Source organism: Marinobacter sp. (genome assembly GCF_035268745.1).
GTDB lineage: Bacteria > Pseudomonadota > Gammaproteobacteria > Pseudomonadales > Oleiphilaceae > Marinobacter.
In genome coordinates this window covers 1-57,671 of record NZ_DATFKH010000120.1, presented here as the reverse complement: position 1 = coordinate 57,671, position 57,671 = coordinate 1, and the positions used below count along the sequence as shown (strand labels likewise).

Genomic DNA, 57,671 nt, shown 5'->3' with positions numbered 1-57,671 from the left:
ACCTGAGGGAATACCTTCCAACCCGGCGATTGTAAGCAGAGGGAATTTACATGTGGTACAACGGTCTTCTGGACCTTTCGGTGATGCAGCTGATTCTGGTCATGCTGGTGCTGACGCACATTACCATCGTCAGTGTTACGCTCTACCTGCATCGCCATTCTGCTCATAATTCCCTGGATCTGCACCCGGTTCTGGCGCATTTTTTCCGGTTCTGGATCTGGCTGACAACGGCCACCAACACCAAGCAGTGGACGGCAATCCACCGCAAGCATCACGCCAAGTGTGAAACCGAGGAAGACCCTCACAGTCCCGTGGTTCTGGGTATCCGCAAGGTGCTGTTGCAGGGTGCCGAGCTTTATGAACAGGCCGGCACCGAAGAAACCCTGCAGCGTTACGGTCAGCGCACTCCCGAGGACTGGGTCGAGCGCAACGTGTACAGCCGCTACCAGATGCTGGGAATCTGGCTGATGGCGGCAATTGACCTGGTGCTGTTCGGTGTCAATGGTATCTGGATCTGGGCTGTGCAGATGATCTGGATTCCGGTCTGGGCGGCGGGTGTGGTCAATGGTATCGGCCACTTCATGGGCTACCGCAACTTTGAGTGCGCCGACAATGCGCGGAATATCTGGCCACTGGGAATTTTGATTGGTGGTGAAGAGCTGCATAACAACCACCACACCTATCCGAACTCCTCCAAATTGTCCCGCCGCTGGTATGAAGTGGATATCGGCTGGGGTTACATCCGCCTGTTTCAGTTGTTCGGGCTGGCCACCCCCAAGGGCTATCGTCCGATTGCCCACTGTGTGCCGGGCAAAATGGAGGTCGATGTCGAAACCGTTCAGGCCATCGCCAACAACCGTTTCGATATCATGCGTCAGTATCGCAAGCGGGTAATGGAGCCGGTGCTGCGTCAGCAGAAAGCGCTGATGGACGCCGAGATCCTGCCCCGGTACAGCAAGATCAAGCATTTGCTGTCACGAGAAATCACCCTGATCAAGCCCGCTGACAAGGAACATCTCGAGACGGCACTGGAGAGTAACCAGGCCTTACGCAAGATCTATCAGATGAGCACCGAACTGCAGGCGCTTTGGCGCCGCCGGGGCCTGAAACCGCAGGATAAACTCCAGGCATTGATGCAGTGGTGTCGCGACGCCGAAGCCAGCGGTATCCGCTATCTCGAGGATTTTGCCAAGCACCTGCGCGCCTACTCGCTTCGGCCCTCAGCCTGAATTACTGATAACCCTGCTCCGACGGGGTTTTTGTACCTGCCCGGAACAGACAGTACCTGACCTGGCCGGCAGCTTTCTCGCGGTGTAGTTGCCAGCCGGGAGGGGGCGACAGGCTGGCCTTTTCGCTCTCGTATTCGGCGTAGACCCAGCCCCCTGCGGTAACCCAGCCACAGCGCTCCAGCACTGGCAACAGGTGTTCAGGCCAGCCCTGCCGGAAAGGTGGGTCCATGAAAATGATGTCAAAGGGCCGGCTCGGGGAACGGGCCAGAAACTGCTCCACACTCTGGCAGATCACCTGCCCGTCCCGCGATTTCAGCAATGCCAGATTGTGGCCCAGGGCCTCCGCCAACGCCCGGTTTTGCTCCACCAGTGTTACCGACGCCGCCCCCCGGGACAGAGCCTCGAGGCCCAGGGCGCCGGAGCCGCTGAACAGGTCCAGGCAGTGACTGCCCGGGATTGCACCGGCGAGCCAGTTAAAGAGAGTTTCGCGGGTGCGGGCGGGGGTCGGGCGGACGCCGCCGGCATCGGGAAAGCGGAGTTTCCGGCTGCGCCAGTCGCCGCCGATAATGCTCAGCTCGCCGCCCGCGGAGGGTCGGTTTGTGCGTTTTGGTGCCATGCTTGTGTGCGCCTGCGCAAAAGGAATCCGTTGGAAAAGCCGGGTATCGGTGCCACATGTTACGGCGCTTCCGATGACCCGTCACTTCCACCGGACAGTCTGCTAGAATAGCGCCTTTCCGCTACCCCGCGAATTTCAAGATCAATGGTATGACTATGACGGCAGACTGGATTTCCATCGGGCTTTTGGCCCTTCTTGTTCTCGTGTTTGTGCTGGACGTGGTTGGCAACCGGCCGCCGTCCCCGCGCCCGAAAGCCGTGCCCCGGAAAAAGCCGGAACCAAAGCCCGAGGCAACGCCGCAGACCGGGCCTGAACCGGCAGAGCCCGAGGCAGCGGTGCCTGAGCCTGAACCTGAACCAGAAGCGCCGGCGGTCAGTGTATTCGAACGGGTCCGCAGAGGACTGGGCAAAACCCGGGCGAATCTTACGGGTGGCTTTTCCGATCTTTTTTCCCGGGGCAAAAAAATCGACGCCGATCTTCTGGAAGAGATTGAAACCACGCTGTTAATGGCGGACGTGGGCGTAACCGCCACCACTGAAATCATTGAATCCCTTACTGACAAAATGCAGCGCAACCAGCTCAAGGATGGCGATGCCCTGCGCACGGCACTGCGGGATCAGCTGCATCAGCTGCTGGCAGAGGTGAGCCACCCTCTGGATCTCAACATTGGTAAAAAGCCCTACGTGATGCTGATGGTCGGTGTAAACGGTGTCGGCAAAACCACCACTATTGGCAAGCTCACCAAACTGTTCCAGCAGGATGGCAAGTCAGTCATGCTGGCAGCAGGCGACACCTTCCGCGCCGCTGCCGTGGAACAGCTGCAGGTCTGGGGTGAGCGTAACAAGGTGCCGGTTATCGCGCAGCACACCGGGGCCGACAGTGCATCGGTGATCTTTGACGCGGTTCAGTCGGCCCAGTCCCGTGGTGTCGATGTGGTGATTGCTGACACCGCCGGCAGGTTGCAGAACAAGGACAACCTCATGACTGAGCTGGAAAAGGTGGTCCGGGTAATGAAGAAACTCGATGCCACAGCGCCGCACGAAGTCATGCTGGTGCTGGACGCAGGCACAGGCCAGAATGCCCTGAGTCAGGCCCGGGTGTTCCAGCAGGCGGTTGGCGTCACCGGCATCACCCTGACCAAGCTTGATGGCACCGCCAAGGGCGGTATTGTCTTCGCCATCGCCCGGCAGTTGCAGTTGCCCATCCGCTATATCGGTGTCGGTGAGCAGATGGATGACCTTCGCAGTTTTGACGCGCGAACCTTTGTTGACGCGCTGTTTGATGAAACCCCTGAGGCCTGAGCCGCAATGATCGAATTCCGGCAGGTCACCAAGCGCTATGACAGTGACCATACAGCGCTGAGGCAGGTCAATTTCGGCCTGGAACGGGGTGAGCTCGCGTTTCTGACCGGTCACTCCGGTGCCGGCAAGAGCACCCTGCTCAAACTGATCATGGTGATGGAGAGACCCAGCGCGGGCGAGGTGGTCGTTGGCGGCCAGGTCCTTAACCGTCTCCCGCGTCGTCAGGTGCCTTATATCCGGCGCCACATCGGCGTGGTATTCCAGAACCATCAGTTACTGTTCGACCGCAGCGTTTTTGACAACGTCGCCATGCCGCTTGAGGTCATGGGCGTACCTGCCCGGGACATTGGCCGCCGGGTGCGGGCCGCGCTGGACAAGGTGGGATTGCTGAGCAAAGAGAAAATGAACCCGTTGCAGTTATCGGGGGGGGAGCAACAGCGGGTTGGCATCGCCCGTGCCGTCGTGAACAAACCTCCGGTTCTGCTGGCGGATGAGCCCACCGGTAATCTGGACCCCCAGTTGTCTGCCGACATCATGGGCCTGTTTGCCGAATTCAGTCAGGTGGGCGTAACGGTTCTGATTGCCTCCCATGATATCGCCCTGATCAACAATCTTGGCCGCAGAACCCTGATGCTTGATCAGGGCCGGCTGGTATCCAGCGGTGGGGGCGGCCATGACTGAGTCTCCGAATCGCCGGAAAGAGCCGCCGCGGGCCAGAGACGCCAGGAGCAGGGGTGCCAGAACCACCCGATCGGCGCTGAGACAGCAGGCCAGCAGCTATTTCAGTCACCATCGCAAGGTGGCGCGCGACAGTGCCCACCGGCTCTGGCAGGCTCCCTTTGCCACCCTGATGACATGGACAGTGATGGGCGTGGCGCTGGCACTGCCGGTGGCGCTGATGCTGCTGCTGGCCAGTCTTCAGGGGGTCAGTTCCGGCTGGGAAAGTTCGGCACGGATAACCGCTTACCTGGCGGAGGGGGTAACGCTGGAGCAGGCTGAAATCCTCCAGCAGAACCTGGACAGTGATAGCCGGGTGGCCGAGGTTGAGCTGATCGACCGCGATACCGCGCTGGATGAATTCCGCTCCTCTTCGGGTCTGCAGGATGAGCTGGATTATCTCGATGATAATCCACTGCCCCATACCCTGCTGGTAACTCCCGGCCAAAGTTCGCGTACGGCGAACGGTGTCCAGACCCTGGTGGCCCTGATTGAAAGGATGGACGGTGTTGACCAGGTGCAGGTGGATCTGGGCTGGCTGCAGCGACTCAACGCCATGACCCAGCTGCTGAGTCGGGCAGCCTGGGCTCTGGCTATCCTGTTGTCGGCCGCGGTGGTTCTGGTGATCGGTAACACGGTGCGGCTGTCGATCGAGAACCGGCGTGAGGAAATCCTGGTGGCCAAACTGGTGGGTGGCACGGATGCGTTCGTCCGTCGACCTTTTCTCTATACGGGTGCCTGGTTCGGACTCGGCGGTGGCCTGGTGGCCTGGGTGCTGCTGCAAGCATCGCTGTGGTGGCTGAGTGGGCCGGTGGAGCGCCTTGCGGGGCTCTACCGCAGCGATTTTACCCTCAGTGGTCTGTCTCCCGGCGCAACTCTGGCGTTGATCATCGCAGCGATGCTGCTGGGGTGGCTGGGCGCCTGGGTTGCGGTGAAGCGCCACCTTGATGATATCGACCCTGGCGAAATTGCTGGCGGGTGATCCCGGCTTTCGGTAATACCGTATGGTCAGACCTCGGAAGTCAGGCGTAGGTTAAATTGATAGAGCGAGATGATTGAATACCGCAAAGGTCTGAGTTGTAAACGTTTAGCGTGGTTTCAGGGAACTTTACCAGGGTTTGGTGGTCAAAGTTTTAATTGCTATACTGACCGGTCGTTATGCCGGAGGGGAAATATGAGTACGAACTTACAGGTTCTAGACAGATTGGTCCCGGGCGCTAACCTTGAATCCTATATTCAGGCTGCGGCCAGGATTCCGGTCCTGTCTGTCGAGGAAGAGCGCAAACTTTCAGAGCGGTTACATTATGAGGGTGATGTTGACGCGGCACGGGAGCTGATACTGTCTCACCTCCGGTTCGTGATTCACATAGCCCGCAGCTATGCCGGTTACGGTTTGAACCAGGCCGATCTGATCCAGGAAGGCAACGTTGGCCTGATGAAGGCGGTCAAGCGCTTTAACCCGGAATACGGTGTCCGGCTGGTTTCTTTTGCAGTGCACTGGATCAAGGCTGAAATTCATGAATTCATTCTGCGCAACTGGCGCATTGTGAAAGTTGCCACCACCAAATCCCAGCGTAAACTGTTCTTCAATCTGCGCAGCCAGAAAAAGCGGCTGGCCTGGCTCAGTCACGATGAGCTGAACGCTGTGGCGGGTGATCTGGGCGTAGAACCACGGGTCGTACGTGAAATGGAAGGCCGTCTGGCTTCCCACGACACTGCATTTGATGGCCCGCAGGACGATGACGACGATAACGCGTATCAGGCACCGGCCCACTTCCTTGAAGATCATCGCAGTAATCCGGCCACGCAGCTTGAGCAGGCAGACTGGACCAGTGATTCCAATGGTCGTTTGATGGAAGCGCTGGGCCACCTGGACGAGCGGAGTCAGGATATTCTGCGCGAACGCTGGTTGTCCGATAGCAAATCGACGCTTCATGAACTGGCGGACCGATACGGGGTTTCGGCTGAGCGTATTCGCCAGCTTGAGAAGAATGCCATGAAGAAGATTCGGGCCGCGATGATGGTGGAAGGCGAAGCGGCCTGACCCGCCCTGAGTCCTGACACCATCTGGAAACGCCACCACCCGGGTCGGGTCGGTGGCGTTTTTGGTTGTATAATCAGGCCACAAGCAAACGGATCGGTAATCTGGTCTGACGACTGTCAATGTTGTCAACGAAGACAGCCTCTTACAGGATCGTAACTGGCCGCCGTTGCGACATCCTCGTACTCTAGGTTGTTAATGAAATCCGCTATCAGGAGGTCTACTGGTGAAAGCGCTGGTCATTGAAGACGATCAAGATGTCGCAAATTACCTTGTCAAAGGTCTGAAAGAATCCGATTTTGTTGTGGATCACGCGGCGGATGGCAAAGAAGGCATGATTATGGCTGCCAGCGAAGACTACGACATCATGATTGTCGACCGGATGCTTCCGGGAATGGACGGGCTGGCGATTGTCAAAACCGTAAGGGCAACTGGCAACCAGGTGCCAGTGCTGATCCTCAGTGCTCTGGGTGATGTAGACGACCGGGTGGAGGGCCTGCGCGGTGGTGGTGATGATTACCTGACCAAGCCATTCTCGTTTACCGAACTGCTTGCCCGGATCGAGTCGCTGGTGCGTCGCAACCGCCAGTCTTCGGAAACCGAAACGGTTCTGCATGTGGCAGACCTGGAAATGGATCTGCTGGCCCGCACCGTCAGGCGAGCCGGACATAACATCGACGTCCAGCCCCGTGAGTTCCGGCTGCTTGAATATCTGATGCGCAACGCCGGGCAGGTGGTCACCCGCACCATGTTGCTGGAAAAAGTCTGGGACTACCATTTCGATCCCCAGACCAACGTCATTGATGTTCATATCAGCCGGCTGCGGGCAAAGATCGATAAAGAGTTCGAGACACCCCTGCTGCAGACCATTCGCGGCGCCGGGTACATGCTTCGTGAAACTGCTTAGCCAGCTCCGGACCTCATCGTTTCAGCTGGCGCTGCTTTACATGGTGGTGTTCGCCACCTCGGTATTCCTGTTGCTGGCGTTTATATACTGGCGCACGGCGGGGTTCATGACCGCCCAGACTGACGAAACCATTGAGGCTGAAATTGCAGGGCTTGCCGAACAATACCGGGGCAGCGGCATCAACGGGCTGATATCCATTATCCGGGAACGGGTAGCGCGGGATCCCAATGCGAAATCGATATACCTGCTCACCACCGATGATTTCCTCAAACTTGCAGGCAATATCCAGACCTGGCCCGAGGAATCGCGCTCGGAAAGTGGCTGGATCAACTTTACGCTGGATGAATCGGTAGGCTGGACAGGCCCTGAACGGCTGGCCCGGGCACGAATTTTCGAGGTTCAGGGCGGCCTTCGCCTGCTCGTCGGCCGGGATGTGGATGAGCTCACCAATCTCAAACGGCTTATCGAAGGCGCCATTAACTGGGGGATGGGAATTACCCTCGGCCTCGCCCTGCTGGGTGGCTTTCTGATGAGTCGCAGTACCACACGCCGTATCGAGGTGATCAATAATACCTCCCGACGCATTATGAACGGCCACCTGTCCCTGCGGATTCCTACCCGCGGAACCGATGATGATTTTGACCAGCTGGCGGAAAACCTGAACCAGATGCTGGACCGGATTGTGTATCTGATGGAGGGTATCCGGCATGTGTCTGACAGCATTGCTCACGATCTGAGAACGCCTCTCACCCGGCTCCGCAACCAGCTTGAAAATACTCTGATGTCGGTGGATAACGACGAAGCCCGGGAACAGGCCGCCAGGGCCGTATCAGAAGCAGACCAGTTGCTGGCCACCTTCAATGCCCTGTTGCGCATCGCGCGGCTGGAAACCCGCGGAAATACCGCCGACATGAAGCCGGTTTTACTGGGAGAACTGGTAACCGACGCCTGTGAACTCTACGAGGCGGTCGCCGAGGACAAGGATCAGCGGTTTGAGCAGTCTGTGGACAGCACCGTGTCGATTGAGGGCGACCGGGATTTACTGTTCCAGATGGTCAGCAACCTGATTGATAACGCCATTAAATACACACCCGAACATGGGCTGATCACAGTGGAAGTCCGCAAAGAGGGAGATCAGGCCGTTTTTGAGGTGGGTGACAGTGGTATCGGCATTCCCGACAGCGAGAAAGATCAGGTGTTCCAGCGCTTCTACCGGGTGGCCAAGAGCCGTTCGATGCCGGGTAACGGGCTGGGTCTGAGTCTGGTCAGTGCCGTGGCGGAAATACACCAGGGCAGCATCCGGCTGAGTGATCACTTCGAGGGTGCGGAGTCTCCGGGCCTGAAGGTGACTATCAGCATGCCCGCCTACACGGTCAGTCCGAAACGGCTGAAAGATACCCAGACTCTACCTGCGGCAGAGTCTGCAGCGGACGCATCCCATCAGTTACCGGATGCGCCACGCAACTGATTGAATCGGCTGATCAGGGGCTTCACCAGAGGATCAGTCCGGGCCTCAAAGGCGGCCAGCACGCCCTCGACCTGCGAACGACGACGATCGAATCTGACCTGGATACTGTCCCACTCGCCTTCAAGGTGTTTTTGTTCCTGCGCAATAAATGCCGTCAGGTTGTGACGATTGAGCTTGCCGGTGATGCCATACTGGTCAAGCCGGAAGCCGAGCCGGTCAAGCCCTTTGAGGGCTGTATCAAGAAGTTGTTGAGTTATCATGGTTGTCCCCGTCAGAATGCACAAAAGTTCCGGAATCACTTTATTGCCACGGAATCTACGGTAGAACTCTAGAGCGAACAACCTAATACCGACCCTGTCCAAAACGTAACCATAACGCAACTCGCCGGTAAGGTGGGTTGTGCATAATGAAAGGGTAAGATTGAAGAAGTGGTTTTCCCTTGCATCCTCCTCCAGCACAACGCTAGTTTAACCCCGTATTTACGGGGTTTTTTTATGTCCGAATGTTATTGCGGACCTCCAACCTCCGAAGGGTGGGCAGATTATGGCCAGAACACGCTACATCACCGCGGCCGGTGAGCAGGCGCTGCGGGAGGAGCTCCGTTTCCTGTGGAAAGAAAAGCGGCCGGAGGTAACCCAGGCGGTGAGGGAAGCAGCGGCGCAGGGAGATCGATCGGAAAACGCCGAATACATCTATGGCAAGAAGCAACTGCGTGAAATTGACCGGCGGGTACGCTTTCTCAGTAAACGCCTGGAGGAAATCACGGTTGTGGACCGCTTGCCGGAGGACCGCAACCGGGTGTTCTTTGGCGCCTGGGTCACCATTGAGAATGACGATGGCTCGGTTCATACCTATCGCCTGGTAGGCCCGGACGAGTTTGACCTGTCCCGCGGCTACCTGAGCATCGATGCACCAATGGCCCGGGCGCTGCTGGGAAAGCGGGTGGACGACGAAGTCCGTGTCCGTACCCCGGAGGGCTTCAGACAGACTGTTATCACCGGCATTCGTTATGAGCCCGTGCCGCCAGAGAAGTGAGGGACACTCGGCCAGGACCCTTTTGGTGGCTTATTTAAGTTGATTGAGCTTGTCGATGTACAGCTGCATGGCCTCCTCCGATGAGGTACCTTTTAGCTTTTCCCAGGCGTCGTATTTGGCGCGATTGACAAAATCCATCATGCCCGGGCGTTTGCCGGTAACATCGCCCGAGGTTGCCTGTTTGTAAAGGCCGTAGAATTCCAGCTTCATCTCGTTGGACGGCTGGAAGTCGCCCTCGGCGTTCTGGATGTATTTTACGGCCTCGTCGAACCGGGTTTTAAGATCGCTCATGTCAGGTTCCGCTCTGTGATAATGAATCCATGGTACAGCTCTACTGCACGTTTTCCAGTTCGCCGAAACGGTCGGTAAACAGTGCGGACGAAAGGTAGCGCTCGGCGGAATCCGGCAGTACCACGACGATGTTCCTGCCCTTGAACTCCGGTAGCTTGCCGATTCTTACCGCTGCAACAACCGCCGCGCCGCAGGAAATACCACACATAATGCCTTCCTCCTGCATCAGCCGGTGGGCCATGTCCATGGCCGCCTGGTTGCTCACTGTCTCGACCCTGTCTACCAGCTCCATGTCCAGGTTGCCCGGAATAAAGCCGGCGCCGATGCCCTGGATTTTATGGGGAGCGGGCGTCAGTTCCTGACCACCACGAGCCTGGGTAATGATGGGAGAGTCCTCAGGTTCCACGGCGATGGTGGTGATGGCCTTGCCCCGGGTGTTGCGGATGTAGCGGGTGACACCGGTAAGAGTTCCGCCGGTACCCACACCGGAGACAAAGATATCCACAGCGCCGTCGGTATCGTTCCAGATCTCCGGGCCGGTGGTGTCTTCGTGGATACGGGGATTGGCGGGGTTCTCAAACTGCTGCGGCATGAAGTGCCGGTCCGGATCCTGGGCAACAATCTCCTCGGCCCTGGCGATCGCACCCTTCATGCCTTTGGCTGGTTCCGTAAGGACCAGTTCGGCCCCCAGGGCTTTCAGTACCTTGCGCCGCTCCAGACTCATCGAGGAGGGCATGGTCAGCAACAGTCTGTAGCCCCGCGCGGCAGCTACAAAGGCCAGGGCGATGCCGGTGTTGCCGCTGGTGGGCTCAACGATGGTCATATCGGATCTGAGTAGACCGCGTTCCTCCGCATCCCAGATCATGGCTGCACCGATCCGGCATTTCACCGAGTAGGCCGGATTGCGACCTTCAATCTTGGCCCAGATGGTAGCTCCGTCGTTGACCCGATTAAGCTGCACCAGCGGGGTTTTGCCGATCGAGCGGGAGTTGTCCGGGTAAATATTGGCCATGTTAACCTCCTTTTGTACTTGACTTACTGATCCGCTCACTTTGTTTATCCATCAGTATTACCGAAGCATAGCATTACGCGGTCCGGCCGCCAGTTAATTGCTGTTCCTGGTGGTGAGGATTTCGAGGCGATTACGGCCGTTCTGTTTGGCCACATAGAGCGCGTTGTCGGCCAGACGAAGGAATTCGGCCGGAGCGGTATCCTTGTCGGGAGTCCCGATGGCCAGGCCAATACTGATGGTAAACCTGATCTGCTGCCCGTTGTAGCTGATGTTCTGCCGGGCCAGGCCGGCGCGGAAACCCTCGAGTCGCGAAACCAGTTCGCCGCGGTCATCGAAGCTGGTAAAAATGACGAATTCCTCACCGCCGAAGCGGGTAAGGTGGTCGGTGTCCCGGCGGAAATGATCGCGCATGATACCGGCCAGCGCAATCAGGCACTGGTCACCCGCATCGTGGCCGTAGGTGTCGTTGATTATCTTGAAGTGGTCCGCATCTACCATGGCAACCGCAAACCCCGTATGGTTTCGCTGGCACCAGCGAAAGCTTTTGCCGAATTCCTGGTCAAAATAACTGCGGTTTCCGATCTGGGTCAGGTCGTCAGTGACGCTGAGGAAGGCAAGGCGATCATTGGCCGCCGCAAGTTGCCGGTTCAGCCTACCGAGCTTGCGGTTCCAGTAAAACAGCAGGCCGAGGATGACCATGGCCCCGAGCGTCAGCTGGAATGCCAGCCGGTAATCCACCACGGGTTCGGGCTGGATGACGCCGGCCCATTGCTGCTCGATGGTGTTACGTTCTGCTTTGGTCAGGCTGGCGACCAGTTTTTGCATAATGCTGAACAGTTCCGGCTGGTCATTCCGGGTGGCAACTGCCAGGGACCAGTCCGCCGGGATTCTGCCCAGCACTTTCAGGTCTGCCAGTCCCAGCTCCTGCAGGTGATAGCTGGCCGAGGAAAAGGTACTTATAAAGCCTGCCAGTTCCCGTTCCTGAACCATTCGCAGCCCTTCTTTTTCGTTGCCAACCGTTACCAGGTTGAGGCCGGGGTGGGTAGTCCTCAACAGTTCCAGCAAGGCGTACCCCTCGACAATGCCAACCGGCTGACTCCCCATATCGTCGAGCCGCCTGATAAATGGGGTCTCGACCCGGCCTATCAGCACCCCTGGAACCCGGAGGTAAGGCCTGGTGAAACTCATGTATTCAAGTCGTTCCGGTGTTTCCATAGCCATGGAGAACAGGTCGCACCGGCGATTTCTGGCGGCTTCGACCGAGTCGGCCCAGGTTTCCGCGACGAATGGGGGGAAGGCTACGCCGGAACGCTCGGAGAACAGGGCGAAGGTGTCAGCGGCAATCCCGGTGTGTTGGTTGTCTTCATTGAGCGCCTCGAGGGGAAGCCAGTCCGGATCAACACAGAGCTTCAGCTGCTGGTTACGCTCATCCAGCCACGCCTGTTCGGCATCGGTAAAGGTCACTGACCTGACCTCAGGGATCGGGCTGCGAATGGCAGAGGCACCGAGCCACCGGTCTTCTATGGTACGCATTTCTGTCGGGCTGATCGCACCCAGCGCGGCATCCATCAGGGCGGCGAGTGGTTCAAGGGCAGGGCGAACACCAAAACGCAGGTCTTCGCCGGACATGCCGCCGAGATCTGTTTCGCCGGCGATGATAACCCCCGGAATCTGCAATTCCCTGACCCAATAGTTGCCATTGGACAGCGCGGCCAGGGCAACGTCCACGGAACCTTCGGCCAGGGCCTGAAACATGGCGCGCTGGGAGGTGAAAGCAAACACGCTATCGCCCAGTTGGTCGCGAAATGCACTCTCGTAGTAGATGCCCGCGCCGATGGCCACCTTGAGCCCTTTCAGGTCTGCCGGGGAATTGAACTGCAGGTTTTTATCAAGGGTGAAAGCGACGTTGGGAATAATGTGATAGGGCCTGGTAAAACGAGTGTACTCCTGCCGCGCAGCGGTCTGCGACATGTTGGCCATGACATCGATTTTACCCGCCAGAAACATGGGGTGCAGTTCGGACCATTGCCCTGCCACAGGTACAACATGCAGACCGGTGAGATCGGATATCCGGTCCATCACATCAACGGCCAGACCCTGAATCGCTCCTGCATCCTGGAAACTGAAGGGGGCGTAGTCCGTCATAAAGCCGACCCTGACCGGGCCAATTTCGCTGATGTAACGCTGGTGGACAGCACTGAGACTGAATCCACGGGATTCGGCCATGCTGGCGCCGCCGTATTCGCGCCAACGCTCGAACAGTTCAGTAATGCGGGCGTCGGGAACGGCTTGCAGCCCCTCACTTATCTTTTCAAACAACGCATCGTTGCCTTTCAGCACACCCAGGCGAAAGTCTTCCCGGGCCAGCGCCCCCAGGGGTGCGGGGCCGACAATGTCCAGAAACCGGAAGCCGGCCTGGTGGGCGTAGTATTCAAGGGTCAGTTCCGGCCCGAAGATAGCATCCACCCAGCCGAAGGCGAGGGCCCGCACCAGACTGGGTATCGAGTCATAGCTGTTGAGCTCAACGTCAGCGTCGGCGAGAGCGCGCGCGTAGTAGACATCCCCGACCACCCCGATGCTGGCATTGGCGAGCGCCTCCAGGGAGCCAACGTCGGTTATCGGGTTTGCCGGATCATGCATCACATAGGTCTGGCGGATGTGATAGGGCTCGGTGAACCGAATGGTCCGGGCCCGCTCGTCGCTATAGGAGATGCCTTCGATGACATCGATGTCACCGCGCTGGAACGCCGCAAAGATCTCCGGCCAGGTACCGGCACGAACGTCCAGGTCCAGAGCGGCGTGGCTGGCCACTTCCCGGAGAACGTCGATCGAGAACCCCGACGGGGTGCGACCTTCGATATTGGAGTAGGGCGTGTTATCGGCAACGACGCCCACGGATACGGTCTGATGGTCCGCCGGCCAGGCGGGCAACGACAGCAACAGAAGGGCCAGAGTGGCGCTGAGGGCGTGGAAAATTGTGTTCAGAGAAATTCCCTTCCAGGCAATTTCAGCGCTGCCGCGAAAGCAGCGCTGCCACAGGCATTATTCAGATCAGAAGTACAGATTGAACATGACGTTGGCTGTGCCCAGGGAAATAGCGGTGCTGCTATTCGCGCGGCCACTGTCCGCAATCTCGGCGCCAATCTGGCCGCTCACCGAAAACGACTCGGTGATCATGGCTTCAGCGCCAAAAAATGCGCCAACGCCAAAACCGGTATCTTCCCTATCGACAATACCAATTGCGGCTCCGGCGAAGGGCCGGATATTCTGGGAAACATTGTCCAGATAGTACCTGGCGCCGCCGCCCAGGGAGAAAATGGTATCTGCTCCCTGGACCCCGGTGTCAACAATCGACAGGAAAGCGTAAGGCATCAGTTGATCGCTTGTCCGCATGCCGACCATATAGGATGGCGCAGAGACGCTGCTAGACGCGCCACTATTCGATACAGCGTTACCAACATTGTCCAAGATTCCCTGGAAAGGGTTAAAACCCATCATGATCCGGTTTTCCGCGGCGGCTGATCCCGCCGCCAGAACTGATGCTGCAGCCGTTGCCGCGATAAGGGTGTTCTTGATAATGGTCATGGGTGACGTCCCGTCTTCTTTATCGGTTTTCGAGGTGTCCGGAAATCCTGTTTCATGGGGGGCATGGAATGGCTGACTTCCGGAATAAGCGCCACCGTCGCGTGGTGACCGAAGAAGTTTCCGGATTTTTTTCGTTGGCTTCAAGTTAAAGGAGGTTTTGTTCTGTTATCGGGCATCAGGCTGCTAGAATCCGCCCACGGAAATTCGGAGAAATCCCATGGGTCTGATGTTCGAGGAAATAGACAGCCAGCCTTCGGCGCTGGGTGAGATCACCCTCCGGCGCCGCCGTATTCCGGCGTTGGGTGAGCGGGATATTTTTGAGGTGAAGCTGGGTGATGAGTTTCTGATGTCCAGCATGTTCGTGGATGCCGAAATAGCGCTGGCGGATCTCGCTATTGAGCGGGCGGAGGGCGAGTCGCTGGATGTGGTGGTGGGCGGCCTTGGCCTCGGCTATACCGCCGAAGCGGCGCTGGGTCACGACCGGGTAAATGAGCTTCTGGTCGTGGATGCTCTGGATACGGTGATTCACTGGCACCAGCAGGAGAAGGTGCCCCTGGGAAAGGTGTTGAATGAAGATTCGCGCTGCCGCTATGTGCTGGGCAGTTTTTTTGATTTTGCGATTTCAGATGGCGGGTTTGATCCGGAGTTGCCAGGGCGTCTGTTCAATGCGATTTTGCTGGATATCGATCACTCACCCCGGGCACTGCTGAACCAGTCCAACGCCAGTTTCTACACCACTGAAAGCCTTGGCAGGATGGCGCGCTTTCTTGAACCTGGCGGGGTATTCGCCATGTGGTCCAACGATCCGCCGGACGAACCTTTTATAAAGACGCTTAGAGGGCTGTTTGTGGGTGTGGAGGCCCGCGTGGTGTCTTTCTACAATCCTTTCCAGAATCGGGAGTCCACCAACACCGTGTATCTGGCAACAAAGAGCGGGAGCTGAAGCCATGGGCGAACCTGGAACTATCGACTGGGAATCGACCCACGCCGCAGTCTGGCGCCGACACCGTGGTGTTCTGCGGGGCATTCGCCGGCTCGATCCGGTGCAGTGGGAGAGTCTGAAGGGTATTGATCGCCAGCGGCAGGCGCTGGGCCGCAACACCGAGCGGTTTCTTGCCGGTGAGCCCTCCAACAATGCCCTGCTCTGGGGCTCCCGGGGCACCGGCAAGTCCTCGCTGATCAAGGCGCTGCTGAATCGCTACAGGGATCAGGGACTGCGCATGATCGAGGTGGACAAGGATGACCTGGTCAACCTGCCGGAAATTGTCGATGATCTGTGCGATCTGCGATTCCGGTTTGTGATTTTCTGCGACGACCTTTCCTTTGATGCCGGCGAGTCCGGTTATAAGGCCCTGAAGAGTGTACTGGAAGGTTCACTGGAACTGCCGCCGGAAAACGTCCGGGTCTATGCCACATCCAACCGCCGCCACCTGATGCCGGAGTTCATGGCGGACAACCTGCAGAGCCAGGTCCGTGATGGCGAACTTCATCCGGCTGAGGCCATTGAGGAGCAGGTATCACTGGCGGACCGGTTTGGTCTCCAGCTGTCGTTCTATCCGTTTCCCCAGGACATCTATCTGCAGGCGGTGGATGCACTGTTTCCGGAGATCCGGAACCGTGCTGCCCTGCATCAGGAGGCGATCCGGTTTGCCACTGCCAAGGGTGTTCGCAATGGCCGGACCGCCCAACAGTTCTACCGTCAGTTTGCGGGCACGTTCAGTTAGCCTGGTCTGACGCCCGGCCGATACACCGGGACAGATCATCCAGGGGGTTGTTGACGGATTCGCAGGTTTCCACCGCCGGGGTCAGGCGACGGTTCAGGAGTTGGTCAGAGGTTCCTTGGGCAGCGCGACGGTGAACCGGACACCTCCGTTTTCATTGCCGGCCTGGATTCGCCCGCGATGGTGTTCGGCGATCAGCCGGGCGATCAGCAGTCCCTGGCCAAGATGTCCTTCCTGGCCCGGGGAGCGGACCGATACAAAGGGGCTGAAAATGTCCTGGGCCAGTTCTTCGGGCAGCGCGGAGCCCTGGTTGAACACACTCAGCAGCAGATATTGCGACTCCCGGCGCAGGCTGATCTCGATCAGGCCGCCTTGCGGTGTGAAATCCCGGGCGTTGTCCACCAGTTTGTCCAGCAACTGCACCAGCAGCTCCGGCGAGCCGTGGTATCGAACCCCTTGCTGCGGACCCTGATAGCGAACCCGGAAATCCGGTGCCAGTGACTGATAAGCCGCGGTGGTCTGGACGCAGACATCGGCCAGATCAAAGCTTTCCTTTTCGGCATGGTCCAGGCTCTGTTCCAGCCGTGCCGCCTCGCTCATGCCATGAAGAATCTGGCTCAGGCGGTCGGTCGCGGTCCTGGCCCGGGCCAGATAGTTTGCCCGGTCTTCGTCGCTGGCGCTCTGACTGAGGTTCTCCAGGGACGAGCGCACGACGGCGATGGGGGTTTTCAGTTCGTGGGACAGTCGGCGGGAGAAGCTTTCGAGATAGTGGGTGTAGCCGTGCAGCCGCTCGGTAAGATGACTGAACTGGCGGGACAGGTCGCCAAGTTCGTCCTTCGCTGTCACCGGTGGCAGGGTTCGCAGCAGGCGGCCGTCGTCATCAATGCTGGCGCTGACCGCTCGCTGCAGCCGGGTGATACGCCAGGACAACCAGCTGGCATAGCCCAGCAGTGCCAGCGTCAGCACGATCAGAAGCAGGGCGCTGCGGGCAATCACCGAACCCAGGGTGCTGCCGGACAGGGTCAGCATCTGATCCAGGGATTCCTCCAGCACCAGCGTGTGGCCGCTGGCCAGGGTTTCGGTGGTCAGCAGATAGAGATCGCCGTTGCCGTGGCGCACCAGGCCGCGGTCGGGCAGTTCACTACCGCTGAACTGGTGGGCGTCGCTATCGACCAGGATCGGTTCGGGCTGATAGGCCCGCACCAGTGCCCGCAGGGCGTTGAGACTGATGCGCTCGAGAATCTGGGCGGGCGTCAGGCTGTCGAAAGCCGGTCTCCGGAGGTTCGAGGGTTGGGTCTGCCGGGCGATCACCCAGCCTTCCGGTTGCAGAACCCAGGCGCTCTGCCCGGGTGCAATCAGCTGTTCCAACCGCTGTTCCAGTGGGGCCTGACGGCTGATCAGCCGGCTATCAGGGTATTCGAACAGCGGCTGTTGCCGGCTGGTTCTGCTTTCGCTTTCCTCAACCGGGCCCATCAATTGAAAGCCGAATCCAGCGCCTTGTTCCGGCCGTGGCAGTCGCAGTTCAAGCTGGTGGCCGTTATTGTCGGGTAATTGCCACGCTCCGCGAAATCTGTAGTCCAGCGCATTACTCCTCCCTGGTACAAGCCCATTGATCCTGCCGTGGCTTAGGCGCGGCACAAGCCGTTCGATGACATCCTGTGGTTGCTCAATAGAGATTAGCAGTTGATCAAACGGCTGCTCCGGCCGGGACGGTTGGTAAAAACCCTGCATGCGATTATTGATCCGGACCAGCAGATAAAGATTGTTTTCCTGCACGGCCACCCTCCATTTCAGAGTGGCATTATCGGGCAATGTGCCAGTGCCCTGCCAGGGCTGGCTGCTGTGCTCTTCGTCATACTCGGGCCAGTCGGAGCCGTAGCCATCGGGTTCCAGCGAGCGGTCAAGGGTGGGGGCGTAGGTTACCGGTTTACCACCTGGTCGTGATTCATCAATTGCCGGAACGTCGATCAGGCTGGCCACTCTGCCGGCCTGTTGCTCCAGTTGCGTAGCCGCCTGCTGCCGCAGGGCAGTGTCCAGCTCCAGAACGAACTGCAGGCCGGCCCAGGGAATGACCAGCATCAGCACGCTGGCAATGACCAACTGGCGTTTCAGGGTCACGAATCAGGCCTCATGGGCGTTCCAGCGGTAACCCATGCCATAGGCTGTGTGAATGCCGTCAAAGGCACTGTCCACGTCCTGAAACTTTCTGCGGATGCGTTTGATGTGGGAGGTGACGGTATTATTGTCCAGCACTGTGCTGGCGGCGTCCATCAGCTGGTCGCGGCTGCGCACATGGCCCGGGTGCTGAACCAGTGAGTGCAGCATCCAGAATTCGGTGACGGTCAGTTCGATGGCGTGGCTGTCCCACTGGGCCGTCATACGGTCCACGTTCAGCGTCAGGCGGCCGCGGTTCAGTACTTCGTCCGGCTGTCTGAGTGCTTCCGACCAGGCGTCGGCCCGGCGGAGCAGGGCGGTTACCCGCGCCAGCAGGTGATCCATGCTCATGTCTTTGGTGACATAATCGTCCGCGCCCAGTCTCAGCCCGTGGACTGAATCGATATCGCTGTCCCGGGCGGTCAGGAAGATGATTGGCAGGGTTGGCGACAGTACGCGCAGGTCCTGGCACAGGGTAAATCCGCCCTCAGGCTCGTCGCCCAGGCCAACATCAATGATTGCCAGATCCGGCAGGCCTGCCCGCAGTGCCTGAAACGCGCTGTTGCGGTTGCTGTAGGCCGACACCCGATAACCACGGCGTTCAAACGCATCGCGGTAGTTCTCGCGAATGGCAGGTTCATCTTCAATGAGCACGAGGTGACGTTTCATAACCTTGAGCCAGTCTGTTGGACTCTTGCCCCTGAGCGGGGATGGAAGCCTCCATTTAACCACGGTACTGCTGCAGAACAAGGGTGCGGCACCCCCTCGCCACAATTCATCATTTTTCATCGGCTAATCCGCCGCTTTCCGGCACCGGATGGTCCTTTCCGGAGGTTTCAATAGTGACCAGCCGCTCTTGCACCCGGGCGCTGGTTTTCACGCTGGAAAGGAAATGGAATCATGCTGCCAACCTGTTCGCTGTCCCGACCTGTATCACCCATCCCGGCCAGGCGTGTCCGCCGGATAATGGAGGACATCTCGCTGTGGCTGGCGGTGTTGCTGTTTCTGTTTGTCCAGCCCATGTATGCCGAAGCCTCTGCAGGCGCCGGTGAGCTGAGGTTTCTGGACTCACCGGGTCCCGGGCTGGAATCGGCAACGCTGGTAAGCACCGACTATCAGGTCGAGGTGACCGGGCTGGTGGCGGATGTGCGCCTGAGCCAGACTTTCCGCAATCCGGGCCGGCAATGGCGGGAAGCCGTCTATGTTTTTCCTCTGCCGGCAAAAGCCAGTGTCTACGGCCTGACCATGATGGCGGGCGAGCGCCTTATCCGGGGAGAAATCCGGGAAAAGGAGGTGGCCAGACAGCAATACGCCAAAGCCAGAAGCGAAGGCCGGAAGGTGGCGAGAGTCGATCAGCAGCGGCCCAACCTGTTCACCACGCATCTGGCGAACATTCCACCGGGAGAGTCGATTGCCATTGATCTCAGCTATCAGCAGCCTGTGCGTTATCAGTCCGGGGAATTCGAGCTACGCCTGCCAACGACCCTGACGCCCCGCTATATGCCGGGCAAGGTTGTTCGCGATGGCGCGACGGCCTGGCAGGGTGGCTGGGCAAGCCCGACCACCGCAGTGCCGGACGCCGACCGCATCAGCCCCCATACGGTCTTGCCCGAGGATGTGGCCGCTGGCAGCCATCAGGCGACCATCACCATGAGCATCAGGGCCGGCCTGCCGGTCAGCCGGGTCAGCAGCCCCGGCCATCAGCTGGCCAGTAACTGGAATGGTAATTCGGTGGCGGTAACCACCAGCGCAGGAAGCTTCGCCATGGATCGGGATCTGGTGGTTCGCTGGGCGCCAGCACGGGGAATGACGCCTTCCGCCGCGGTTTTCCAGCAGCAGTGGCAGGGCGAGAGCTACCTGTTGGCGATGATGATCCCGGGACTGGAATCCGATCAGCAGATGGCCCGGGAACTGGTGTTTGTGATCGATACCTCTGGCTCCATGGCGGGGGAATCCATAGCTCAGGCAAAACAGTCGCTGCTGCGGGGGCTGGACACGCTGGGGCCGGACGATCTGTTCAACGTTATCCAGTTCAACAGCCAGACCGCCTCACTGTTTATCGATCCGGTGCCTGCCAGTGGTAATAATCTGGCCCGGGCCCGTCGCTATGTCCGCAGTCTGGAGGCAGAGGGCGGCACGGAAATGGCTTCGGCGCTGGATGCTGCCCTGAATCAGCGGAAGTCCGGGGCCGTATCGCAAACGCCGGACGGTGTTCAGCGCTTGCGTCAGGTGGTGTTTATCACCGACGGTTCGGTGGGTAACGAATCGGCGCTGTTCCAGCGTATCGAGCAGCAATTGGGGGACACCCGCCTGTTTACCGTGGGCATCGGTTCGGCGCCCAACATGCACTTCATGCGCGAGGCGGCGCGTTTTGGCCGTGGCACCCACACCGCCATCAACAGCAGGTCGGATCTGGAGCGCCGTCTTGCTGAGCTGTTCGGCAAGATGCAGTCGGCGGTGTTAACCAATATCCGCATGGAGTGGCCGGATGCGTCAGCGCAACAGAGTGCCCGGCCGCACCGGATCGGGGATCTGTTCCGCGGCGAGCCACTGAGTCAGGTGGTTCGTGGTCAGGCCCCGCAGGGGGATCTGCAGGTGTCAGGAATACTGCCTGACGGCAGTACCTGGCAACAATCGCTCAGTCTGGAACAGGCCGCCAGCGGCAAAGGGCTGCACCGGGTATGGGCGCGACAGCAGATTGATGCCCTGCTGGATGCCCACACGCTTGGCAAAGATCCGCAAGCGCCGGCCCGGGGCGATATCGCCACAAGGGTCACGGCCCTGGGCCTGGAGCATGACCTGATCACGCCCTACACCAGTTTTCTGGCCGTGGACCGAACGCCGTCCCGACCGGAATCGGCAGCTATGGCTGCTGACAGCGTCCCGACATTGCTGCCTGCCGGGCTGGCCTCAGGAATGCTGCGTTATCCGCAGACCGCCACCCTGGCGCCATTGTTCCAGGCGCTGGGTCTGCTGGGGCTGATGTTCAGTGCAGCGATTGGCCTGCTGAAATGGCGGGCGCTGTGATGAAATACCTGTGCATGCTCACTACCGTCTTGTCCTTTGCAATACTGGCGTTTGGCCTCTGGATTCCGTTCAAGGCACTGGTCGCCCAGGAATTGCTCGAGCTGGCCTGGGCGGAGAGCCAGGCCCGCCAGATGCAGGTTCGCCCCTGGCCCTGGGCGGACACCTGGCCGGTGGCCCGCCTCGTCCTGCAACCCGACGAGGACGGGGACGGAAGCCGGCAGTCGTTGATCGTGCTGGATGGAGCCCATGGTGAAAGTCTGGCCTTTGGCCCTGGCCAGGTTGTTGGCGGCGACCAGAACGCCGGGCCAACAGTGATTGCCGGTCATCGGGATACCCATTTCCGAAGCCTGGAGCATCTTGAAACCGGCGCTACGCTGAAGCTCCAGAGCCGTGGCGGTCAGTGGCGGAGCTTCCGGATCAGCAGTACCCGGGTGGTGGACAGCCGTTACCACCGGATCAACGAGTCCATGCTGCCCCGCGATTCATTGCTGCTGGTAACCTGCTATCCCTTCAATAGCATTGAGGCCAACGGACCGCTACGCTACGTAGTATACGCAGAGGCCATTGGCAGCGAGCTGGCGGCAGTTGTCGAAAGCTGAACCTGTGCGCCATTACTAATGAGTAGGAAAGTAGGCGGACACGTCCATTCAGGACACGCCGTGAATACATCCATGTAGGCTCGGATGCAGCATCCCTGCTGCATACGGTCCTGAATGGACGTGTCCGCCTACTTTCTTTCAGCTTGGTAACTAGATCAGGGTTATCTGGATGGGATTGCTGAGAAAATTTCTGGCCTGGATGAGTGTCCTCATTATTTGTCTTTTCGCCCTGCTTTTCTATCTGGCGCGGCCTTTTAACCCTGATAATAACCGTTATCTGGCCTGGGCAATCGCCAAAGTCGGTTGTGCCCTGCTGGGGATGAAATGCACGGTCAGCGGCCGGGAAAATATTCCGGTCGACCGCCCGACCGTGGTTATCGCCAATCACCAGCACAACGATGACCTGTTCATGCTGGGCGGGCTGCTGCCGCCGCGAACCGTAACGGTGGGTAAAAAGGCTCTGGTGTGGGTGCCTTTTTTCGGCCAGGTTTTCTGGCTTGGCGGCAATGTGATGCTGGATCGCAGCCGCTCCGACCGGGCCGTTGTGGCCATGCGAGCCGCGGCCCATGCCATCAGCCGGGAGCGCAAAAGCCTGTGGGTGTTCCCGGAAGGCACCCGCAGCCGGGGGCGGGGCCTGCAGAGTTTCAAGAAAGGTGCTTTTTACACCGCGGTGGAGGCCGGGGCACCCATCACCATGGTGTGCGTCAGCCAGTATCAGGATAAGGTGATCGGCTGGTCCGGCCGGCGGGAACCGGTTGCCATCAGGGTGTTGCCCCCGGTGGAAACCGCCGGCCTTACCCGGGATGATATTCCCGGGCTGATCAGGGAGTGCCACGACACCATGGCGGCGACGATTGCCACCCTGGCCCCGATTCGTGACTGACCGCCAACCGGGCGGGAAATGCTTGAAGCGGGTCATGAAAACGGGCAGTCTTGCCGCATAACTCAAAGGGGTAGGTTATGAATCTGATTCTGTTTCTGATTATTGGTGGTATTGCCGGCTGGCTGGCGGGACTGATCATGAAAGGTCGCGGTTTTGGCGTCATGGCCAATATCGGTATCGGTATTGTGGGTTCAATCCTGGGAGGGTTTGTGTTCCGTCTGCTCGGGCTTGCGGCCCAGGGCGCGGTGGGGGAACTGGTCACCGCGACGGTGGGTGCAGTGCTGTTACTTGCCGTGGTTAGCGCAATCAAGAAGGCCTGATGATGATCGTACCTGTTTCTGCAGTTTTCGCCGCCGTTCTGGGGCTGTTACTACTTGTTCTTTCTTTTCTTGTTTCCCGCTATCGCCTGAAGTTCAGGCAGGGGCTGGGAGTAAGCGATGATATCGATTTTCAGGCCGCGGTGCGGGCTCACGCCAACCTGGTCGAATATGCACCAGTCGGCCTGATCATGCTGGCCATCGCCGAGCTCAATGGCGTGCCGGGCACGCTGGTCTACTGGACCGGGATGGCATTTGTGGCGGGGCGCCTGCTCCACGCGTTTGGCATGATCAATGGCCGTGGTGGCCCACACATGGCACGCATGGTGGGCATCCTGCTGACCTGGCTGGCCATTCTGGTATTGTCGTTGCTGCTGTTCTGGAACGTGTTCCAGGTTTACGGCTAGTCCCCGCCCAGGGGCGGATTACAGGGCCTGTGCCATATCCATGGTGATATACTCCAGCTCCAGGCGCCGGTTGGCGGCGTGATCCTCCAGCCTGGCAAGGGGCCGGTCGCTGCCCCATCCACTGATGACAATCTGGGTTTCCCGTGCGCCTTCACTGAGCATAAGCCTGGCAGCGCTACTGGCTCTGAGCCGCGACAGAAACTGGTTGTATTCGCTTACACCGAAGCCATCGGAATGGCCGTGAATGTGCAGGCAGGCGCCGGGGTTGTGCTTCAGCCAGACCGCGTGCTGGCGCAGCAGTGCCTGATCGTCCGGGTTCAGCCGGTGCTGATTGAAGCCGAAGTGGAAGCGCTTGCGGTGCGGTCGCCCGGGGCAATCATCCGGGCCTCCGCCCGCGGCGGCAAAAGTGTTCTGGGCCATCAGCCTGGTGTGGTCGAGTACAAGTACAGTCATGGTTGATTCCTCTGATTTTCAGGCCTTTGTTGCTTTTGCCCCCGGTATTATTGATGCCGGTGGGGGCAATTACCATAAGCGACAGGTCGAATGGCGTCGGTGCGGCTGCGTTCACAGTATCAGCGCCCTGATCGTCCTACGATTTCGCTGCAGATTTATTACACCGCGAAAAACAGGCCATGCTGTGGTAAAAAGCAGGTCTGGCGAGGCGAATAATGATGAATTGTGACAATCCATGCTGATTATCCCTGCGGAAACTCCTGTCAACTGGAAACGCCCGCCCTGGATGACACTGAGCCTGGTCATGGCCTGTTTTCTGGTCTTTGTGTTTTACCAGGGCGACGATGACCGGCTCGCCAACAAGGCGCTGGAAGCCTATCTGAATGCGGACCTGCAGGTACTGGAGGCACCGGCCTACGAGGATTATCTGCAACGCCAGATTCGGCTGGAAGGCAGGGAAGAACTGGTTTCCCGGTTGGAGGGCTTCAATACCCTGCAGGAACAGGGCGAACAGGTCTGGATTGCGGCCACCCTTCTGTTCGATAACGAATTCTATCAGTACCTGCTGGAAAACCGGGGCCTGATCTGGGCTTCAGACCAACGCCGGGCATGGTTGGCCCAGCGCAGCGAGATCCAGCAGCGATATGTCAACCGCCTGAGCGCCAACCAGTTGGGACTGGTGCCTGCCGAACTGTCAGTTTACACCCTGGTGACCTATCAGTTTCTTCACGGTGGCTGGGGCCACATTATCGGCAACCTGGTGTTTCTGTTTCTGCTCGGTTTCACCGTAGAGAAAGCGCTGGGTGCTGCCCGCTTTCTGCTGGCGTACCTGGCGTGTGGCGCCATCTCCGGCCTGGTATTCGCGGCGTTTTCTGCTGGCAGCACCGTGCCGCTGGTGGGCGCGTCCGGTTCCATCTCCGGTCTGATGGGCATGTACGTGGCCATCTACGGTTTGCAGAAAATCCGCTTTTTCTATTTTGTCGGGGTCTATTTCAACTACTTCCGCGCGCCGGCACTGGCGATGCTGCCGGTATGGCTGGGTAAGGAGGTTTATGACTACTGGTTCGCCGGGGCCACCGGCATCGCCTACATGGCCCATGCGGGCGGACTGGTGGCCGGGGCTGGGCTGGTCTGGCTGTTGGGCAAAAGCTGGCTCCAGGTCAAGGAGGAATTTTACCAACCGGAAGAAGACGAGCAGGACGAGCGCTTCACCGCCGGTTATGCCCGGGCCATGGCGAGCCTCGGCAGTATGGAGTTCGATCTTGCCGAGCGGCAGTTTGCAGCATTGCGGGAGCACTATCCCGACCGGATCGTTGTGCTCGAGCACCTCTACCAGCTGGCCAAGCTCCGGCCGGACCGGGCTGCCTATCGCGAATACGCCCGCAAGCTGATGAATGAAAAGCTGAACGCACGCCAGCCAGAGCGCACGATTGAAGTCTGGGCCGAATACATGAAGCTGGGAGAAAGCCACTTTCCACTGGCGGCGGAGGATCACAACCGGGTGCTGTTCACCTGCCTGCGTAACGACGATCTGAAATCCGCCGAGCGAGCTTTCGAACGCCTTCGCAGTGCCGGCGACAAGAGCCTGGCGGACGAAGCCTGCCGGCTGCTGGCGCAAGAATTCGATAAGCGCCAGGTAACCCCGAAGGCCCGACACTATCGCCAGTTACTGGCAAACGGGGCTTGAAAGTGGCCAGTGTCCCGACCGACAGGCCCCTCGGATGCCCGGTAGCTCAGCAAACTGACCAGACGGGACGCCGGGCTACTCGACGTTGAACGATGCCCGGGGTCCTTTCAGAGGCTCCCGGTTCCGCGCCTGCTGCAGATACACATCAATCTGTTCATGCAGCGGGTGGTTGGCGCAGCGCTTTTTGACAAAACTGAGAAACGCCGTGGCTTTTTCCCATTGGCCAAGCCCGTTAGCCAGCGCCTGGGCCATTGTCAGGTAGGCATGGGGCAGGCATTCGCTGCCGGGAAAGCGCTTGTGAAAGTCCTGTAGCAGTTTCAGGGCAGGTTTGAACTGGCCGCGGTTATAGAGGACTTTTGCGCAGCGCAGCGTCAATTCCGGGTCATCCGGTTTAAAGCCGGGCTGGATGCTCTCGATGGTTGCCAGCAGACCGGCCATGGTGTCGCCGTCATTGCTGTCCGCCAGCATGGCGAGCAGGCGCGGGTGGTAGCGGTACAGCTCCTGGCGGTCATCACGGGCTGTAAGCAGGGAGTGCAGCTGCTGCAGCCGGCAGGCGTTGGCCGGCTCCCGCTTCAGACTCTCCTTCAGCATGGACTCGACCCGGTCGTAGTTGCCATCCTTCAGGTTCATGTCGATGTCGGCGTCAAAGCGGCGGGTGCGGTCCCGGCCCTGGCTTTCCCCCGGCTTTTCCTGGTCCTGATGATCGCTGGCGAAGCCCAGCTCTTCCTGGTACTGGAACAGCAGATAGCCCAACATGTGAAACAGCATCAGGGTAAAGGTGCTGTTCAGGAAGCCGGCAAGAATATTGGCCAGGTGAGGGGCAAAATGGTTGAAGGCGAATTCCTGGGCAGCGCCGGAGGCCACGGATAACAGTATCAGGTAGCCATAAAGCAGAAAATAGCGGCTGCCGATGCGGGAAATCAGCACCGCCAGGTTCAGCGGGTTTACCGCGGCGGCAACGGAGTGTTCCATGGCCAGCACCATCACGCTGGCCGGTAATGCCAGGACAACCAGAGCCAGCATTACCAGCATCAGCACTGGTCCGCCCAGCATCCCGGCGGCGCCGACCAGAGCCCCCATCAGGATGAATACCAGCAGCTGCAGGATCACGATATCGAACCCGCTGCCGGTGAAGGCTACCGCCAGGGGCGGGGGCTTCATATGGCCTTCGGCGGTATGGCGGATTACCGCATAGGTATATTTCAGTAACGCCAGCACCAGTACCAGCGAGACAATAAGCCCGACAATGTTGCCGGTGATCAGCAGCGGAACCAGGGTGCAGATGGCGATGACCAGCATCGGATCGGTATGGAAGGGATAGCGGAAAAATGCGCCAATCCGGTTCCAGAAAGGCACGGCTTCCGTGGCTGCACCCAGGTAACGCATGACCCGGTTACACTGTGGGCACAGCGCATGCTGTCTGCGGTGGTTCGCATCGGGCATGCAGCGGGAACAGTAGTGCATCTGGCATTCGCCACAATGCCATTTTGCGGGTTCGCCCGGGTGATAATGGCAGTCGTGTCTCACAATAGGTCCGGTTCCGAGGGGTCACAGGATGACAGGCTGTAATGATGGCAGATGGCGGACCCGGCCACCAGCGCTCTGGCGGCAGGGAAAAGTGAGCCGATAATGTTGGGCTGCCAGCGGCAGAGTATCGTATGTCCCGGAGATTCGGGTTTTGAGGGGGCGATTTGCAACAGGTAAAAGAGCAAGGCGAGTTTTCGGCCACAGAAGACCGTTCCGGGGAAGTTGCCAGTGCACCAGACCGTCCCTACGCCTGGAAGGACATTCTGTCGCTGGCGCTGAAGCACAGGCCGCGTCTGGTCAGGGCCAACCTGCTGGCGATCATGGCCACAGTCGTCAGTGTGCCGATTCCGTTGTTGCTGCCGGTGCTGGTGGATGAGGTCCTGCTGGATGAGCCGGGGCCGGTACTGCCGGTCATGCAGTCGCTGTTGCCGGAATCGTGGCATCTGCCCCTGGTCTATATCGGTGCCATGGTGCTGGCCGCCTTTCTGCTGCGGTTGCTGGCACTCGGGTTCAACGTGGCTCAATCCCGCGAGTTCTCGAAAATCTCCAAGGATGTTGTCTTCCGTATCCGCTCGAAGCTTCTGGGTCGCCTGCGGCGGGTGGCCATGTCGGAATATGAAACCCGCGGCTCTGGTGGTATTACCAGCCATTTCATTACCGACCTGGACACCATCGACCAGTTTCTCGGTACCACCATCAGCCGTTTCGTCGTGGCCAGTCTGACCGTGGCCGGTACCGCCTGTGTGCTGTTGTGGGTGCACTGGCAGCTGGGCCTGCTGATTCTCCTGTTCAATCCTCTGGTGATCTTCGCTACCATGCTGATCAGCAAGCGGGTGAAGGATCTCAAACGCCAGGAAAACAGCGCCTACGAGGATTTCCAGGGGGATCTGACGGAAACCCTGGACGCTATTCACCAGCTTCGCGCTGCCAACCGGGAAGGCCATTATCTGCAACATCTGGTATCCCGCGCCAGAGTCGTGCGGGATCATGCCATTCAGTTCGAGTGGCGCAGCGACGCAGCCAGCCGCGCCAGTTTTGCCCTGTTCCAGTTCGGTGTCGATACCTTTCGGGCGGCGGCCATGGTCACGGTGCTGCTCAGTGACCTGAGCATCGGCATGATGTTCGCTATCTTCGGTTATCTCTGGTTCATGCTGACGCCGGTGCAGGAGATGCTCACCATGCAGTATGCCTGGTTTGCCGCCAACGCCGCGCTGGCCCGGATTAACCGCCTGCTGGCACTGAAAGAGGAACCGCGTTATCCCGCTCTGGAAGATCCATTCCGTGATCGGCACACGGTGGATCTGGAACTCAGGAATATTCATTTCAGCTACGGCGACGAACCGATTCTCCGGGGCATTGATCTGCACGTGATGGCCGGAGAGAAAGTGGCTGTGGTAGGTGCCAGCGGAGGCGGCAAGTCGACGCTGGTTCAGGTGATACTGGGGCTGTATACGCCGCAGCAGGGCGAAATTCTGCTTGGCGGCGTGCCGGTGCAGCGGATTGGTCTGCCGCGTCTGCGGGAAAATGTTGCTACGGTGTTGCAGCACCCCGCCCTTTTCAATGATACCGTGCGCCAGAACCTGACGCTTGGGCGCAAGCGTGACGATGACGCCCTGTGGCAGGCTCTGAGCATTGCCCAGCTGGACCGGACTGTGGCGGAAATGCCGGACGGTCTGGACACCATGATCGGTCGCCAGGGCGTCCGGCTTTCCGGCGGCCAGCGCCAGCGCCTGGCAATCGCACGAATGGTGCTGTCTGACCCGTCAGTGGTCATTCTGGACGAAGCCACGTCGGCGCTTGATGCGGAAACCGAGTATCAGCTTCACGAGGACCTGGAGGCATTCCTGCGCCAGCGCACCACCCTGATCATCGCCCACCGCCTGAGCGCGGTGAAACAGGCCGATCGGGTCTATGTGTTTGAAGACGGCTATATCAGTGAAGAAGGCCACCATGACGAGCTGATTGCCAAGCAGGGGCTTTACGCCCAGCTATACGGTGACCGGCAGGCCTGATGAGAATTAATACCGGTTCCGGTTAATGAATTCCGCAACTGGCCGACAAGCAATCAGTAACCATGAACGTTAAGGACAGATATGGCCGCCACCGAAAGTTTTCGCAGCGATGAGCTTACCCGCCAGCAGGTACTGGCGGTCGACCGCCAGATGCTTGTTATCCTGCTGGTTCATATTCCCGTTGTCGGATTACTGGTGCCCCTGGGGTTTGATACCTTCCTGTTTTCGATCCTGGCCTCGGTGGTTGTCGGTGCCATGGCGCTGGCCGGTTATTTTTTCCTTCGTGGCACGCGCGCCTGCTCGATCGTCTTTGCGACTTGCCTGATGCTGTTCTCTGCGGTCATGATCCAGGCCCAGATGGGCCGGATTGAAATGCATTTTCACATCTTTGCGGTGCTGGCGCTGGTGATTATCTACCGGGACTGGCTGCCGGTTCTGGTGGCCGCTGCCACGATCGCGGTTCACCATTTTCTGTTCACCGGTCTGCAGATGATGGAGACCCAGATTGGCGAGATGCCAGTGATCATCTTCAATCATGGCGCCAGCTGGGGGATTGCATTTCTGCATGCTGCCTTCGTGGTGTTTGAAGCCGGTATTCTGGTGTTTTTCGCCGTCCAGATGAGCGCAGAGCGGAATCAGTCGCTGAAAATGATTACCATTGTGCACGCCTTTGACCACGACAAGGACCTGCGAGGGCGTCTGCCGGAGACTGATCAGAGCACAAGTGCGCGCTCCTTTAACCAGATGATGGAGCAGTCCGGTGCGCTGATCAGGGAGCTTCGCCATTTCTCCGGCATCCTCAGCGAAAATGCCGGTCGCCTTGCGGTAGCAAGCACAAACACCCGGGAATATGTGGAACAGCAGCAACAGCAGGCTGATCAGGTAGCAACGGCTTCCAACCAGATGTCAGCCAGTGTTCAGGAGGTGGCGCAGAACGCCCAGGTGGCGTCTGAATCTTCTGCAGATGCCTCCACGGCTTCTGCTGCTGGCAGCAAGGCCATGGCCAGTGCCCGCACCATGACCGAGGCGACCAATCAGGCACTGGTCGACAGTGGCCGGATGGTCAGCCAGCTCGCTGAAAAAGTGGAATCCATTTCCCGGGTAACCGGGTCCATCAATGACATTTCAGACCAGACCAATCTGCTGGCGCTTAACGCTGCGATTGAGGCTGCGCGCGCCGGGGAGCACGGCAGAGGATTTGCTGTTGTGGCGGACGAAGTGCGGTCGCTGTCACGGCGGACCCAGGAATTGACGGATGAAATCCGCACCACCGTGGGCGAACTGAAAGAGCTTTCAGAGGCTACCCGCGCGGCCATGGAAATGGGGCAGAGCCGCTCGGCCGAATCAAACCGCGCGATCAGCGATGCCGCCGAGGCAATCAGCCGGATCGAAGAGGCGATCGGTGCTGTCAGTAACATGAATCAGCAGATTGCCTCGGCCTGTGAACAGCAGTCGGCAACGTCGGTCCAGATCAACGAGAGCATCCATTCTGTGGCGACCCGCAATGTCCGGGTAGCTGAGGAGGCCAGTGGCGTACAGGACATGTCGGTTGAAATCGAACGTGTGGTTGGCGACGTCGACAGACTGGTAAACCAGTACCGGATTGATTGACCCTTCACCAGAGGTTGATTAAAAATTGACTGGGTCAGGGCCAGCGCTTGAACTCTGCGCAATCAGTGCAATAGTTAACTCTGACTTCAAATTCTGGTTTCAAACCGTCATCCTTGGGGACTTTACGGAACGCTTGTCGATTCGGGCGCACGAAGTTTTCGCCTGCCGGCATTCCGTAGCGCGCGGATAAAGACGAAAAGGAGGCAATACAATGTCCGGTAGCAATCTCAGCAAAGACAGCCTGAATACCCTTTCCAGCCTGGATGCGGGGGGCAAGACCTTTCACTACTACAGCTTGCCAAAAGCCGCCAAAACTCTGGGTGACCTGGACCGGCTTCCGTTCTCGCTCAAGGTCCTGATGGAAAATCTTTTGCGCAACGAAGACGACACCACCGTCGAGCGCAAGCACATTGATGCCATGGTGCAGTGGCTGAAAGACCGGCACTCCGAGACTGAAATCCAGTTTCGTCCGGCCCGGGTGCTGATGCAGGATTTTACCGGTGTACCCGGTGTGGTTGATCTTGCCGCGATGCGTGCGGCCGTCAGGGAAGCCGGTAAAGACCCCGCCATGATCAACCCGCTGTCGCCGGTGGACCTGGTCATTGATCACTCGGTCATGGTGGATAAATTCGGCGATCCCAGTTCATTTCGCGACAACGTCGACATCGAGATGGATCGCAACGAAGAGCGCTACGAGTTCCTGCGCTGGGGCCAGCAGGCTTTCGATAACTTCCGGGTGGTGCCGCCGGGCACCGGTATCTGCCACCAGGTTAACCTGGAATATCTGGGCAAGACCGTGTGGCAGAAAGAAATCGACGGCAAGCACATCGCCTACCCGGACACGCTGGTGGGCACCGATTCCCACACCACCATGATCAACGGCCTGGGAATTCTGGGCTGGGGCGTTGGTGGCATCGAGGCCGAAGCCGCCATGCTGGGGCAGCCGGTGTCGATGCTGATTCCGGAAGTCGTGGGTTTCAAGATGACCGGCAAACTGCGGGAAGGAATTACCGCGACTGATCTGGTGCTCACGGTCACTGAAATGCTGCGCAAGAAAGGCGTGGTGGGCAAATTTGTTGAATTCTATGGCGACGGCCTGAAAGAAATGCCGGTGGCCGACCGGGCAACCCTCGCCAATATGGCGCCGGAGTACGGGGCCACCTGCGGCTTCTTCCCGGTGGACGACCAGACCATCGATTATATGCGCCTGACCGGGCGTGAAGAAGAACAGCTTGAGCTGGTCGAAGCCTACGCCAGGGCCCAGGGCCTTTGGCGCGAGCCGGGTCATGAACCACTGTATACCGATTCCCTGGAACTCGACATGGGGCAAGTGGAGGCCAGTCTTGCCGGGCCCAAGCGTCCGCAGGACCGGGTTGCCCTGAAAGACATGAAATCTTCTTTCGAGTTGCTGATGGAAACCGCAGAGGGTCCGGCCACCGCGGGAGAGGGCGAGTTATCATCCGAGGGCGGTCAGACGGCAGTCGGCATCGAGAAAAGCTACGAGCATGCGTCCAGTCAGCCGCTGGAAATGAAAGGCCATAAAACCCGGCTGGACCCGGGTGCTGTGGTGATCGCCGCAATCACATCCTGTACCAATACCTCAAACCCCAGCGTGATGATGGCGGCAGGCCTTATCGCCCAGAAAGCCGTTGACAAGGGTCTGGATGCCAAGCCATGGGTAAAGACATCGCTTGCGCCAGGGTCGAAGGTAGTGACGGATTACCTGCGGGTCGGTGGCTTCCAGGATGCCCTGGACAAGCTCGGCTTCAATCTGGTCGGTTATGGCTGCACCACCTGTATCGGTAACTCCGGCCCGCTGCCGGATGAAGTTGAAAAGGCGATTGACGACGGCAACCTGACGGTTGCCTCGGTGCTGTCCGGCAACCGTAACTTCGAGGGCCGGGTACACCCCAGCGTGAAAACCAACTGGCTGGCGTCACCGCCCCTGGTGGTGGCGTTCGCGCTGGCGGGCAATGTTCGTCTGGATCTGTCGAAAGACCCGCTGGGAACCGATAAGGAAGGCAACCCGGTCTACCTGAAAGACCTCTGGCCGAGCCAGCAGGAAATTGCGGCAGCGGTCGAAAAGGTCAAAACCGACATGTTCCACAAGGAATATGCCGAGGTATTCGATGGCGATGAAACCTGGCAGGCCATCAAGGTGCCGGAAAGCAAGGTCTACGAATGGTCCGACAAGTCCACCTACATCCAGCATCCGCCCTTCTTCAAGGGCCTGAAGGAAGAGCCGGATCCGATCGAAGACGTCAAGGATGCCCATATTCTGGCGATACTCGGGGATTCGGTCACTACCGACCACATCTCTCCGGCCGGTTCTTTCAAAGCCGATTCACCGGCGGGCAAGTACCTGCAGGAAAACGGCGTCGAGCCCAAGGATTTCAACTCCTACGGTTCACGCCGGGGCAACCATGAAGTGATGATGCGCGGCACCTTTGCCAACGTGCGCATCAAGAACGAAATGCTGGACGGCGTCGAGGGTGGTTTCACCCGGTTTGTGCCTACCGGTGAACAGATGCCCATTTACGATGCGGCCATGAAGTACCAGGAAAAAAACACGCCGCTGGTGGTGGTTGCCGGCAAGGAATACGGTACCGGTTCCAGTCGTGACTGGGCGGCCAAGGGGACCCGGCTGCTGGGTGTGAGAGCGGTGGTGGCCGAGTCCTACGAGCGCATCCATCGCTCCAACCTGATCGGCATGGGCGTGATGCCGCTGCAGTTCCCGGAAGGCACCGACCGCAAGAGTCTGAAGCTGACCGGGGAGGAAACCATCAGCATCGAAGGGCTGTCCGGTGAGATCAGGCCGGGCCAGACTGTCAGGATGACGGTGACCTATCCGGACGGCGGGACCGAAACCTGTGAGCTGAAATCACGGATCGATACCGCCAACGAGGCGGTCTACTTCAGGCATGGCGGCATCCTGCACTATGTGGTGCGGGAAATGCTCAAGTCTGCGTGAAAGGCTGCACGAAGGCCTGCCCGGGACGGTTCCCGGCTGGCGCCTGAACCGGGGCCCGGCGAAGGGATCGCCGGGCCTGGTACCTCACCCGCCCTCAGGCCTGGTCCAGATCAAGCCAGAAGGTTGCGCCCTCACCCTCGACCGATTCGAAGCTTACCTGGCCACCCATCTGGGACATGATTTCCCGGGTGATGGCGAGGCCCAGGCCGGTTCCCCGTTTTCCCCGGGTGTCCGAGCTGTCGGCCTGGGCGAATTTCTGGAAGATGCGAGCCCGGAAATTCTCGGGGATGCCCGTGCCATGATCGGTAACAAGAATTCGAATGCAGTTCCTAACTTTCTCCATTCTGACCTCAACCTCACCCTTGTCCGGCGAAAACTTGATGGCATTGGAGAGCAGGTTATTCAAGGCCTGCTTCAGGCGCGCGCGGTCGATGCTGGCAAGGAAGTCCTCCGCTGGATGTTCAAAGTTGACGGTAATTTCCTGCTCCAGAGCATAGGATTCAAGCTGTTCAATGGAATCCTGAATAATCGGAACCAGGGATTCCCGCATCAGGTTCATTGTCATTTTTCCGGAAATCAGTTTTTCCATATCCAGCAGCTCGTCAACCAGTTGATTCAGTTGCTTGCTGTTCCGGTAGGCAATCGAGACTAACTGGTCAACCTGCCTCGGAAGTTGCCCCAGAGATCCTCCGGCAAGAAGGCCGAGGGATCCGGCGATGGAGGTGAGTGGGGTGCGAAGTTCGTGGCTCACGGTGGCGATGAATTCATTTTTCATCCGGTCCACTTTCTTGCGTTCTGAAATGTCCTCGATCAGCGTCCAGACCAGGGACCTTCCGGAGGCATCATAGATTTTTACCCCCTGCATGACGGCCGGGTAATTGCAGCCGTCAGCTCTTCTGATCGCCATTTCATAGGGGCCAAAACGCTTTTCCGATTTCAGGCTCCGGATGATTTCCTGCTGCCGGCTTTCGGTGTCGCCCGGCAGAAGCTGCCAGAAGTCCATCGCCATCAGATCGTCCCGATGGTATCCCGTGGGCTTCAGCAATGCCTCGTTCACATCAAGAAAGTTTCCGGTGCGGAATTCGGTCAGAGCGATACCGATGGGTGAAAGCTCATAAAGCCTTCTTAGCTGGGCTTCACTTTGCTGCAGGGCGATTTCCGTTCGTTTGCTGTCGTCTATGTCGGCAATATAGCCATGCCAGATAACGCTGTCATCCGGCATGGCTTCGGGGGTGGCTCTGCCTTCGACCCAGCGCCAGCGGGAATTCCCGCGATTGACGCGATACTGACAACTCCACACCGACAGTGTTTGCGCTGACCGCTCAATGCTCCCGGCGACATTCGGGAGGTCATCCGGATAAATTTTCCGGAACGCCTCGGACGCGTCTTCCCTTACCGTGTCGCTGTCAACACCGTAAATGTCCCGGATGTGCGGGCTTGAGTAGGGAAAGGCCGAACGGCCGTCGGGCCATTGCCGGAACTGATAGAGCATGCCCGGTGTCTGTTCCACCAGTTTGGTCAGCATCTGAACCCCATGCCGGCGTTCGAGAATACCGCCAATCCAGCGGGCGAGCAGGGTGACAAATGTAATTTCGGTGTCGGAAAAGCTTTTTGTGCGGGGTTGGGCCGAGGAAAAATTCAGGGTACCGAAGAGCCCGCCACGAACCACAATCGGGGCAGCCAGATAGCTTTCCAGCTGAAAGGTCTGGTAGCACTTGCGATAGCGGAAATGGGAACTGGCCATTTCTGTGATCGCAAGGCAGTCACCTTTTTCCAGCAACAGCGAGCAGTATGTCTCTGCAAGACGGAAACTGAGACCTCTGGCGATTCCGGAACTCTCGGGTGCGACAAACCAGCGCACTGAATACACGCTGCCGGTAATTTCGCTGACGATGCCAGTGGGCAGTTCAAGATACCGGGACGCGAGGCTGAGGGCATTTTCAATGCGGGCATCGTCGTCGGTTTCCGGGTCAAGAGCCACTTGGTTGAGGATTCCGAGCACGTTGTTCTGCTCCTGAATCCGGTTCAGGTTGTTCATTTCTTTCGAGATATCAGCGTGGGTGCCAAACATCATCAGTGGCTCGCCGGTTTCGGTCCATTCGAATACCTGGCCACGGTCGTGCACCCATACCCAGTGACCGTCCTTGTGCTGCATCCGGCAGCGGAAATCATACTGCGGCAGCTCACCTCTGAAATGAGCCTGCAGTAACCGTCCGGATTCGGCCAGATCGTCCGGATGGGCAAGGTCGAGCCAGGTCTGGATATTGACCGGCTCCAGCTCGGCAAGCCGGTAACCGCAGATTTCAGCCCAGCGCTGGTTGAAAACGGTTTCGCCGGTCTGGACATTCCATTCCCAGGTGCCGACCCTTGTGCCCGCAATGACTGCCCTGGACCGATGCTCGCTTTTCAGAAGTTCCTGGTAAAAACCGGAAGCTGCCTGAAGGTTGATCTCGCGTTCGACGCAGTCCGCGGTTTCCCGCAGTAGCTGTTTTTCTTCGTCGTCTAGCGTTCGTGGCTCGCGGTCGATGATACAGAGCGTGCCCAGCCTGAATCCCTCTGAAGTGTGCAGCGGGGCCCCGGCATAAAAGCGGATCCGGGGCTCTTCTTGAACCAGCGGGTTGTCTCTGAAGCGCTCATCTTCCAGTGCGTTTTCAATGATGAACAGGTCTGGCTGGTGAATGGCATGGCCGCAGAAAGACAGGTCGCGCGGCGTTTCCTCGGCTCCCAGTCCCTGCCTGGATTTGAACCACTGTCGCTCCCGGTCAATGAGGCTGACAAGGGCAATGGGCACCCGAAAGGCGATTCTGGCCATTCGGGTCAGACGATCAAACCGCTCCTCAGCCCCGGTAACAAGCAATCCGGTCTGGTCGAGCGCGGCCTGTCGTTCAGCTTCGTTGTCTGGAAATTCAGGTGCTTTCATTGTTTTCGTAATCCCTGGTCCCGGCTAGCGGCAACTCCACCCAGAAGTGGGCGCCATCGTCATTGTAGGCCCCGATTTTACCCCCGAGCAGCAATGTCAGTTCGCGGCAGATGGCCAGACCAAGGCCGGTGCCTTTCGATGCGCGGCTTGTGCCAACCTCGGCCTGGGCAAAGCGTTCAAAAAGGCGCGGGATAAAGTGTTCCGGGAGCCCGTTACCCTGATCACTGACCGTTATCCGGACCTTGTCTGTTGCTGTGGACTCCGCCGCTATTACCACCACTCCCTGTTGCGGCGAGAATTTGATGGCGTTACTGATCAGGTTATCCAGAATCTGCCGCAGGCGGTGGCTGTCCGTGGTCAGCAGGATGCCCGGCTCACAGTGTTCGGTGAAACCGATACCGCGTTCGCGGGCGATGGTCTCGTTGCCGGCAATGGCCTGGGTAATAAGCGGCGCCAGCGGCTGGGTTTCGAGGTTGAGCTCCAGTTCGCCGGCCTTCAGTTTGTTGAAATCCAGCAGATCTGCAATCAGCAATTGCAGGCGCTGCCCGTTCCGCAGCGCCAGTTGGCTCATTTCGGCCGCTTTCTGTGGCAACCGGCCCGTGGTTCCGGAGGTCATCAGCCTGAGCGCACCATTCAGGGAGGTCAGCGGTGTGCGTAGTTCGTGGCTGACGTTGGAAATAAAATCATCCTGCATTTTGGCGATGTCGTCGCGCTCGTCCAGTAATTTGTTGAAGGCCGTCGCCAGGTTCCGGACTTCCGGCGGGCCTTTTGCCTCAAGACGGTCGGAGCCGGGATCCGCCGCAGACATGTCCCGGATACGACGAGTCATCCGCTGGAGGGGCGCCATGGCGGAGCGCGTGACCAGGTAGCTCAGGGGGATGGTGAAAAGCATCAGACCGAGACTGATCAGCAGGAACTGGCGGAAAGACTCGGTTGCCGGGGCCTTCGCAAGCGCTTTCGGAACGGCGCGGATAAAAAGCCAGCCCAGGCGTTCCAGGTGACTGGTGGCGTAGATCAGTTCCGCTCCGTTTTTCAGGGTAATTTCACCCAGGCTCATGCCCGACATGGCCGTATCAATAAGGGGGCTTGCGCCCGGATCGGGAAGCGGGCGGATGCCGTCATCTTCTTCACCCGAATCGACGTACAGCAAGTTGCTGGTATCGATAACCAGAAATTGCGCCTTATGGCGCGAGCTGGAAGCCCGTGCTTCCGCTGAGACCAGGCTCGTTCTGGCCAGGTCGATGCTGCCAGTCAGGAAACCCAGCAGGTTGCCTTCGTCGCTCTCGATCGGAACCACAAAGGCCAGCAATGGTAGCCCAGTTGTACGTCCGATAATCGGGCGGCTGATAACCGGTTCGCGGGTTTCCAGGGCCCTGGCAAAATGCGGGCGGTCGGCATAATTGGTACCCACCCGGTCGGGCACAAAAGTGTCTTCGGCTATCGCAGTGGCATCTTCATCAAGCACAAGCAGGCCATTGGAGAAGAGTTCCCGGAGTCCGGACTGGCGGGCCATGAAAGTGTTTATTTCCGGTCTGGATAGCAGCCTGTCGCCGTCGGTCAGGGTGACGCTGAGTGCTTCCAGCAGGGCAAGACGCACCTGAAGGCTGCGGTCGACCTGGTCGGAAATGCGCTCGGTTTCATAGGCCTGCTGCTCGATAAGGGTAGCCTCGAAGTCCCTGCTCAGGGCCCGGTGCGCAGTCAGGGCTACCGCCACAATAGCAGTCAGGCTGAAAAAAACGATGATAATGGCAAGCCGGCTGCCGAGAGAGACCGTAAGCAAATTGGGAGCTTCCTTCTGGCATTTTCGTTAAAAAATTGCTTTGATGGGAGCGTAGCTGAAAGCGAAGCTTATATTTGTAAAATTAGGTACAGAAAATTCAGCATGCCAGACATCAGGCCCGGTAATGTCAATGCGAAACTCGCGGTTTTGCGGCAAAAGTTCTGTGACAAGGTGATCGGCGAATTCGACGCGCTGGATCGGGCCATTGAATCCATTCGTAGCGGCCAGGATGTTCAGCAGCAAATGGCCCTTGCCTACCGGATTCTTCACAGACTGGCAGGATCGGCGGGGACCTTTGGTCTTGCCCGGCTTGGCGACGAGGCCAGAATCCTGGAACTGGGCGTACAGCAGGTGCTGGAGGAGCGTCGCCATGGCACCTCCCCGTCAGCGGTGATTGACGAGAAACTGGGCAACCGGATTGTTGGCCTGCGATCGTTGCTGGAGTCGAGAGACCAGAGACCTGAACCAGAGCAGTTGCCGGAGCAGGGCGACCGCGCGAGTCCCCAGGCGGATCCGACTGAGCCCGCGGTGCTTGTGGTGGAACCGGATGAAGCGCTTGCCCGGCGTGTTATCGACGGGCTGGGGCTGTATGGCTACCAGGCCCGCTGGATGTCTGACGCGACGCAATTAGCCAATGCCGGCGGCCCTCTCCCCTCGGCGCTGATAGTCCGAGACGAGACGTTTCTTGCGACAGGCAATCAGTTACCACGTTCATTTATCGAGCTGCCCATTATCTGCGTCGGTGATCATGACACATTGTCTCAACGCTACGCCCTGGCCAGTGCAGGCGCCGAAGCATTCTTCTGCGAGCCGCTGGACCTGCCTGCGCTTGCCGATCATGTTGACCGCCTGCTCGCCGACCATGCGGATGCGGTAACTGGCAAGGTACTGATTGTTGACGATGATCGTGAGTTGATGGAACACTACCAGCTGGTGTTATCTCACAGTGGAATGGACGTTGAGGTAGTCGCGGGAGACCCTTCTGTGTTGTTGCCCGCGCTGGCAGAGTTTCGTCCGGACATTGTCCTGATGGATGTGCAGATGGGCGATATATCGGGGCCGGCACTGGCGCGGATGCTCCGGTTTGACCCGCAATGGCTCAGTCTGCCAATCATTTATCTTTCCGCAGAACAGAACCGGGAACTACAGCTGGATGCGCTGGCGAACGGCGGCGATGACTTTCTGACCAAACCGGTTTCCGATGCGTTCCTGCTGCGAACGGTGCGCATTCGCTGCTACCGGGCCAGACAGCTGGACAAGCTTGTTTCCAGGGATAGCCTGACCGGGCTGCTGAAACATTCCCTTGCCAACATTGAGGTCGCCAAGGAGCATGCGCGATGTCAGCGAATGCAGCATGTCTCGGTAGTGGCCATGCTGGATCTTGATCATTTTAAAGCTGTTAATGATAGCCACGGCCATCGGGCGGGTGATCTGGTTATCAAGGGCCTGGCCAACCTTCTCAGACACCGTCTGCGGAAGACTGATATTATTGGCCGCTACGGTGGTGAAGAATTTCTTGTCGCACTATCGGACTGTTCTGTCGAAAAGGCAGAAGAACTGCTGGTATCGGTTTGTCAGGATTTCTCTCGGCTGCTGTTCAAGGGCAGCGAAGGCTCATTCTCTGTCACGCTCAGTGTTGGTTTGGCATCGTTGCCGGACTATCGGCACCCGGACGATGCTATTGAGGCTGCAGATCAGGCTCTTTATCGGCGCAAAGAGAATGGCAGAAACGGCGTAACGAAAGCTTCCTTATGAAAGTGCTGATTCTTGAAGACGATATGATGATTGCGGATTTGCTCGAAACCGTGGTTTCAGGGCTTTATCCGGGGCTGGAGGTCCAGATTTTTGATCAGGTCGACAAGGCAACGGCGGCTTGGCTGGCAGGGCCTGCCGACCTCGTTATTACCGACTGGAACCTGCCTGACGGCTCTGGACTCACGCTGGTAAAAGCGGTTCGCGATACCAGCGAAGCGGTACCGGTCGTTGTCGTTACCGCTCGTTCTGATCGAAACTCGATCCTGACTGCCGCCAGTCTGGGGATCAGCAGTTACATTATCAAACCATTCAGTGTCGAACTGCTTCATGAACGTCTGGGGCCACTGATAGCTCCGTTTGCGCAGCAAAGGGAGGGGTTGCCGGATCTGGGTGAGCGCCTGCAGACCGCGGTCGGTTCGTCGAGTCAGTTGCCGGGTTTGAGCGATGCCGGAACCGTCCTGAAACTGCTGGAACGACAGAACGAGCTCGCGCCTGCCGAGCTGGCAGAGCGCTGGAAACGCGAACCGGCAATCGTTGCAAAATTGCTGGGCGTGGCCAACGGGTCATCGCTGAGACGGTCAGGTCAGTCGGTGCTGAGCGTGAAAGACGCGATCACCAAGATAGGTGTGCCGATGGCGTTGAATCAGGCATTGGCGCTATCCCTGGACATTGCCGGCCAGTTGCCGGATCAGAGGTTGAAAGCTCTGGCCCAGGAATATCAGGCGTGGGCGGAAAAAGTGGCACTGGAGGCCCAGCGTCTCGCCATGCTTTCGGGAAGTAGTGGAGAGTTACATTTTACCGCCGGACTTTTAAGTCGGGTGGGTGAACTGGTTGCGCTCAAGGTTATCCAGCAACATGTGGATGCCGGTGCAGATGTCTCTGACGCTGAAATCGACCAGGCCATTGGCGGATGGGCGCAAAAGCTGGGCAACAGCATGAAGATTCAGTGGCGCCTGCCCCTGGAACTCAGGGGACTGGTGGGAGCAATTCACCTCCGGCGCCGGGATTCGGTGACACCGGATCATCTGATCATGGGCGCGGCGGCCATGCTGGTCAATGGTATGGGTGAAGACGAGGAATATCATCGCCTGCTACGTTTGCTCGGAATTGCTGACCAGAATGAGGAGCAGCCGGATGCCGAATGACGAAACCCTGAAGCGGATACTGCTGGTCGAAGATGAAGAAGATATTAGAGCCGTGGCCGAAATTGCGCTGGAGAGTGTTGGCGGGTTTCAGTTGAAAGTCTGCGCCAGTGGACCGGAGGCCCTGGAGTCAATCGCCGGATTTGCGCCGCAACTGATCATCCTCGATGTCATGATGCCCGGCATGGAGGGCCCGGAGACGCTGCGCGAGATCCGCAAATTACCGGAATACGCATTAACGCCAGCGGTGTTCATGACGGCCAAGGTTCAGGCCGACGAAATCCAGAGTTATCTCGCCGGGGGTGCTACAGGTGTCATTCCCAAGCCTTTTGACCCCATGACACTGTCAGACCGGATTCTGGAAATCTGGCAATCCCGCTGACACATCGGTTAAGCTTGCCGTCCTTTTCTATCGTTCGTGTCAAAGGTTCTACGCATGCCTGCCGATGAATCCCTGGAACAGCTTCGCGCCAGACTCAATCTTGAAACATCACAGATCAGCTGGAAAGATCTGCAGACCTACTTCGCCCGGGGCCAGGTAGTGCGGGTCTCTCCTGCACTTGACCTGCTGACGGTGGCGGCCGAGCTGACCGTGGACAACAAGGCCCGGTTCGAACACTGGATGGCCGGCGGGCAGGTAGGCGAGGTCACGCCATCCCAGGCCCGCGACTGGTTCGAAAACGACGCGGAGTTGTGGGCCCTGGTGGTTGCGCCCTGGGTACTGGTCCAGGATCGTAATGATCATATTCTGCATTGATGGCCGGCTGATGTATTCATGCTGACCGGAGCACTGCTGATACTGGCGCCGCTGTTCTTCGGCTTTGCCCTGCGACTGGAAAATCGCCGGATCATGACGGTGATTCATTACCTGGTCGAGGGCCTGGTATATTTTATCCTCGCGCTGCTGGGTCTGGGCCTGGGGCAGATGAGCGGGCTGGCGGACCAGTTGGCCGGTATGGCGGTGCAGGTGGCTCTGCTTGTCGTTGTCCTGTTGATCGCGAATCTGGCGGGGCTCTGGCTGTTGCATCAATTCCAGCCGATGGTACCGGACAAATCCGTTCCGGCTGCGGCATCAGGCTATCGGCGGCTGTTTCTGGCCGGGTTGAAACCACTGCTGGCGGTGTTGGCGGGGGTTGTAGCCGGCTACTGGCTGCTGCCGCCCCTGCCCATGGCCGAGGATCTTGCCACCGCCATGCTGATGCTTCTGCTGTTTCTGATCGGGCTGCAGTTACGCAATGCCGGCTTGTCTTTGCGTCGGCTGCTGCTCAACCGCCATGGCCTGGGTATTTCCCTGGTGCTGGCAGGCAGCTCACTGGTGGCCGGACTCGCCCTGGCACCCATGCTGGACACTGGCTGGTACCAGTCGCTGGCACTGGCTTCCGGATTTGGCTGGTACTCGTTGTCCGGTATCGTTATCGGTGATGCTCTGGGGCCCGCCTGGGGTGGTGTTGCCTTTCTCAACGATGTGATACGGGAAATCATCGCGCTGGCCATTATTCCACTGTTGATCAGTCGCAGGCCAGCAATGGCCATCGGCTATGGTGGCGCCACGGCGATGGATTTTACCCTGCCGATAATCCGCAGCAGCGGTGGCCTGGCCTGTGTGCCGGTAGCGATTGCCTCCGGTTTTATCCTGTCTTTTCTGTCACCGGTATTGATGGCGGTGTTTCTGTCGCTGGCAGCATGATTGCGGAATTTGTGATTTGCGCAATGGCTCAGACTGATCGGATCAGACCAGGAACTTGCGCACATCGATGCTGTAGTCCTCCGGGTTCACCGAGCGAATAATCCGGTCCTGAGTGCCTGGTTTGGCCAGATCCAGGGTGTCGACCATGACCGGCATCCGGAACTTGATGCTGTACATCACCCGGACCACAGGCAGCCGCTGATCTTCGTCATTGGTTTCGATAACGACACCAAGCCGACCGCTTTCAAGCAGCACCAGCGAGCCAATCGGGTAGAGGCCGACACAGCGAATGAACTCCCTGACCAGTTTCGGGTCAAGGTGCCCGTCACTCCATTCCAGCAGTTTCTTGAGCCCCTGGGTAGGTGTCATGCCCTTGTGATAAACCCGGTCAGCCGTGATTGCATCGTATACGTCAGTAATTGCAACCATGCGCCCGTACATGGATATTTCATCACCCTTGAGCCCCTCGGGATAGCCACTGCCATCCATGCGCTCATGGTGCTGTGCTGCGGTTATTATGGTCAGGTCTCCGATACCTTCAGTTGACTGCAGGATGGTTCTTGAGTGCTGGGCGTGGGCTTTCATTACTTCAAATTCTTCCGCTGTCAGCCGGCCCGGCTTGTGAAGAATCTCGTCGGGTATGAGGATTTTACCGATGTCATGAAGAAGGGCACCGACAATGGTCTGGTGAAGTGCATCGGACGAAAGTCTGCGATAGCCGCCGAAAAGTGACATCAGGACGCTGAGGTTGACCGAGTGCTCAAGCAGATAATTGTCTTTTGCGCGGATACGTCCCAGACAGCTGAGTGCATTGGGGTTGCGGAAAACAGAATTCTGAAGTTCGTGAGCCAGCTGGTGAACCGGTGCCATATCAATGGCCCTGCCAATTTTTACATTGTTCATCAGGTCGCCAACCAGGCTCTGGGCCTGGTGATGCACCTTTTGCGCAGCCACCATTTCTTCCTCGGCACTGACGCGCCGGAAGCTACCCGGAGTCAACCCGCCGGCCTGCTCAAGAGCCGCTTCATTTCGTCGATCCACTTCGTGGGCGGGTTCCGAATCCTGGGAATCCAGACCTCTGGACACGTCGATGTATACAAAGTCCACACCGAGCTGGCGGATCTTGTCGATGGTTTCCTCTTTCTTGACCACGCCGCGTTTGCGCTGGGTGTTGTGAGGGATCCAGTCGTTGTTCAGGTCAGTGATGTACATGCCGACCTTCAGTGCCGATACCGGTATGCGCTTGTTCATGGCTGTGGGAAGAAGGTCCTCAGGCTGTTCTGGTAGGTTGTGGCCAGCACCTCCTCAAGCCCAAGATCTTTCACCGCTGCGATTTTTTCAGCGACGAAGGGGATGTAAAAAGGAGCATTTTCCCTGCCGCGATAGGGCGCCGGAGTCAGGAAAGGCGAGTCCGTCTCCAGCAGGATCTGCCCGATGGGCGCCATGCGTACAATATCCCGTACGTTTTCAGCCTTGTTGAAAGTGGTGATGCCATTGAAGCCCAGGCACCAGCCCTGATCCAGTGCGTATTGCGCCAGACCGGGGCCGGACGTGAAGCTGTGAATGACTCCGCGACGTTTGAGCGTGGCTTCATACTCTTGCAGGATCTCAATCGTATCCTCGTCGGCATCGCGACTGTGTATCACCACCGGGCGGTCGGTATCGCAGGCGATCTGAAGCTGGCGGCGGAAAACGTCACGCTGGACATTGCGCTCGGCATTGTCGTAAAAGTAGTCGAGGCCGATTTCGCCGACAGCGACGATTTTGTCGTCTCCGGCATGGGCGCGGATCTCGGCTTCGGCGCTGTCGGAATAGGTCCCGGCGTCGTGCGGGTGGACCCCCTGGGTGCCATAGACCCAGGGGGCGATCTGACTGAGTTCCCGCACCCTGGCCAGGTTTTCCGGCGACACCGCAATGGTAATGACACGCTCGATGTTGACCCGCTGTATCTCCGCCAGGGTTTCTGCAAGTGGCCTTGCCTTCAGGTAATCCAGATGACAGTGGGTTTCGATGATTGGTTGATCGAAAACGGGTATTTCGCGGCGTTTCTTGCTCATTATCGGCCTTTTACTTCCTCGCAGCGGTGGTAATCGCTGCTATTCTGAGACATTCGCCGGCTATGGTATCAGTTTGTTCGATGGCTGACCTGCATGGCTGAAACAGAGGCCCTCGATGAACCTGAAAAACTTTGCTGGCAACGGTGTCAGCTCATCCAGCCCCGAGGGAGGCCATTTATGCACATAGCAGTCGTTGGTGGTGGCGTCGTTGGTATGACCACAGCATACGAGCTTGACCGTCGCGGCCATCAGGTAACGGTTGTTGAGCGGCACGGCGTCGCTGGTAATGAAACCAGCAAGGGCAATGCCGCCCAGCGCTCCTACGGCGTGGTGTATCCCTGGGCGGATCCTGCCATGGTACCGAAAGCCATCCCCTGGCTGTTAAAACAGGACGGCCCGTTGAAAATGGCCATGCCGCCATCGCTGGATACCCTGCGGTTCATGTTCTCAACCCTGCGCTACGCCTGGTCGCCCGGCCTGTTCGGCTTGAACAAGCGCGCGATGCTGCGCCTCGGCATCCACAGCCGCGAGCGCTTTGCGGCACTGGAGCAGGAACTTGACCCGGATTTTGATGGTGACCACCGGGGCCTGCTGCACCTGGCCAGCAGCCCGGAGGCTCTTGCCGGCTATCGCAGGACCCAGGAACTGCTGAACGAGCTTGGTATCAGTTCCCGTCTGCTGACACCAGCGCAGGTGCGTGAGGCTGAACCCGGAATGACCGGTAACGGCCCGCTTCACGGTGCGCTGAGCTACGACACCGACGGCACCGGCGATTGCCACCTGTTTTCCCGGGAGCTGGCCAACGCCTGCGAATCGAAGGGCGTCAGCATCCGCTACAATACCGAGACCACCCATCTTATTGCTGATGATCAACGGATCACCCGGCTGGCTACCCGTACCGACATTGGTACCACGGAGATCCTGGACGTGGACGCCGTGGTCGTCTGCGCCGGCTGCTGGTCAGATCAGCTGACCCGACCCCTGGGCCTGAGGCTGCCCGTTTATCCGGTCAAGGGCTACAGCTTCACTGTGCCGCTGAAAGACACCAGTCGCGCGCCGGTCTCCACGGTCCATGACGACAATTTCAAAGTCGTCTCGACACGACTCGGTAACCGTCTGCGCGCTTCCGGTTTTGTCGAGATGGCCGATTTCAACCGGGATATACCGGAAGCCCGACTGGCCACGATCCGCAAATCGGTGGAATCACGTTTTCCGGGCTGTGCCGATCTGATGGCCGCCGAATCCTGGACCGGTTTCCGCCCCATGACCCCCGACGGCCCGCCGGTCATCGGCCGCGGGCCCCGGGAAAATCTGTATCTCAATACCGGTCACGGCACCTTCGGCTGGACCCTGTCGGCGGGCAGCGCGAACGTGATTGCCCAGCTGATCGACGGCGAGCCCACAGCGGTTTGCCTGGATCCGTTCCGACCGGGCCGGTTCCGCGAATAGTGGCCCTGGCGTTGGCCTCTTTCAGTGCCCGTTGGCAGCACCTGAACGACTGGCTTTCGGCGCACCGCGAACTCTGGCAGCCCGCGCCCTTTACCGGGTCCTCACCGGAATGGACCCGGCGCTGGCCGCAACTGGACCGGCAGGTCGCCGGCCTCAGTGATGAACAGTGCGAGCTGTTTGAAAACGAACCGGTTGCATTGGCGCACCGGCTGATGTCGATGCTGCCTGCGCTTGCGGAACTGCCGGGCATGACGCGGTTGCCAGAGCTTGCGGACGATGCCCTGGCACAGTCATGCACCCTTGCCGAGGTAAGAGCCCGCGATATGCCGGGCCGGAAACGGCGCCAATCCGGCGCTTTCGTGGCTGCGGTCCGGCCCTTTGATGCACCGGTTCTCGACTGGTGCTGCGGCAAGGGCCATCTGGCGCGCACGCTTCTTCCCCTCTCGCAATATCCGGTCAGCGGCTATGACTGGAATCCGGCGCTGGTGGACGACGGCAATCGGTTGGCGCGCCGAGCCGGCGATCCGGTTCATCTGTTCTGCCGGGATGTCATGGCGGATGACCTGAACCTGCCTGCCGACGCCCATGCGGTGGCGCTGCACGCCTGTGGTGATCTGCATCGACGGTTGATCAGCCAGGCTGCGAAGCGCAGGCTGTCGCGGCTGAGCGTGGCGCCCTGTTGTTTCCATCTGTGCTCACAGTCGGATTATCGACCCCTGTCCCGGCAGGCCCGCCAGTGGCCGGGCTGCCTGCCGGTCACCCGGGCTGATCTAAGGCTGGCGGTTGAGGAAACCGTAACCGCGCCCGCCAGAGTCCGGAATCAGGTTCGTCTCTTCAGCCAGTGGCGTCTGGGATTCGACGGTCTGCAGAGGCAATTGCGGCAGCTGGACCAGTACCTGCCGGTGCCGTCCCACCCCGGATGGATGGCAAAAGCCGATTTCCGCCAGTTCTGCCGCTGGGCCGCTGATAAAACCCGGATCACGCTGCCGGAACCGGTTGATTACCGGGCCTGGGAAGCCTATGGCGCTCAGCGGCTGGCACAGGTGCGGCGCCACGAACTGGTCAGGCATCTGTTCCGGCGGCCCCTCGAGCTCTGGCTGGTAATGGATTATGCGGTCTTTCTTGAGGAGCAGGGCTACGAAGTGCGGCTGGGCACCTTCTGCGACCGCAATCTGACCCCCCGCAACCTGCTGATTGACGCAACCCGGAAACACTGAGGCTGGTCAGGGCTTGCGGTAAACCACCTCGTCCACGCAGCCATCCCTGAAATAGACGTAGGTCAGCTCGTAAAGGGCGCCGTAGTATCGGGTCTGGTAGACCCAGGTTTCCCGGGGCGTGGGATAGGTTTCCGGAGGGCGGCCAAAGGCTTCGATCACATGCTCTTTGGTCATGCCTTTCACCACCTGTCCGCGGATGAGGTAACGCCGCAGATCGGTGGAATTGATATAGCGACAGGGATCCGTTGCGGCTTGCTCCTGGTCCTCCTCAGGTTCTGGCGCGGGTTCAGGCTGGCGTGGAGTGGGCAGGTTCTGACCAAAATTACCGCCAATACGATTGTCCGGCACAGTAATTTTTTCGGCCTGATCGCTGCAGGGCTGGTCGGTGTAGCGAACCCCGGTATCAGACTCACAGCGGTAAATGTCTGACCCGGAAACCGACGATCCATACAGCAGCAGGCTGATAAAAACGGCAACATACATCATCTCGCTGACTCCGGATCGGGCGCTAAGCTGCCGGCGCAGCCTGGAAGTACAGATGTGCGCTTTTTTTGCTGAAATTGAGGGTGTCGCCGGATTCAAACCTGACGACAAAGGACTGTTGATCCTCGCTGACCACCGCGCCCGGGCCCAGGACCGCGTGACTCACCCGCGCCAGCGTCCAGATCGGCTGGCTGGCAGCGTCACCGGGCTCATGCCCGCCCTCCAGTATAACCGACTCGTGGGCGGCGTAACGTTTGGCGGTTGCGGTCAATGGCGCCTTGACAGTGAGTCGGGACTGATCCGGCTGGCGCTGTTCGAGCCAGGCCCCCAGTTCGCCCGAAAGCGCAAAGCACAGTTCATGCACAAACCGGCTGGGGCCCAGATCGCCGTCAAGGTGGGGCAGAGCGCCTGCCGGGCGAGTGATCAGGTGCAGATGATGCCGGGTCCGGGTCATGGCAACGTAGAGCAGGCGCCGTTCGCTTTCCAGAAAGGCCTTCACGTCCTCCTGCGACCTCGGGCTGTAGGGCAGGTATTTTTCCTGCAGCCCGGGCACGATCACCGTGGCCCATTCCAGGCCCTTGGTGCGGTGTATGGTCGACAGCAGCACCCCGCCGGACCTGCTTTTTCCCGCCTGCTGCTTGAGCGCCTTGAGATGCTCCAGAGCGCCGGAGGCATCGACTTCCAGAGAGGCCAGATAGGCCCGGAAACCCTGGACCGTCTCGATGCGCTCCTCGGCGGATTCATGGGTCAGCGCCAGGCTGCGAATGCCTTCGTTCAGCTCCGTGGCTTCGGCGTAGTGCCCGATAACCCCGGCCACTGGGCCCCTGTGGTTGTCGAGATCTGCCAGGGTCTCACCCAGTGTCCGCAGCTTGCGCGCGGCCATCGGGGCAAGGGCGTCAAAATCCAGCGCCAGCAGGCGCTCATGCCAGGCCCCGGAAAATCCGGCCAGGAAACGGGCCAGCTGCTCCAGTTCCGGTTCTTTCAGACCGACATGGGGGAAGCGCATCAATTGCCGGGCAACGTCCAGCCGGTCGTCATCAGGCAGATTCTGCAAGCGCCTGGCGACCACCGTCAGCAAAGCGGTGATGGCCTGAACCTCGCGGCTGAACAGAGCGCCCTTGCCGGCATCAATGCGATAGGGAATCTGTCTGGCCAGCAGCTTCAACTCGATAGCGACACTCTGGCTCCACACCCGGAACAGAATGGCGGTGTTGGCGAGGTCTGTTTCGGCCATGGGTCCGAGCAGCTTCAACACGGTATCGCCGTCGTTTTGCTGTTCGTGAAGGGTGATGCCAGTGTCCGGCGTGCCGGGGTGAGAGTGACACTGAACATCTTTGCGACCGGTGTTGTGACCAATCAGGTGATTGGCCAGCAGCGCCACCCGGTGACCGTAGCGGAAGGTGTAACTCAGGGTCTGTTCCAGGGGCCGGTCGAACTCCTCGCTGAAACGGGTAAGAATAAATTCGGGCCTGGCGCCACGAAACTCGTAGATGGTCTGGTCCGGATCACCCACTACCGTTACCCGTGCCCGTTCCCCGGCGACATAGCGCAGCAGCAGATGCTGGATCTCATTGGTGTCCTGATACTCATCCACCAGAATCATGTCCATCTTGTTGCCCACCAGCCGCTGCAGCGGCGGATTCTGGTGAATGGCCATGACCGGTTCATAGAGCATGTCCGCGTAACCGATCCGGCTCTGGCTTTTGCGCCACTGTTCAAAACTGTGAAACAGATCGATCAGGTACCGGTGCTTGTCGGCGTAACCGAGTTCCTCGAACACGATTTCGGCAGGAGACAGGGTGGTTTTCACCCGGTCGATGAAATTCACCGCAGTTTCCACAAAATCCTTCTTGTTGCGCCTGATCTCGTCCGCCAGATCTTCCGGCGCCAGGCGGCGGGTCAGTTGCCAGGCCTGGAAGTTGATTTCCTGGTCGGTAAGAATTTTCTCAGCAAAGCCAGGGAGATAGCCTTCCCGGACAAACCGCTTGTAGAGACGGAAACCCATGGCGTGGTAGGTGCGGATTTCCGGCAGTCCCAGCCCGGTATCACGGGTGACGTCGAGGAGTTTGCGTTCGAAATCCACCCGGGCGCTGCGGTTGAACATCAGCACCAGCAGCCGGTCAGGGTCATGGCCCTGTTGCAACAGGTAACGGATGCGCCAGGCCAGGGTGGAGGTTTTGCCACTACCGGCGACGGCGGTAATCACGGCATGCTCGAATCCGGCAGTAATAATCTCACGTTGCTCGTCGGTGAGAAATTCCGGTAGATCCGGCAGGCTGGATGATTGGGTTTGCGTTGGCATGGCGTTATTGTACGGAGCAATTGGCAGCGCTGATACCAGTCCGACATACTGGCGTATACCCGTTGGCCCGGCGGCGGTCTGGGACAGGGGCTTTCAAAACTGTGCGGAGCCCAAGCGTCACAGGGATGTGCCGTAAGGAGCGTGTTTTGAAAGCCCCTGTCCCAGGCCGCTACCCCCAAAGTTAAAAAACCTGATATTGGAGATTGACGTTATGGCAACGACTGCTGAACCGGTAAATGTTTTAGGTGAGAAGCTTGAACTGTGTGGCACCGATCCGCAGACCGGTTTCTACCGGGATGGCTGCTGTAATACCGGCCCGGAAGACCTGGGTGCCCATGTTGTCTGTGCGGTAGTAACCAGTGAGTTTCTGGAGTATTCGAAAGCCAAAGGCAACGATCTGAGTACGCCCAGGCCGGAATTCGGCTTTGACGGTCTCAAGGATGGTGATTCCTGGTGCCTGTGCGCATCCCGCTGGCAGGAAGCCTTTGAAGCTGGCTGTGCGCCCAGAGTGAAACTGAAAGCCACCCACCGTTCGGCCTTGAAATACTCGACTCTGGATGATCTCAAGCGCCATTCCATGGACCTGAGCTGATCCTGTGACTGCATCCTCCGGTCAGCCGGACATTCTGGCCTGGCAGCGTTTCCAGGCCCGTCTGCGTGATGCCGGCCACCGCCGCCTCGTGCTGCTGGAAGGCGACCGCCAGGCATCCGTTAACTGGTTGCAGACCTTTCTGCCTGAACTGTCGATAGCGCCCGGAGTCTGGGTTGGTTCCGGAGAGGCACCTGGCATTGAAGGCATGGCGACCATACCGGCAAAACAGGCCCGGCGCTGGCTGGGGCAAGACCTGAACTGTGTGGTCTGGGACGGCTGGCAGGGCAATCCTCCGGACGGGCTGGCGGCGCTGGCCGGTACCCTGGCCGCCGGCGGCCTTCTGTTCTGGCTGATGCCGCCGCTGGAGCAATGGTCCCGATTCGAGGATCCGGATTACCGGCGGGTCGGTCTGGATTTCGGCGGTTCCCACGCCTTTCTGGGGCGCCTGGCCCGGGTGATCGGTGAGGATCCGTCGGTTATTCGTCTGCGTTCCGGCAAGCATGGTTCGCCGTCACTGCCTGATCCGGGCCCGGTCGATCAGCCGTTCCGGGTGACGGGGACGCCAGAGCAAACCCGGCTGGTCGACGAAATTGTGAAGGTCGGTCTCGGGCGCCGTCGAAGGCCACTGGTGATTACCGCAGATCGTGGCCGTGGCAAATCAGCGGCACTGGGTATGGCCGCTGCGCGGTTGATTGCAGAAGGTCGGAAGCAGGTAGTGGTGACTGCCAACGAGCCCGGCGCTGTTGATACGTTGCTGCTTCATGCGGGACCGGCTGCCAGCGAAGGCAAAGTCAACTTTTTAGCTGTTGAAGATCTTCTGGAACAGCGTCCGGAGGCAGAGCTGATCATGGTGGATGAAGCGGCATCTGTGCCGCCCTATCGGCTCAAACAGGTTCTGCTGGCTTGGCCAAGAGTGGTTTTTGCAACCACGGTCCATGGCTATGAAGGTGCGGGGCGGGGTTTTGCGGTCCGGTTCCGGGAGGTGCTTGATCGGGAAACTCCCCATTGGCAGCAGGCAAGGTTGCAGTCGCCGATCCGGTGGTCTGAATCCGATCCTCTGGAGCCGCTGATCAGCCGGATGTTCCTGCTCAATGCTGAAGCCCCGCAACTGTCTGCAAAGGAGGCCCTGGCAGAACAAGCGCTCAGGGTAGAACGCTGGCAACCGGCCAGCGCCAGCGATGACGACCTCCAGCAGAGCTTCGGGTTGCTGGTCGATGCCCATTATCGCACCACCCCATCTGACCTCCGCCAGTGGCTGGACGATCCTGCGGCTGTGAGCTGGCGGGCGACACTCAACGGTGTGGTTGTGGGTGTTCTCTGGAGCGCGGTCGAGGGTGGTCTGGATGAAGCCCTGGCAGATCAGGTCATGCTTGGCCAGAGGCGGATTCGCGGCCATCTGTTGCCACAGTCCCTGGCGAGTCACAGTGGCTTTGCGATTGCGGCCCGGCAGCGATTGCTGCGGGTGGTGCGGGTGGCAGTCAATGCCGAAAGCCGGCGGCAGGGCGTGGGTAGTGCGCTGGTCAGTGCAGCATGTGACCATGCCGTGACAGCCGGACTCGATGCCCTGGGTACGAGTTTTGGTGGCAACCCTGAACTGATGAGCTTCTGGCAGGGTAACGGTCTGCTGCCGGTTCGGCTTGGCCTGACCCGCGAAACCAGCAGCGGCGAGCTGCCACTGCAGATGTTGTGCGGCACCTCGGCAGCGGGGCGGTGGTTGACAGATGCTCTGCGCAAGCGGCTGGCGAGACACTGGCTGACCCTTTTGCCTGTTATCTGGTCCGACCTTGATCCCGATCTCCTGTGGCAACTCACGGCCAGTCTGCCCGTGGCAGAGCCCCTTGATGAGGACGACCACAGGGATCTGGACAGCTTTGCCTTCGGGCATCGCGGATTCGATCTGACCTTGCCGGTGCTGCGCAGCCTGTCGCTGCAGGGCGGTGTTGCCCGGTCAGTTCCGGGTGCAGATGATAACCTGTCCCGGCTGTGGGCAAGGTCAGTGCTGCAGGGCTGGGACTGGACGCGATTGCGGCGCAGCGGGTTGTGTCGGGGTCGGGAAGAGGGCGAGGCCCGGCTGCGGCTGGCGGTCCAGCAGATTCTGCAGAACCGCTCCAGGCGGTGATCAGCTCAGGCACATGGCGGTCTGCCACCAATCCGAGGTCTGCTCCGCAGCAACAAGCCGATCGATAATATCCGGCAGCCGCCCCCGGCACTCGGTATTGTGGCTTGAAAGTAATGGCCCCGGGATTGTCTCCAGTCGAGCCGATGTGCTATAAATCCGGTCACGATTGCAGTGTAATTGCCGTGAAACGTAAAAAAAGCGCTTGCACGGTGCCAATATGATGATGAGAGGTTAAAGCCAATGAATTTGAAACACTACACCATTGCAGGTCTGTTCTTGTTGGGTTCTTCTGTTCCGGCAATGTCTGTTGCTGCAGACGTTGAAGCGGGCAAAGCCAAGGCTCAGGTTTGCGCTGCCTGTCATGGCACCAATGGCATTGCCCAGATTCCCGGTTATCCCAATCTTGCCGGTCAGAACGAGCAGTACCTGGTGTCCTCACTGAAAGCATACAAGAACAAGCAGCGCAACGGCGGACAGTCTGCCGTCATGCAGGGCCAGGCTGCCAATCTCAGTGATGAGGATATCGCCAATCTCGCGGCCTATTACGCCAGCCTGCCGGCCGGTGGCTGAACATAATCCGTGTACTGTGCCCGGTCCAGAGCCGGGCACAATCGAATCAGAACGGAGTGTCAGCCTTTATTGCTGATAATCCGGTAGCTGGGTTCGTAAGCGCCGGTGCCGGGCAGCTTCATCCGGTTCTGGACCACGAACTCCCTCAGCATATCTCCAAGTGGTCTCAGTAACGTCGGATCTCCCGCGATTTCGAAGGGGCCGTGCTGCTCTACCTGCTCAATTCCGCTTGCTTTGACATTACCCGCCACAATGCCACTGAATGCCTTTCTCAGATTGGCAGCAACCAGATGGGCCGGCTGGTCGCGATGCAGCGCCAGGTTCCGCATCCGCTCATGGGTGGGTTCGAAGGGCAGTTGGAACACCGGGTCGATTTTCAGCATCCAGTTGAAGTAGTAAGCGTCCTGCATGGCGCGCCGGAAGGTTTCGACTTCGTGCATGCCGTGCTTCATGGTCTGCGCGACGCGGGCCGGGTCGTCGATGATGATCTCGTATTTGCTGGCGGCCTTGTCACCCAGGGCGTTGCGGATGAACTGGTCGATCATTTCAAAATATTCCGCATTTTCCCGCTGACCGGTAAACACCACAGGGAAGGGCAGGTCGGCATTTTCCGGATGTAGCAGAATACCCAGCAGATAAAGAATCTCTTCTGCGGTGCCCACGCCCCCCGGGAAAACGATGACCCCGTGCCCGGCACGCAGGAAAGCTTCCAGGCGTTTTTCAATGTCCGGCAGAATCACCAGTTCGTTGACGATCGGATTGGGCGCCTCGGCACCGATGATGCCCGGCTCGGTCAGGCCAATGTAGCGGCCATCCTTCACCCGTTGTTTGGCATGGCCAATGGTTGCTCCCTTCATCGGTCCTTTCATGGCGCCAGGGCCACAGCCAGTGCAGATATTGAGGCCTCGCAGACCAAGCTGGTGGCCCACGTCCTTGCTGTACTGATACTCCCGTTCGTTGATGGAGTGGCCCCCCCAGCAAACCACCAGGTCAGGTTTCCGGCCGGCCTGGAGAACCCTGGCGTTGCGCAGGATATGGAAAACCAGATTGGTGATGCCTTCGGGCTCGTCCCGCCTGAAGCCAGCCGCAGACTGGGGGATGGTGGAGTAGGAGTAGATAATGTCCCGCAGCACCGAGAACAGATGCTCACGCAGAGCGCGCAGCATCTCGCCGTCCACAAAGGCGTGGGCGGGCGCGTTAATCAGTTCCAGCTTCAGGCCCCGGGGTTGGGGTATCAGGCGCACATCGAAATCAGCATGGGTTTCCATCAACGACTTGCAGTCGTCAGTTTCCACACCGGTGTTAAGCACCGCCAGCGCACACTGTCGGAACAGCTGGTAAAGTCCGCCCTCGCTCTTGTCCTTGAGACGGTTGACTTCAAAAGTGGAAAGGATCTCAAGACTGCCCTCGGGTGAGACGAGGGCATTGATTTTGGTTTCGCTCATGAGCGGAAGAAATTCCTGCAGTAGATAGATTGAACCAAGTGGTTAACGTTCAGCCCTGAAGCCCCTTGAAAAATTCCTGAACATTCCTGCTCAGGGCTTCAAGATCATAACCGCCTTCCTGAACCACCAGCGTGGGCAGTCCGGTGGTCCGGACGTGGGTCCCCAGCCGGGAGAACCCCTCGGAACTGACCGAGACTTTCGCCTGCGGATCGTTGTGGTAGATATCGAAGCCCAGGGCCAGAATCAGCACATCAGGCTTATAGAGGCGAATGGCCGCCAGCGCTTCATCGAGCCTGGCAAAGAAGTCCTCTTCTGACGATCCGTGGGGCATCGGCAGGTTGATGTTGTAACCAAACCCCTCGCCTTCACCACGCTCTTCCTCATACCCTGCCACCACCGGGTAGAAATTGGTGGGATCGCCATGGACGGACACGTACAGGACGTCACTGCGGTCGTAAAAGATTTCCTGGATGCCCTGGCCATGGTGCATATCGGTATCCAGAATCGCCACGCGGTTATAACGGGATTTCAGGTGCTCGGCGGCAATGGCGGCGTTGTTGAGATAGCAGAAACCACCGGCTGCGTCCTTCCGGGCGTGGTGTCCGGGCGGGCGGCATACCGCATAGGAGGCGCGATCACCGGCGATCAGCGCATCGGCGGCGCCGAGCGCGCTCTGGGCTGACCAGTAGGCAGCCTCCCAGGTTTTCTCGCCGATAGGACAGCTGCCATCTGCCTGATAGCGTCCGGCTTCGGCCAGAATACCCTTCATCGCGTTGGGCGAGCGCACAAAGATGTTAGAGATAACTTCATCCCCCCAGTCGCCCATGGCTTTCCAGCGGCGGTGAGCAGATTCCAGAAAACGCAGATAACCCAGGTCATGCACTTTTGAGATAGGTGCCGCGCCCTGATCGGCTGGCTGAAGGACATGTATGCCCATTTCCTTCAGCCCCTCAAGCATCTGCCCGGTACGATCCGGCAATTCCTGGGGTTGGCGCATCTGTCCCCGGGTAAAATAGGTCTTGGGCAGGTGCTGGTCTTGCGAGGGGTGAAAAAATGCCTTCATCTTCAGGCCTCCTGAATGCGTGTGCAAATGATGTATAGAGGTGTATATACGCAGTTAAAAACAGCGCTCGCTGACTTTACACTAGCGGCTTGTGCATCCACTATGAGAGACATCTCACACCGACGCAAACGAGAATTAACACATTCCATAAACATTCTGAAGAGATTGGGAGAAAGCCCGAGATGATAGAGTCACCACTGCTTCCAAAGCTGACTGGTTACATCGGAGGTCGTTGGTCCGATTCACCAGACGGCAACACCTTTGAGGTTTATAACCCCGCCACCGGCGAGGTCGTCGCAAATGTGGCGTCCATGCCCGAAGCTCAGGTCAAGGACGCCATCGAAGCAGGCCGGTCGGCCCTGAAACTGACTCAGCCCTATGCCATCGAAACCCGTCGTAAGTGGCTGGAAGACATCCGTGACGCGTTGACAGCCAACCGGGAAGAGCTGGGCCGTATTCTGTGCATGGAACATGGCAAGCCCCTGAAGGAAGCACAGGGCGAAGTCGATTACGCGGCCGGGTTCTTCGATTACTGCTCGAAGCACATACAGGCGCTGGATGCCCACACGCTTGCCGAGAAGCCCAAAGACTGCAGCTGGACCGTTCATTATCGCCCGATCGGCGTAGTCGGGCTGATCACTCCCTGGAACTTTCCGATTGGCATGATTGCCAAGAAACTGTCGGCGGCGCTTGCCGCTGGTTGCCCGTCAGTGATCAAGCCTGCCAGTGAAACACCGCTGACCATGATCGCCCTGTTCACGCTGATGGACAAGCACGTCGACCTGCCTGATGGCATGGTGAATCTGGTCATGGGTAAGGCCAGCGTGATCGGCAAGGTGCTCTGCGAGAGCCCGCACGTTCCGATGCTGAGCTTCACGGGCTCTACCGAAGTCGGCCGCAAACTGCTCATTGATACCTCCGAGCAGGTGAAAAAGCTGGCGCTTGAGCTGGGTGGTAATGCACCGTTTATCGTGTTCGATGATGCCGACCTGGATGCCGCAGCTGACAACCTGATTGCCAATAAATTCCGCGGTGGCGGTCAGACCTGCGTCTGCGCAAACCGCATTTTTGTACATGAAAAAGTGCTGGACGCATTTGGCCAAAAGCTTGCTGAGCGGGTCAATAAAATGACCGTTGGCAATGGTCTGGCCGAAGATGTGAACCTGGGTCCACTGATCAACAAGGCTGGCTTCGACAAGGTCAAGCGCCATGTTGAGGACGCACTACAGCAAGGCGGTGAGCTGGTTGCCGGTAAAAACCCCGCGGATCTTGGCGAAGGCCACCTGTTCTTCCCGCCCACCGTCATTTCCGGTGTGACCCGGGAAATGGCCTGCTTCCGCGAGGAAACCTTTGGCCCCCTGGTGCCCATGACCAGCTTCCGCGGTGAGGAAGAGGTAATTGAAGCGGGTAACGACACCGAATTCGGTCTGGCGTCCTATTTATTCACTGCTGACGCAGAACGGGCCCAGCGGGTTGCAGCCGGGCTGCGTTTTGGTCACGTTGGCTGGAACACCGGCAC

48 protein-coding genes are annotated in these 57,671 nt (G+C 58.9%); 30 read left to right on the top strand and 18 right to left on the bottom strand.

The features are described 5' to 3' along the window. Positions 1–50 precede the first annotated feature (50 nt). Complete coding sequence (locus VJ956_RS09455; RefSeq protein WP_324084140.1) at positions 51–1,229, top strand: DesA family fatty acid desaturase; 1,179 nt, start codon at positions 51–53, stop codon at positions 1,227–1,229. Between the two features lies 1 nt (position 1,230). Here the strand turns inward: VJ956_RS09455 and rsmD are convergent, their stop codons facing one another. After that, positions 1,231–1,845 (bottom strand): 16S rRNA (guanine(966)-N(2))-methyltransferase RsmD, encoded by a 615-nt coding sequence (rsmD, locus tag VJ956_RS09450; RefSeq protein WP_324084139.1) that lies wholly within the window; start codon positions 1,843–1,845, stop codon positions 1,231–1,233. A gap of 155 nt (positions 1,846–2,000) precedes the next feature. Between rsmD and ftsY the strand changes: the two genes are divergently transcribed. The 6 genes from ftsY to VJ956_RS09420 all read left to right on the top strand — a co-directional run bounded on the left by ftsY (position 2,001) and on the right by VJ956_RS09420 (position 8,279). Then, the gene (gene ftsY / locus VJ956_RS09445; protein ID WP_324084349.1) at positions 2,001–3,146 is read left to right on the top strand and encodes a signal recognition particle-docking protein FtsY; all 1,146 of its coding nucleotides are present in this window, start codon (positions 2,001–2,003) and stop codon (positions 3,144–3,146) included. Positions 3,147–3,152: 6 nt separating this feature from the next. Next, complete coding sequence (gene ftsE / locus VJ956_RS09440) at positions 3,153–3,827, top strand: cell division ATP-binding protein FtsE (RefSeq protein ID WP_324084136.1); 675 nt, start codon at positions 3,153–3,155, stop codon at positions 3,825–3,827. Then, positions 3,820–4,845, top strand: a complete 1,026-nt coding sequence (ftsX, locus tag VJ956_RS09435; protein ID WP_324084134.1) for a permease-like cell division protein FtsX — start codon at positions 3,820–3,822, stop codon at positions 4,843–4,845. Before ftsE ends, ftsX begins: the two co-directional genes overlap by 8 nt. Before the next feature lie 192 nt (positions 4,846–5,037). Beyond that, a complete protein-coding gene (gene rpoH, locus VJ956_RS09430; protein WP_324084132.1) occupies positions 5,038–5,907 on the top strand; it encodes an RNA polymerase sigma factor RpoH in 870 nt (289 codons plus the stop codon). Between the two features lie 223 nt (positions 5,908–6,130). After that, entirely contained in the window at positions 6,131–6,811 is a 681-nt protein-coding gene (locus VJ956_RS09425; protein WP_324084129.1) for a response regulator transcription factor, read from the top strand. Further along, positions 6,798–8,279, top strand: coding sequence for a HAMP domain-containing sensor histidine kinase (locus VJ956_RS09420; RefSeq protein WP_324084128.1), 1,482 nt, complete (start codon positions 6,798–6,800; stop codon positions 8,277–8,279). Before VJ956_RS09425 ends, VJ956_RS09420 begins: the two co-directional genes overlap by 14 nt. On the opposite strand, the gene VJ956_RS09415 is transcribed toward VJ956_RS09420, so the two are convergent. After that, positions 8,252–8,539: a hypothetical protein gene (locus VJ956_RS09415; RefSeq protein WP_324084126.1), complete on the bottom strand. Its 288-nt coding sequence runs from the start codon at positions 8,537–8,539 to the stop codon at positions 8,252–8,254. The genes VJ956_RS09420 and VJ956_RS09415 overlap by 28 nt on opposite strands. Before the next feature lie 283 nt (positions 8,540–8,822). Here VJ956_RS09415 and greB point away from each other — a divergent pair, with 283 nt between their 5' ends. Beyond that, positions 8,823–9,314: a transcription elongation factor GreB gene (gene greB / locus VJ956_RS09410; protein ID WP_324084124.1), complete on the top strand. Its 492-nt coding sequence runs from the start codon at positions 8,823–8,825 to the stop codon at positions 9,312–9,314. Between the two features lie 30 nt (positions 9,315–9,344). Here the strand turns inward: greB and VJ956_RS09405 are convergent, their stop codons facing one another. The 4 genes from VJ956_RS09405 to VJ956_RS09390 all read right to left on the bottom strand — a co-directional run bounded on the left by VJ956_RS09405 (position 9,345) and on the right by VJ956_RS09390 (position 14,202). Next, positions 9,345–9,605, bottom strand: a complete 261-nt coding sequence (locus VJ956_RS09405) for an acyl-CoA-binding protein (protein WP_324084118.1) — start codon at positions 9,603–9,605, stop codon at positions 9,345–9,347. Positions 9,606–9,645: 40 nt separating this feature from the next. Then, on the bottom strand, positions 9,646–10,617 hold the full coding sequence (gene cysK, locus VJ956_RS09400; protein WP_324084117.1) for a cysteine synthase A: 972 nt from the start codon (positions 10,615–10,617) through the stop codon (positions 9,646–9,648). A 93-nt stretch (positions 10,618–10,710) separates the two neighbouring features. Then, a complete protein-coding gene (locus VJ956_RS09395; protein WP_324084115.1) occupies positions 10,711–13,557 on the bottom strand; it encodes a transporter substrate-binding domain-containing protein in 2,847 nt (948 codons plus the stop codon). Positions 13,558–13,668: 111 nt separating this feature from the next. Then, a complete protein-coding gene (locus VJ956_RS09390) occupies positions 13,669–14,202 on the bottom strand; it encodes a hypothetical protein (RefSeq protein WP_324084113.1) in 534 nt (177 codons plus the stop codon). Between the two features lie 217 nt (positions 14,203–14,419). Between VJ956_RS09390 and VJ956_RS09385 the strand changes: the two genes are divergently transcribed. Together VJ956_RS09385 and VJ956_RS09380 are read left to right on the top strand one after the other, a co-directional pair. Next, positions 14,420–15,145, top strand: coding sequence for a spermidine synthase (locus VJ956_RS09385; RefSeq protein WP_324084111.1), 726 nt, complete (start codon positions 14,420–14,422; stop codon positions 15,143–15,145). Positions 15,146–15,149: 4 nt separating this feature from the next. Further along, a complete protein-coding gene (locus VJ956_RS09380) occupies positions 15,150–15,926 on the top strand; it encodes an ATP-binding protein (protein ID WP_324084109.1) in 777 nt (258 codons plus the stop codon). 93 nt (positions 15,927–16,019) lie between these two features. On the opposite strand, the gene VJ956_RS09370 is transcribed toward VJ956_RS09380, so the two are convergent. Both VJ956_RS09370 and pdsR read right to left on the bottom strand, forming a co-directional pair. Beyond that, positions 16,020–18,041 carry an ATP-binding protein gene (locus VJ956_RS09370; RefSeq protein ID WP_324084107.1) on the bottom strand — a complete coding sequence of 674 codons (2,022 nt, stop codon included), beginning with the start codon at positions 18,039–18,041 and terminating at the stop codon, positions 16,020–16,022. A 3-nt stretch (positions 18,042–18,044) separates the two neighbouring features. After that, the gene (gene pdsR / locus VJ956_RS09365; RefSeq protein WP_324084105.1) at positions 18,045–18,746 is read right to left on the bottom strand and encodes a proteobacterial dedicated sortase system response regulator; all 702 of its coding nucleotides are present in this window, start codon (positions 18,744–18,746) and stop codon (positions 18,045–18,047) included. Between the two features lie 231 nt (positions 18,747–18,977). On the opposite strand from pdsR, the gene VJ956_RS09360 reads away from it, so the two are divergent. From VJ956_RS09360 to VJ956_RS09340, 5 genes are all read left to right on the top strand, one after another. Beyond that, entirely contained in the window at positions 18,978–21,104 is a 2,127-nt protein-coding gene (locus VJ956_RS09360) for a marine proteobacterial sortase target protein (protein ID WP_324084104.1), read from the top strand. Further along, positions 21,104–21,703 (top strand): class GN sortase, encoded by a 600-nt coding sequence (locus VJ956_RS09355; protein ID WP_324084345.1) that lies wholly within the window; start codon positions 21,104–21,106, stop codon positions 21,701–21,703. The genes VJ956_RS09360 and VJ956_RS09355 overlap by 1 nt, the downstream gene beginning before the upstream one ends. 169 nt (positions 21,704–21,872) lie before the next feature. Then, positions 21,873–22,586 (top strand): 1-acylglycerol-3-phosphate O-acyltransferase, encoded by a 714-nt coding sequence (locus VJ956_RS09350; protein WP_324084102.1) that lies wholly within the window; start codon positions 21,873–21,875, stop codon positions 22,584–22,586. 77 nt (positions 22,587–22,663) lie between these two features. After that, positions 22,664–22,906 carry a GlsB/YeaQ/YmgE family stress response membrane protein gene (locus VJ956_RS09345; RefSeq protein WP_324084100.1) on the top strand — a complete coding sequence of 81 codons (243 nt, stop codon included), beginning with the start codon at positions 22,664–22,666 and terminating at the stop codon, positions 22,904–22,906. 2 nt (positions 22,907–22,908) lie between these two features. Continuing rightward, complete coding sequence (locus tag VJ956_RS09340) at positions 22,909–23,310, top strand: MAPEG family protein (RefSeq protein WP_324084343.1); 402 nt, start codon at positions 22,909–22,911, stop codon at positions 23,308–23,310. 18 nt (positions 23,311–23,328) lie between these two features. Here the strand turns inward: VJ956_RS09340 and VJ956_RS09335 are convergent, their stop codons facing one another. Then, positions 23,329–23,763: an OmpA family protein gene (locus tag VJ956_RS09335; RefSeq protein ID WP_324084098.1), complete on the bottom strand. Its 435-nt coding sequence runs from the start codon at positions 23,761–23,763 to the stop codon at positions 23,329–23,331. A gap of 235 nt (positions 23,764–23,998) precedes the next feature. Between VJ956_RS09335 and VJ956_RS09330 the strand changes: the two genes are divergently transcribed. Further along, on the top strand, positions 23,999–25,450 hold the full coding sequence (locus tag VJ956_RS09330; RefSeq protein ID WP_324084096.1) for a rhomboid family intramembrane serine protease: 1,452 nt from the start codon (positions 23,999–24,001) through the stop codon (positions 25,448–25,450). A 75-nt stretch (positions 25,451–25,525) separates the two neighbouring features. Here the strand turns inward: VJ956_RS09330 and VJ956_RS09325 are convergent, their stop codons facing one another. Continuing rightward, entirely contained in the window at positions 25,526–26,977 is a 1,452-nt protein-coding gene (locus tag VJ956_RS09325; RefSeq protein ID WP_324084094.1) for a hypothetical protein, read from the bottom strand. A 260-nt stretch (positions 26,978–27,237) separates the two neighbouring features. Between VJ956_RS09325 and VJ956_RS09320 the strand changes: the two genes are divergently transcribed. The 3 genes from VJ956_RS09320 to acnA all read left to right on the top strand — a co-directional run bounded on the left by VJ956_RS09320 (position 27,238) and on the right by acnA (position 33,571). Next, positions 27,238–28,989: an ABC transporter ATP-binding protein gene (locus tag VJ956_RS09320; RefSeq protein WP_324084341.1), complete on the top strand. Its 1,752-nt coding sequence runs from the start codon at positions 27,238–27,240 to the stop codon at positions 28,987–28,989. An 81-nt stretch (positions 28,990–29,070) separates the two neighbouring features. Continuing rightward, the gene (locus VJ956_RS09315) at positions 29,071–30,600 is read left to right on the top strand and encodes a methyl-accepting chemotaxis protein (protein WP_324084092.1); all 1,530 of its coding nucleotides are present in this window, start codon (positions 29,071–29,073) and stop codon (positions 30,598–30,600) included. A gap of 211 nt (positions 30,601–30,811) precedes the next feature. Further along, on the top strand, positions 30,812–33,571 hold the full coding sequence (acnA, locus tag VJ956_RS09310) for an aconitate hydratase AcnA (protein ID WP_324084091.1): 2,760 nt from the start codon (positions 30,812–30,814) through the stop codon (positions 33,569–33,571). 94 nt (positions 33,572–33,665) lie between these two features. On the opposite strand, the gene VJ956_RS09305 is transcribed toward acnA, so the two are convergent. Both VJ956_RS09305 and VJ956_RS09300 read right to left on the bottom strand, forming a co-directional pair. Next, the gene (locus tag VJ956_RS09305; RefSeq protein WP_324084089.1) at positions 33,666–36,491 is read right to left on the bottom strand and encodes a PAS domain-containing protein; all 2,826 of its coding nucleotides are present in this window, start codon (positions 36,489–36,491) and stop codon (positions 33,666–33,668) included. Continuing rightward, positions 36,478–38,271 carry a sensor histidine kinase gene (locus VJ956_RS09300; protein ID WP_324084087.1) on the bottom strand — a complete coding sequence of 598 codons (1,794 nt, stop codon included), beginning with the start codon at positions 38,269–38,271 and terminating at the stop codon, positions 36,478–36,480. Before VJ956_RS09300 ends, VJ956_RS09305 begins: the two co-directional genes overlap by 14 nt. Before the next feature lie 102 nt (positions 38,272–38,373). On the opposite strand from VJ956_RS09300, the gene VJ956_RS09295 reads away from it, so the two are divergent. From VJ956_RS09295 to VJ956_RS09275, 5 genes are read left to right on the top strand one after another with little or no spacing between them, the layout of a single operon-like run. After that, positions 38,374–40,026, top strand: coding sequence for a diguanylate cyclase (locus VJ956_RS09295; RefSeq protein WP_324084086.1), 1,653 nt, complete (start codon positions 38,374–38,376; stop codon positions 40,024–40,026). Then, positions 40,023–41,171 (top strand): response regulator, encoded by a 1,149-nt coding sequence (locus VJ956_RS09290; RefSeq protein ID WP_324084084.1) that lies wholly within the window; start codon positions 40,023–40,025, stop codon positions 41,169–41,171. Before VJ956_RS09295 ends, VJ956_RS09290 begins: the two co-directional genes overlap by 4 nt. Beyond that, positions 41,161–41,550: a response regulator gene (locus VJ956_RS09285; protein WP_324084082.1), complete on the top strand. Its 390-nt coding sequence runs from the start codon at positions 41,161–41,163 to the stop codon at positions 41,548–41,550. Before VJ956_RS09290 ends, VJ956_RS09285 begins: the two co-directional genes overlap by 11 nt. Positions 41,551–41,604: 54 nt before the next feature. Further along, positions 41,605–41,925 (top strand): DUF2288 domain-containing protein, encoded by a 321-nt coding sequence (locus VJ956_RS09280; protein ID WP_324084080.1) that lies wholly within the window; start codon positions 41,605–41,607, stop codon positions 41,923–41,925. 18 nt (positions 41,926–41,943) lie between these two features. Continuing rightward, complete coding sequence (locus tag VJ956_RS09275) at positions 41,944–42,855, top strand: lysine exporter LysO family protein (protein ID WP_324084078.1); 912 nt, start codon at positions 41,944–41,946, stop codon at positions 42,853–42,855. 42 nt (positions 42,856–42,897) lie between these two features. Here the strand turns inward: VJ956_RS09275 and VJ956_RS09270 are convergent, their stop codons facing one another. Next, the gene (locus tag VJ956_RS09270) at positions 42,898–44,106 is read right to left on the bottom strand and encodes an HD-GYP domain-containing protein (protein ID WP_324084076.1); all 1,209 of its coding nucleotides are present in this window, start codon (positions 44,104–44,106) and stop codon (positions 42,898–42,900) included. Then, complete coding sequence (locus VJ956_RS09265) at positions 44,103–44,912, bottom strand: TatD family hydrolase (protein ID WP_324084074.1); 810 nt, start codon at positions 44,910–44,912, stop codon at positions 44,103–44,105. The genes VJ956_RS09270 and VJ956_RS09265 overlap by 4 nt, the downstream gene beginning before the upstream one ends. Positions 44,913–45,089: 177 nt before the next feature. On the opposite strand from VJ956_RS09265, the gene VJ956_RS09260 reads away from it, so the two are divergent. Both VJ956_RS09260 and VJ956_RS09255 read left to right on the top strand, forming a co-directional pair. Further along, a complete protein-coding gene (locus VJ956_RS09260) occupies positions 45,090–46,361 on the top strand; it encodes a D-amino acid dehydrogenase (RefSeq protein WP_414674416.1) in 1,272 nt (423 codons plus the stop codon). Then, the gene (locus VJ956_RS09255) at positions 46,361–47,578 is read left to right on the top strand and encodes a methyltransferase (protein ID WP_324084070.1); all 1,218 of its coding nucleotides are present in this window, start codon (positions 46,361–46,363) and stop codon (positions 47,576–47,578) included. Before VJ956_RS09260 ends, VJ956_RS09255 begins: the two co-directional genes overlap by 1 nt. Before the next feature lie 6 nt (positions 47,579–47,584). On the opposite strand, the gene VJ956_RS09250 is transcribed toward VJ956_RS09255, so the two are convergent. Both VJ956_RS09250 and VJ956_RS09245 read right to left on the bottom strand, forming a co-directional pair. Further along, positions 47,585–48,064, bottom strand: coding sequence for a hypothetical protein (locus VJ956_RS09250; protein ID WP_324084068.1), 480 nt, complete (start codon positions 48,062–48,064; stop codon positions 47,585–47,587). 22 nt (positions 48,065–48,086) lie between these two features. Continuing rightward, on the bottom strand, positions 48,087–50,363 hold the full coding sequence (locus VJ956_RS09245) for an ATP-dependent helicase (RefSeq protein ID WP_324084067.1): 2,277 nt from the start codon (positions 50,361–50,363) through the stop codon (positions 48,087–48,089). 211 nt (positions 50,364–50,574) lie between these two features. Here VJ956_RS09245 and VJ956_RS09240 point away from each other — a divergent pair, with 211 nt between their 5' ends. The 3 genes from VJ956_RS09240 (at position 50,575) to VJ956_RS09230 (ending at position 53,644) form a co-directional block, all read left to right on the top strand. Then, a complete protein-coding gene (locus tag VJ956_RS09240; protein WP_324084065.1) occupies positions 50,575–50,955 on the top strand; it encodes a DUF2237 domain-containing protein in 381 nt (126 codons plus the stop codon). A 4-nt stretch (positions 50,956–50,959) separates the two neighbouring features. After that, complete coding sequence (locus tag VJ956_RS09235) at positions 50,960–53,074, top strand: tRNA(Met) cytidine acetyltransferase TmcA (RefSeq protein WP_324084062.1); 2,115 nt, start codon at positions 50,960–50,962, stop codon at positions 53,072–53,074. 240 nt (positions 53,075–53,314) lie between these two features. Beyond that, on the top strand, positions 53,315–53,644 hold the full coding sequence (locus VJ956_RS09230) for a cytochrome c (protein WP_324084060.1): 330 nt from the start codon (positions 53,315–53,317) through the stop codon (positions 53,642–53,644). A gap of 59 nt (positions 53,645–53,703) precedes the next feature. On the opposite strand, the gene ppnN is transcribed toward VJ956_RS09230, so the two are convergent. Both ppnN and VJ956_RS09220 read right to left on the bottom strand, forming a co-directional pair. Then, positions 53,704–55,089 (bottom strand): nucleotide 5'-monophosphate nucleosidase PpnN, encoded by a 1,386-nt coding sequence (ppnN, locus tag VJ956_RS09225; protein WP_324084058.1) that lies wholly within the window; start codon positions 55,087–55,089, stop codon positions 53,704–53,706. Between the two features lie 49 nt (positions 55,090–55,138). After that, positions 55,139–56,152 (bottom strand): histone deacetylase family protein, encoded by a 1,014-nt coding sequence (locus VJ956_RS09220; protein ID WP_324084056.1) that lies wholly within the window; start codon positions 56,150–56,152, stop codon positions 55,139–55,141. A 182-nt stretch (positions 56,153–56,334) separates the two neighbouring features. On the opposite strand from VJ956_RS09220, the gene VJ956_RS09215 reads away from it, so the two are divergent. Continuing rightward, positions 56,335–57,671 (top strand): aldehyde dehydrogenase family protein (locus VJ956_RS09215; protein WP_324084054.1); only part of this gene is annotated, 1,337 nt, incomplete at its 3' end.

Bases quoted from the DNA above. Each gene is read 5' to 3' on its own strand.
- VJ956_RS09455 (WP_324084140.1), top strand. From the start codon at position 51: ATGTGGTACAACGGTCTTCTGGACCTTTCGGTGATGCAGCTGATTCTG.
- rsmD (WP_324084139.1), bottom strand. From the start codon at position 1,845: ATGGCACCAAAACGCACAAACCGACCCTCCGCGGGCGGCGAGCTGAGC.
- ftsY (WP_324084349.1), top strand. From the start codon at position 2,001: ATGACGGCAGACTGGATTTCCATCGGGCTTTTGGCCCTTCTTGTTCTC.
- ftsE (WP_324084136.1), top strand. From the start codon at position 3,153: ATGATCGAATTCCGGCAGGTCACCAAGCGCTATGACAGTGACCATACA.
- ftsX (WP_324084134.1), top strand. From the start codon at position 3,820: ATGACTGAGTCTCCGAATCGCCGGAAAGAGCCGCCGCGGGCCAGAGAC.
- rpoH (WP_324084132.1), top strand. From the start codon at position 5,038: ATGAGTACGAACTTACAGGTTCTAGACAGATTGGTCCCGGGCGCTAAC.
- VJ956_RS09415 (WP_324084126.1), bottom strand. From the start codon at position 8,539: ATGATAACTCAACAACTTCTTGATACAGCCCTCAAAGGGCTTGACCGG.
- greB (WP_324084124.1), top strand. From the start codon at position 8,823: ATGGCCAGAACACGCTACATCACCGCGGCCGGTGAGCAGGCGCTGCGG.
- VJ956_RS09405 (WP_324084118.1), bottom strand. From the start codon at position 9,605: ATGAGCGATCTTAAAACCCGGTTCGACGAGGCCGTAAAATACATCCAG.
- cysK (WP_324084117.1), bottom strand. From the start codon at position 10,617: ATGGCCAATATTTACCCGGACAACTCCCGCTCGATCGGCAAAACCCCG.
- VJ956_RS09390 (WP_324084113.1), bottom strand. From the start codon at position 14,202: ATGACCATTATCAAGAACACCCTTATCGCGGCAACGGCTGCAGCATCA.
- VJ956_RS09385 (WP_324084111.1), top strand. From the start codon at position 14,420: ATGGGTCTGATGTTCGAGGAAATAGACAGCCAGCCTTCGGCGCTGGGT.
- VJ956_RS09380 (WP_324084109.1), top strand. From the start codon at position 15,150: ATGGGCGAACCTGGAACTATCGACTGGGAATCGACCCACGCCGCAGTC.
- pdsR (WP_324084105.1), bottom strand. From the start codon at position 18,746: ATGAAACGTCACCTCGTGCTCATTGAAGATGAACCTGCCATTCGCGAG.
- VJ956_RS09360 (WP_324084104.1), top strand. From the start codon at position 18,978: ATGCTGCCAACCTGTTCGCTGTCCCGACCTGTATCACCCATCCCGGCC.
- VJ956_RS09355 (WP_324084345.1), top strand. From the start codon at position 21,104: ATGAAATACCTGTGCATGCTCACTACCGTCTTGTCCTTTGCAATACTG.
- VJ956_RS09350 (WP_324084102.1), top strand. From the start codon at position 21,873: ATGGGATTGCTGAGAAAATTTCTGGCCTGGATGAGTGTCCTCATTATT.
- VJ956_RS09345 (WP_324084100.1), top strand. From the start codon at position 22,664: ATGAATCTGATTCTGTTTCTGATTATTGGTGGTATTGCCGGCTGGCTG.
- VJ956_RS09340 (WP_324084343.1), top strand. From the start codon at position 22,909: ATGATCGTACCTGTTTCTGCAGTTTTCGCCGCCGTTCTGGGGCTGTTA.
- VJ956_RS09335 (WP_324084098.1), bottom strand. From the start codon at position 23,763: ATGACTGTACTTGTACTCGACCACACCAGGCTGATGGCCCAGAACACT.
- VJ956_RS09330 (WP_324084096.1), top strand. From the start codon at position 23,999: ATGCTGATTATCCCTGCGGAAACTCCTGTCAACTGGAAACGCCCGCCC.
- VJ956_RS09315 (WP_324084092.1), top strand. From the start codon at position 29,071: ATGGCCGCCACCGAAAGTTTTCGCAGCGATGAGCTTACCCGCCAGCAG.
- acnA (WP_324084091.1), top strand. From the start codon at position 30,812: ATGTCCGGTAGCAATCTCAGCAAAGACAGCCTGAATACCCTTTCCAGC.
- VJ956_RS09305 (WP_324084089.1), bottom strand. From the start codon at position 36,491: ATGAAAGCACCTGAATTTCCAGACAACGAAGCTGAACGACAGGCCGCG.
- VJ956_RS09295 (WP_324084086.1), top strand. From the start codon at position 38,374: ATGCCAGACATCAGGCCCGGTAATGTCAATGCGAAACTCGCGGTTTTG.
- VJ956_RS09290 (WP_324084084.1), top strand. From the start codon at position 40,023: ATGAAAGTGCTGATTCTTGAAGACGATATGATGATTGCGGATTTGCTC.
- VJ956_RS09285 (WP_324084082.1), top strand. From the start codon at position 41,161: ATGCCGAATGACGAAACCCTGAAGCGGATACTGCTGGTCGAAGATGAA.
- VJ956_RS09280 (WP_324084080.1), top strand. From the start codon at position 41,605: ATGCCTGCCGATGAATCCCTGGAACAGCTTCGCGCCAGACTCAATCTT.
- VJ956_RS09275 (WP_324084078.1), top strand. From the start codon at position 41,944: ATGCTGACCGGAGCACTGCTGATACTGGCGCCGCTGTTCTTCGGCTTT.
- VJ956_RS09270 (WP_324084076.1), bottom strand. From the start codon at position 44,106: ATGAACAAGCGCATACCGGTATCGGCACTGAAGGTCGGCATGTACATC.
- VJ956_RS09265 (WP_324084074.1), bottom strand. From the start codon at position 44,912: ATGAGCAAGAAACGCCGCGAAATACCCGTTTTCGATCAACCAATCATC.
- VJ956_RS09260 (WP_414674416.1), top strand. From the start codon at position 45,090: ATGCACATAGCAGTCGTTGGTGGTGGCGTCGTTGGTATGACCACAGCA.
- VJ956_RS09250 (WP_324084068.1), bottom strand. From the start codon at position 48,064: ATGATGTATGTTGCCGTTTTTATCAGCCTGCTGCTGTATGGATCGTCG.
- VJ956_RS09245 (WP_324084067.1), bottom strand. From the start codon at position 50,363: ATGCCAACGCAAACCCAATCATCCAGCCTGCCGGATCTACCGGAATTT.
- VJ956_RS09240 (WP_324084065.1), top strand. From the start codon at position 50,575: ATGGCAACGACTGCTGAACCGGTAAATGTTTTAGGTGAGAAGCTTGAA.
- VJ956_RS09230 (WP_324084060.1), top strand. From the start codon at position 53,315: ATGAATTTGAAACACTACACCATTGCAGGTCTGTTCTTGTTGGGTTCT.
- ppnN (WP_324084058.1), bottom strand. From the start codon at position 55,089: ATGAGCGAAACCAAAATCAATGCCCTCGTCTCACCCGAGGGCAGTCTT.
- VJ956_RS09220 (WP_324084056.1), bottom strand. From the start codon at position 56,152: ATGAAGGCATTTTTTCACCCCTCGCAAGACCAGCACCTGCCCAAGACC.